Annotated in this window: 60 protein-coding genes and 2 tRNA genes (2 of these 62 only partly in view); 41 read left to right on the top strand and 21 right to left on the bottom strand. The window is 67.4% G+C overall.

Annotation, left to right across the window (positions count from 1 at the left end):
- The 3 genes from J5837_RS02155 to J5837_RS02145 all read right to left on the bottom strand — a co-directional run.
- Positions 1–595 carry the 5' portion of a sensor domain-containing diguanylate cyclase gene (locus J5837_RS02155; protein WP_210535072.1) on the bottom strand. It extends 512 nt beyond the left edge of the window, so only the first 595 of its 1,107 coding nucleotides appear in the window; its start codon is at positions 593–595; its stop codon lies beyond the left edge, outside the window.
- 112 nt (positions 596–707) lie between these two features.
- Positions 708–1,493, bottom strand: coding sequence for a M90 family metallopeptidase (locus tag J5837_RS02150; RefSeq protein ID WP_210535071.1), 786 nt, complete (start codon positions 1,491–1,493; stop codon positions 708–710).
- A complete protein-coding gene (locus tag J5837_RS02145) occupies positions 1,460–1,786 on the bottom strand; it encodes a hypothetical protein (protein ID WP_210535070.1) in 327 nt (108 codons plus the stop codon). The genes J5837_RS02150 and J5837_RS02145 overlap by 34 nt, the downstream gene beginning before the upstream one ends.
- Before the next feature lie 132 nt (positions 1,787–1,918).
- Between J5837_RS02145 and birA the strand changes: the two genes are divergently transcribed.
- From birA to J5837_RS02105, 8 genes are all read left to right on the top strand, one after another.
- Positions 1,919–2,899: a bifunctional biotin--[acetyl-CoA-carboxylase] ligase/biotin operon repressor BirA gene (gene birA, locus J5837_RS02140; protein ID WP_210535069.1), complete on the top strand. Its 981-nt coding sequence runs from the start codon at positions 1,919–1,921 to the stop codon at positions 2,897–2,899.
- Positions 2,896–3,633 (top strand): type III pantothenate kinase, encoded by a 738-nt coding sequence (locus J5837_RS02135; RefSeq protein ID WP_210535068.1) that lies wholly within the window; start codon positions 2,896–2,898, stop codon positions 3,631–3,633. The genes birA and J5837_RS02135 overlap by 4 nt, the downstream gene beginning before the upstream one ends.
- Positions 3,634–3,678: 45 nt before the next feature.
- Positions 3,679–4,356: an SPOR domain-containing protein gene (locus J5837_RS02130; RefSeq protein WP_210535067.1), complete on the top strand. Its 678-nt coding sequence runs from the start codon at positions 3,679–3,681 to the stop codon at positions 4,354–4,356.
- A 13-nt stretch (positions 4,357–4,369) separates the two neighbouring features.
- Positions 4,370–4,445: transfer RNA gene (locus J5837_RS02125), tRNA-Thr, on the top strand.
- An 88-nt stretch (positions 4,446–4,533) separates the two neighbouring features.
- Positions 4,534–5,457 (top strand): arginase, encoded by a 924-nt coding sequence (rocF, locus tag J5837_RS02120; RefSeq protein WP_210535066.1) that lies wholly within the window; start codon positions 4,534–4,536, stop codon positions 5,455–5,457.
- A 167-nt stretch (positions 5,458–5,624) separates the two neighbouring features.
- Positions 5,625–5,777 (top strand): entericidin A/B family lipoprotein, encoded by a 153-nt coding sequence (locus J5837_RS02115; RefSeq protein ID WP_210535065.1) that lies wholly within the window; start codon positions 5,625–5,627, stop codon positions 5,775–5,777.
- Between the two features lie 160 nt (positions 5,778–5,937).
- Positions 5,938–6,072 carry an entericidin A/B family lipoprotein gene (locus J5837_RS02110; protein ID WP_210535064.1) on the top strand — a complete coding sequence of 45 codons (135 nt, stop codon included), beginning with the start codon at positions 5,938–5,940 and terminating at the stop codon, positions 6,070–6,072.
- Positions 6,073–6,264: 192 nt separating this feature from the next.
- A complete protein-coding gene (locus tag J5837_RS02105) occupies positions 6,265–6,477 on the top strand; it encodes a CsbD family protein (RefSeq protein WP_210535063.1) in 213 nt (70 codons plus the stop codon).
- A gap of 64 nt (positions 6,478–6,541) precedes the next feature.
- Here J5837_RS02105 and J5837_RS02100 read toward each other — a convergent pair whose 3' ends face one another.
- Entirely contained in the window at positions 6,542–7,333 is a 792-nt protein-coding gene (locus tag J5837_RS02100) for a hypothetical protein (RefSeq protein WP_244755529.1), read from the bottom strand.
- A 259-nt stretch (positions 7,334–7,592) separates the two neighbouring features.
- Here J5837_RS02100 and J5837_RS02095 point away from each other — a divergent pair, with 259 nt between their 5' ends.
- From J5837_RS02095 to J5837_RS02085, 3 genes are all read left to right on the top strand, one after another.
- Positions 7,593–7,988 carry a YkvA family protein gene (locus J5837_RS02095; protein WP_210535062.1) on the top strand — a complete coding sequence of 132 codons (396 nt, stop codon included), beginning with the start codon at positions 7,593–7,595 and terminating at the stop codon, positions 7,986–7,988.
- A 216-nt stretch (positions 7,989–8,204) separates the two neighbouring features.
- Positions 8,205–9,512, top strand: coding sequence for a tryptophan--tRNA ligase (locus tag J5837_RS02090; protein WP_210535061.1), 1,308 nt, complete (start codon positions 8,205–8,207; stop codon positions 9,510–9,512).
- A complete protein-coding gene (locus J5837_RS02085; RefSeq protein ID WP_210535060.1) occupies positions 9,512–9,814 on the top strand; it encodes a hypothetical protein in 303 nt (100 codons plus the stop codon). The genes J5837_RS02090 and J5837_RS02085 overlap by 1 nt, the downstream gene beginning before the upstream one ends.
- Positions 9,815–9,925: 111 nt before the next feature.
- On the opposite strand, the gene J5837_RS02080 is transcribed toward J5837_RS02085, so the two are convergent.
- The 7 genes from J5837_RS02080 to J5837_RS02050 all read right to left on the bottom strand — a co-directional run bounded on the left by J5837_RS02080 (position 9,926) and on the right by J5837_RS02050 (position 18,269).
- Positions 9,926–10,318 carry a VOC family protein gene (locus tag J5837_RS02080; RefSeq protein WP_210535059.1) on the bottom strand — a complete coding sequence of 131 codons (393 nt, stop codon included), beginning with the start codon at positions 10,316–10,318 and terminating at the stop codon, positions 9,926–9,928.
- 72 nt (positions 10,319–10,390) lie between these two features.
- Positions 10,391–11,722, bottom strand: a complete 1,332-nt coding sequence (locus J5837_RS02075; protein WP_210535058.1) for a dihydrolipoamide acetyltransferase family protein — start codon at positions 11,720–11,722, stop codon at positions 10,391–10,393.
- On the bottom strand, positions 11,719–12,072 hold the full coding sequence (locus J5837_RS02070; protein WP_210535057.1) for an SH3 domain-containing protein: 354 nt from the start codon (positions 12,070–12,072) through the stop codon (positions 11,719–11,721). The genes J5837_RS02075 and J5837_RS02070 overlap by 4 nt, the downstream gene beginning before the upstream one ends.
- A gap of 8 nt (positions 12,073–12,080) precedes the next feature.
- A complete protein-coding gene (locus J5837_RS02065) occupies positions 12,081–12,455 on the bottom strand; it encodes a cupin domain-containing protein (RefSeq protein WP_210535056.1) in 375 nt (124 codons plus the stop codon).
- A complete protein-coding gene (locus tag J5837_RS02060) occupies positions 12,452–13,483 on the bottom strand; it encodes an alpha-ketoacid dehydrogenase subunit beta (protein ID WP_210535055.1) in 1,032 nt (343 codons plus the stop codon). Before J5837_RS02060 ends, J5837_RS02065 begins: the two co-directional genes overlap by 4 nt.
- Positions 13,480–14,559 carry a pyruvate dehydrogenase (acetyl-transferring) E1 component subunit alpha gene (gene pdhA, locus J5837_RS02055; protein WP_210535054.1) on the bottom strand — a complete coding sequence of 360 codons (1,080 nt, stop codon included), beginning with the start codon at positions 14,557–14,559 and terminating at the stop codon, positions 13,480–13,482. The genes J5837_RS02060 and pdhA overlap by 4 nt, the downstream gene beginning before the upstream one ends.
- Before the next feature lie 476 nt (positions 14,560–15,035).
- Positions 15,036–18,269 carry a lamin tail domain-containing protein gene (locus J5837_RS02050; RefSeq protein ID WP_210535053.1) on the bottom strand — a complete coding sequence of 1,078 codons (3,234 nt, stop codon included), beginning with the start codon at positions 18,267–18,269 and terminating at the stop codon, positions 15,036–15,038.
- A 145-nt stretch (positions 18,270–18,414) separates the two neighbouring features.
- Between J5837_RS02050 and J5837_RS02045 the strand changes: the two genes are divergently transcribed.
- Both J5837_RS02045 and J5837_RS02040 read left to right on the top strand, forming a co-directional pair.
- Positions 18,415–19,275: a tryptophan 2,3-dioxygenase gene (locus J5837_RS02045; protein WP_210535052.1), complete on the top strand. Its 861-nt coding sequence runs from the start codon at positions 18,415–18,417 to the stop codon at positions 19,273–19,275.
- A gap of 275 nt (positions 19,276–19,550) precedes the next feature.
- Positions 19,551–21,047 (top strand): peptide MFS transporter, encoded by a 1,497-nt coding sequence (locus J5837_RS02040; protein ID WP_210535051.1) that lies wholly within the window; start codon positions 19,551–19,553, stop codon positions 21,045–21,047.
- Positions 21,048–21,210: 163 nt separating this feature from the next.
- Here the strand turns inward: J5837_RS02040 and J5837_RS02035 are convergent, their stop codons facing one another.
- A complete protein-coding gene (locus J5837_RS02035; RefSeq protein ID WP_210535050.1) occupies positions 21,211–21,693 on the bottom strand; it encodes a MarR family winged helix-turn-helix transcriptional regulator in 483 nt (160 codons plus the stop codon).
- Positions 21,694–21,801: 108 nt separating this feature from the next.
- Between J5837_RS02035 and hppD the strand changes: the two genes are divergently transcribed.
- Both hppD and hmgA read left to right on the top strand, forming a co-directional pair.
- Positions 21,802–22,899 carry a 4-hydroxyphenylpyruvate dioxygenase gene (hppD, locus tag J5837_RS02030; RefSeq protein WP_244755526.1) on the top strand — a complete coding sequence of 366 codons (1,098 nt, stop codon included), beginning with the start codon at positions 21,802–21,804 and terminating at the stop codon, positions 22,897–22,899.
- Positions 22,900–23,016: 117 nt separating this feature from the next.
- Positions 23,017–24,303, top strand: coding sequence for a homogentisate 1,2-dioxygenase (hmgA, locus tag J5837_RS02025; RefSeq protein ID WP_210535049.1), 1,287 nt, complete (start codon positions 23,017–23,019; stop codon positions 24,301–24,303).
- 3 nt (positions 24,304–24,306) lie between these two features.
- Here hmgA and J5837_RS02020 read toward each other — a convergent pair whose 3' ends face one another.
- On the bottom strand, positions 24,307–24,828 hold the full coding sequence (locus J5837_RS02020; RefSeq protein ID WP_210535048.1) for a hypothetical protein: 522 nt from the start codon (positions 24,826–24,828) through the stop codon (positions 24,307–24,309).
- Positions 24,829–24,963: 135 nt separating this feature from the next.
- On the opposite strand from J5837_RS02020, the gene J5837_RS02015 reads away from it, so the two are divergent.
- The 3 genes from J5837_RS02015 to nhaA all read left to right on the top strand — a co-directional run bounded on the left by J5837_RS02015 (position 24,964) and on the right by nhaA (position 28,320).
- Positions 24,964–25,605, top strand: coding sequence for a lectin (locus J5837_RS02015; protein ID WP_210535047.1), 642 nt, complete (start codon positions 24,964–24,966; stop codon positions 25,603–25,605).
- 81 nt (positions 25,606–25,686) lie between these two features.
- Positions 25,687–26,670, top strand: a complete 984-nt coding sequence (locus J5837_RS02010; RefSeq protein ID WP_210535046.1) for a calcium/sodium antiporter — start codon at positions 25,687–25,689, stop codon at positions 26,668–26,670.
- Between the two features lie 441 nt (positions 26,671–27,111).
- Positions 27,112–28,320, top strand: a complete 1,209-nt coding sequence (gene nhaA / locus J5837_RS02005) for a Na+/H+ antiporter NhaA (protein WP_210535045.1) — start codon at positions 27,112–27,114, stop codon at positions 28,318–28,320.
- A gap of 9 nt (positions 28,321–28,329) precedes the next feature.
- On the opposite strand, the gene J5837_RS02000 is transcribed toward nhaA, so the two are convergent.
- The gene (locus J5837_RS02000; protein WP_210535044.1) at positions 28,330–28,815 is read right to left on the bottom strand and encodes an Mpo1 family 2-hydroxy fatty acid dioxygenase; all 486 of its coding nucleotides are present in this window, start codon (positions 28,813–28,815) and stop codon (positions 28,330–28,332) included.
- 245 nt (positions 28,816–29,060) lie between these two features.
- Positions 29,061–29,984 carry a phosphoribosylaminoimidazolesuccinocarboxamide synthase gene (locus J5837_RS01995; protein WP_210535043.1) on the bottom strand — a complete coding sequence of 308 codons (924 nt, stop codon included), beginning with the start codon at positions 29,982–29,984 and terminating at the stop codon, positions 29,061–29,063.
- A 130-nt stretch (positions 29,985–30,114) separates the two neighbouring features.
- Between J5837_RS01995 and J5837_RS01990 the strand changes: the two genes are divergently transcribed.
- From J5837_RS01990 to J5837_RS01930, 13 genes are all read left to right on the top strand, one after another.
- Positions 30,115–30,441: a J domain-containing protein gene (locus tag J5837_RS01990; protein WP_210535042.1), complete on the top strand. Its 327-nt coding sequence runs from the start codon at positions 30,115–30,117 to the stop codon at positions 30,439–30,441.
- Positions 30,442–30,449: 8 nt separating this feature from the next.
- Positions 30,450–31,121, top strand: a complete 672-nt coding sequence (rpe, locus tag J5837_RS01985) for a ribulose-phosphate 3-epimerase (protein WP_210535041.1) — start codon at positions 30,450–30,452, stop codon at positions 31,119–31,121.
- A 326-nt stretch (positions 31,122–31,447) separates the two neighbouring features.
- Positions 31,448–32,923, top strand: coding sequence for an anthranilate synthase component I (gene trpE, locus J5837_RS01980; RefSeq protein WP_210535040.1), 1,476 nt, complete (start codon positions 31,448–31,450; stop codon positions 32,921–32,923).
- A gap of 25 nt (positions 32,924–32,948) precedes the next feature.
- Positions 32,949–33,644: a class I SAM-dependent methyltransferase gene (locus J5837_RS01975; protein ID WP_210535039.1), complete on the top strand. Its 696-nt coding sequence runs from the start codon at positions 32,949–32,951 to the stop codon at positions 33,642–33,644.
- A 139-nt stretch (positions 33,645–33,783) separates the two neighbouring features.
- Complete coding sequence (locus J5837_RS01970; protein WP_210535038.1) at positions 33,784–34,002, top strand: hypothetical protein; 219 nt, start codon at positions 33,784–33,786, stop codon at positions 34,000–34,002.
- A gap of 138 nt (positions 34,003–34,140) precedes the next feature.
- A complete protein-coding gene (locus J5837_RS01965) occupies positions 34,141–34,815 on the top strand; it encodes a response regulator transcription factor (RefSeq protein ID WP_210535037.1) in 675 nt (224 codons plus the stop codon).
- Positions 34,812–36,161 (top strand): sensor histidine kinase, encoded by a 1,350-nt coding sequence (locus J5837_RS01960; protein WP_210535036.1) that lies wholly within the window; start codon positions 34,812–34,814, stop codon positions 36,159–36,161. The genes J5837_RS01965 and J5837_RS01960 overlap by 4 nt, the downstream gene beginning before the upstream one ends.
- 69 nt (positions 36,162–36,230) lie before the next feature.
- On the top strand, positions 36,231–36,809 hold the full coding sequence (locus tag J5837_RS01955) for an anthranilate synthase component II (RefSeq protein ID WP_210535035.1): 579 nt from the start codon (positions 36,231–36,233) through the stop codon (positions 36,807–36,809).
- Between the two features lies 1 nt (position 36,810).
- Positions 36,811–37,320: a DUF1543 domain-containing protein gene (locus J5837_RS01950; RefSeq protein ID WP_244755521.1), complete on the top strand. Its 510-nt coding sequence runs from the start codon at positions 36,811–36,813 to the stop codon at positions 37,318–37,320.
- Positions 37,321–37,333: 13 nt separating this feature from the next.
- A complete protein-coding gene (gene trpD, locus J5837_RS01945) occupies positions 37,334–38,380 on the top strand; it encodes an anthranilate phosphoribosyltransferase (RefSeq protein ID WP_210535034.1) in 1,047 nt (348 codons plus the stop codon).
- Entirely contained in the window at positions 38,381–38,740 is a 360-nt protein-coding gene (locus J5837_RS01940) for an antibiotic biosynthesis monooxygenase family protein (RefSeq protein ID WP_210535033.1), read from the top strand.
- A 49-nt stretch (positions 38,741–38,789) separates the two neighbouring features.
- Positions 38,790–39,584, top strand: a complete 795-nt coding sequence (gene trpC, locus J5837_RS01935; protein ID WP_210535032.1) for an indole-3-glycerol phosphate synthase TrpC — start codon at positions 38,790–38,792, stop codon at positions 39,582–39,584.
- On the top strand, positions 39,581–40,324 hold the full coding sequence (locus J5837_RS01930; RefSeq protein ID WP_210535031.1) for a haloacid dehalogenase-like hydrolase: 744 nt from the start codon (positions 39,581–39,583) through the stop codon (positions 40,322–40,324). The genes trpC and J5837_RS01930 overlap by 4 nt, the downstream gene beginning before the upstream one ends.
- A gap of 128 nt (positions 40,325–40,452) precedes the next feature.
- On the opposite strand, the gene J5837_RS01925 is transcribed toward J5837_RS01930, so the two are convergent.
- Positions 40,453–40,827, bottom strand: coding sequence for a zf-TFIIB domain-containing protein (locus tag J5837_RS01925; protein ID WP_210535030.1), 375 nt, complete (start codon positions 40,825–40,827; stop codon positions 40,453–40,455).
- 16 nt (positions 40,828–40,843) lie between these two features.
- Entirely contained in the window at positions 40,844–41,533 is a 690-nt protein-coding gene (crp, locus tag J5837_RS01920) for a cAMP-activated global transcriptional regulator CRP (protein WP_210535029.1), read from the bottom strand.
- A gap of 133 nt (positions 41,534–41,666) precedes the next feature.
- Between crp and speD the strand changes: the two genes are divergently transcribed.
- Both speD and sugE read left to right on the top strand, forming a co-directional pair.
- Complete coding sequence (speD, locus tag J5837_RS01915) at positions 41,667–42,461, top strand: adenosylmethionine decarboxylase (protein ID WP_210535028.1); 795 nt, start codon at positions 41,667–41,669, stop codon at positions 42,459–42,461.
- Positions 42,462–42,611: 150 nt separating this feature from the next.
- Complete coding sequence (gene sugE, locus J5837_RS01910; RefSeq protein WP_210535027.1) at positions 42,612–42,929, top strand: quaternary ammonium compound efflux SMR transporter SugE; 318 nt, start codon at positions 42,612–42,614, stop codon at positions 42,927–42,929.
- Positions 42,930–43,028: 99 nt separating this feature from the next.
- On the opposite strand, the gene coq7 is transcribed toward sugE, so the two are convergent.
- Positions 43,029–43,670 (bottom strand): 2-polyprenyl-3-methyl-6-methoxy-1,4-benzoquinone monooxygenase, encoded by a 642-nt coding sequence (coq7, locus tag J5837_RS01905; protein ID WP_210535026.1) that lies wholly within the window; start codon positions 43,668–43,670, stop codon positions 43,029–43,031.
- Between the two features lie 181 nt (positions 43,671–43,851).
- Here coq7 and rplM point away from each other — a divergent pair, with 181 nt between their 5' ends.
- The 6 genes from rplM to J5837_RS01875 all read left to right on the top strand — a co-directional run bounded on the left by rplM (position 43,852) and on the right by J5837_RS01875 (position 49,008).
- Positions 43,852–44,280 carry a 50S ribosomal protein L13 gene (rplM, locus tag J5837_RS01900; protein ID WP_210535025.1) on the top strand — a complete coding sequence of 143 codons (429 nt, stop codon included), beginning with the start codon at positions 43,852–43,854 and terminating at the stop codon, positions 44,278–44,280.
- Between the two features lie 3 nt (positions 44,281–44,283).
- The gene (rpsI, locus tag J5837_RS01895; RefSeq protein WP_210535024.1) at positions 44,284–44,676 is read left to right on the top strand and encodes a 30S ribosomal protein S9; all 393 of its coding nucleotides are present in this window, start codon (positions 44,284–44,286) and stop codon (positions 44,674–44,676) included.
- A 48-nt stretch (positions 44,677–44,724) separates the two neighbouring features.
- Positions 44,725–44,799: transfer RNA gene (locus tag J5837_RS01890), tRNA-Gln, on the top strand.
- A gap of 136 nt (positions 44,800–44,935) precedes the next feature.
- Positions 44,936–45,673, top strand: a complete 738-nt coding sequence (locus J5837_RS01885) for a 2OG-Fe dioxygenase family protein (RefSeq protein WP_210535023.1) — start codon at positions 44,936–44,938, stop codon at positions 45,671–45,673.
- Positions 45,674–45,789: 116 nt separating this feature from the next.
- Entirely contained in the window at positions 45,790–46,341 is a 552-nt protein-coding gene (locus J5837_RS01880; RefSeq protein WP_210535022.1) for an ECF-type sigma factor, read from the top strand.
- A 21-nt stretch (positions 46,342–46,362) separates the two neighbouring features.
- On the top strand, positions 46,363–49,008 hold the full coding sequence (locus tag J5837_RS01875) for a serine/threonine-protein kinase (RefSeq protein ID WP_210535021.1): 2,646 nt from the start codon (positions 46,363–46,365) through the stop codon (positions 49,006–49,008).
- A gap of 15 nt (positions 49,009–49,023) precedes the next feature.
- Here J5837_RS01875 and J5837_RS01870 read toward each other — a convergent pair whose 3' ends face one another.
- The 3 genes from J5837_RS01870 to J5837_RS01860 all read right to left on the bottom strand — a co-directional run bounded on the left by J5837_RS01870 (position 49,024) and on the right by J5837_RS01860 (position 52,317).
- The gene (locus J5837_RS01870) at positions 49,024–50,466 is read right to left on the bottom strand and encodes a YadA-like family protein (RefSeq protein ID WP_210535020.1); all 1,443 of its coding nucleotides are present in this window, start codon (positions 50,464–50,466) and stop codon (positions 49,024–49,026) included.
- 85 nt (positions 50,467–50,551) lie between these two features.
- Complete coding sequence (locus tag J5837_RS01865; RefSeq protein WP_210535019.1) at positions 50,552–50,701, bottom strand: hypothetical protein; 150 nt, start codon at positions 50,699–50,701, stop codon at positions 50,552–50,554.
- 35 nt (positions 50,702–50,736) lie between these two features.
- On the bottom strand, positions 50,737–52,317 hold the full coding sequence (locus J5837_RS01860) for a YadA-like family protein (RefSeq protein WP_210535018.1): 1,581 nt from the start codon (positions 52,315–52,317) through the stop codon (positions 50,737–50,739).
- 193 nt (positions 52,318–52,510) lie between these two features.
- Between J5837_RS01860 and J5837_RS01855 the strand changes: the two genes are divergently transcribed.
- Both J5837_RS01855 and maiA read left to right on the top strand, forming a co-directional pair.
- Positions 52,511–53,500: a fumarylacetoacetate hydrolase family protein gene (locus J5837_RS01855; protein ID WP_210535017.1), complete on the top strand. Its 990-nt coding sequence runs from the start codon at positions 52,511–52,513 to the stop codon at positions 53,498–53,500.
- Between the two features lie 98 nt (positions 53,501–53,598).
- A protein-coding gene (gene maiA / locus J5837_RS01850) for a maleylacetoacetate isomerase (RefSeq protein WP_210535016.1) crosses the window boundary here: on the top strand, positions 53,599–54,086 show its 5' portion. Its footprint extends 181 nt past the window's final position; the window shows 488 of its 669 coding nt (coding positions 1–488); the start codon lies at positions 53,599–53,601; its stop codon lies off the right edge, out of view.

Below are 54,086 nucleotides of genomic sequence, written 5' to 3'. Positions count from 1 at the left end.
CGCGCGAAGCCTGTTCCTGCAGCCGCGTCTGCAGCGTGGTGATTTCCTCGAGGCGCGCGTGCAACTGTGCGCTGCTTTCGCGCAAAGCCAGGCCGCGCCGGTACGCGCCATAGGCGAAGGTCAGCAAATAGGTGGCCAGCATGGCGATGCACAGCAGGCTGGTCGCCAGGGTGGTATCAGGCCGGAACCGGAAGCCGGTGAGCAATGCCACCGGCACGACGCCGACGCAGATCGCCGCGAGCGCACGCGCCAGGCCGGGCAGGCCCTCGAAGATCATCAGGTTCAGGCAGACGCAGATGAAGAACAGGAAGCACAGCCACAATGGCATGCCCCAGAACGCGCACCATGCGCCCAGCAGCACGCCATCGAGCAGCATGTTGTGTACTTCCGCGCGCAAGGGATCGGCGGAACGCAGCGCACGCCAGTAGACCAGTTGCGGGTAGGCGAGCAGCTGCAGCGTCAGCAGCAGCCACTGCAAGGGAGAAGCGCCGACGACTTGCAGATGCGTGCCGACCACGAGGAACGACAACGCGAAAGACAGCGAGCGATTGCGCCGGTTCAGCGCCACCGCCCAATGGATGTTCTTGCCGCTCACAGCTTCCCCCTGTCGCGGCGCCGCCGAGGCCGACGGGCCGCTGCGGCAAGCGTGCAGGCAAATGCCGGGCGTGGCAAGCCGCCCGCTGCACGGGAGCGTTACATGAAGTGCGTTACATGAACGGCGACGCGCCGTAGAGCCGCCGCAGGTGCGCGGCGACTTCCGGCAGCTCCGCCTGCAGTTCCCGTGGTGCCGAGAAGTGGTATTCGCTGGCGACCGCGAAGAATTCCTCGGGCGACTCGGCTGCGTAAGGGTCGATGCGGGTTTCGCGACCGCGGTCGACGCTGGCGCAGAACGCGTCGTAGCTGCGCTGGAAATCGCGCGCCCATTCGCGCTGCCATTCGCGCGGCAACAGCGGCGTGCCGTCCATCGCGCCGTCCAGCGCGTCGAGCTTGTGCGCCATCTCGTGCACGGCCACGCAGAAGCCGGCGTCGGGCTCGTCCAGGTCGGCCTGCACGTCGGCCCACGACAGCACCAGCGGGCCGCTGTCCCAGGCTTCGCCGATCAGCTCGTCTTCCCATTCGTGCAGCACGCCGGCCGCATCGACGTGGCTGCGATGCACGCGGAACGCTTCCGGATACACCAGCAACTGCGACCAGCCGCGCAGGCCGTTGGCGCCGAATTCCAGCAGCGGCAGGCAGCACAGCACCGCCAGTTGCGTGCGTTGGCGTTGATCCAGCGTCAGGCCGTCCAGCGGGGTTACGGTCTTCTCGTGCAGGAAGCGTTCGGCCAGCGCGCGCAGGCGTTCGCCGCGCGCGTCGTCCAGCTGCGACAGCCACGGCATGCCGGCGCGCAGGTCGCGCCACAATTCGTTCGGAAGGGAAGCCGGCTTGCCGCGCAGCCGGTCGAGCCAGGACCTGACGGTCAGCGGAACATGCCCGGCAGGAAGCTGTGCCACTTCGCGCCATGCGAGCGCAGCGCGGGAGTGTCGTCGCCGCCGCCGCCACGGGTCACGGCGTTGCCGCCGCCGGCGCTGCGCACGGCCGGTTTCGCGGTCGCCGGCACGGTCACCTTGTTGCGCGATTCAGCGGTCTGGCGCGCGCGTTCGGTGGCCGGGTCCTGGGTTTCGGTGCAGGGGCCGTCGCCGTTGGCCGCGGCGTTGACGCCGCTGCGCGCCATGGCCGGCGCGACCGCGCACAACAGCAACAGGCCGAGGCTGGTGGCGTGCAATAGGCAGGCGGTGCGGCGCATGGCGAATCCTTCGGCAGAGGCGGGCGGATAACCGGCTGAATATAGCGCGAAACCCCGGGGGCGGGGCGAAGCGGCTGCATTCGTCGCGCATAATGACCGCATGTCCCCCTTCCGCCTGTTCAGCCTGCCCGCATGAGCGTGGATCGCGACCTGTTGCTGCGACTGGCGGCCGGCCCGGTTTCCGGTGCCGAACTGGCCCGCGAAACGGGCCTGACCCGCGCGGCGATGTGGAAGCGGATCGAGGCCCTGCGCGAGGCAGGCGTCGATATCGAGGCCCGGCCGGGGCAGGGGTATGCACTGGCCCGGGCGCCGGACTGGCTCGACGCCCAGGCGATCCGCGCCGCGCTGCCTGCCCCGCTGCGGGCAGGTCTGGCGGGTCTGGAAGTCGCCTGGTCGCTGGATTCGACCAACTCCGAGTTGTTGCGTCGCAGCACGCCCGTGCGCGGCGTGGAAGTGCTGTTGGCCGAGCGCCAGACCGGCGGCCGCGGCCGCCGTGGCCGCGCCTGGGCCTCGCCGCTGGCCGCGCACATCTACCTGTCGCTGGCCCGGCAGTTCGGAGGGGGGCTCGCGAGGCTGGGTGGACTGAGCCTGGTGGCCGGCATCGCCGCCGCCGAAGCGCTGCGCGAGGCGGGTTTCGATGGCGCGCGCCTGAAATGGCCGAACGATCTGGTGGTGGTGTCGCCGAATGGGTTCCGCAAGCTCGGCGGTTTGCTGGTCGAAGGTGGCGGCGAACACGGCGGCCCGGTGCGGGCCGTGGTCGGGCTGGGCATCAACGTGCGCATGCCGGAAACGCATGCGGCCGGCATCGACCAGCCGTGGATCGATTTGCAGTCGCTGTCCGCCGAAGCGGTATCGCGCAACCGGATCGTTGCCGCGCTGCTCGGTGCGCTGTTGCCGGCGTTCGACCGGTTCGATGCCGAAGGCCTGGCGCCGTTCCTGCCGCGTTACGCCGCGCTCGATGCCCTGGCAGGTCGCGAAGTGGACGTGCATGAAGGCCTGCGTACCCGCCGCGGCATTGCTTCTGGCCTTGCCGAAGACGGGGCATTGCGCATGCAGATCGAAGGCAGCGAACAACGGCTGTATGCCGGCGACGTCAGCGTGAGGGCGAAATGAGCGAATGGCTGTTCGACCTGGGCAATTCCCGCCTGAAGTGCGCGCCGTTGCGGGACGACGGCGCGCCGGGCGAAGTACAGGCTTTGGGCCACGACGAAGACCGTTTCGTCGCGGCATTGGATGAAGTGCTGCCGGCGCACGGCGGTTGCGCCTACGTGGCCAGCGTCGCGTCGCCGACGTTGACCGTCGCGGTGCTCGATGCATTGAGCGCGCGCTTCGACCGCATTTCCGTCGCACGCACCCAGCCGCGCCTGGCCGGCGTGCGCATCGCCTATGCACAACCGGCGAAGCTGGGCGTGGATCGGTTCCTCGCCATGCTCGCCGCACACGCGCGCGGCCCGTCGCCATGGCTGATCGCCGGCGTCGGCACGGCGCTGACCATCGATCTGCTCGATGGCGAGGGCCGTCATCGCGGCGGCCGCATCGCGCCGTCGCCCACGCTGATGCGCCGCGCGCTGCACGAGGCCGCGGCGCAGTTGCCGGAAACCGGCGGCGCGTTCGGCGAGTTCGCCGCCGATACCGAAGACGCGCTGGCTTCGGGTTGCGAAGGCGCGGCGCTGGCCCTGGTCGAGCGCAGCCTGCACGAAGGCGAGCGCCTGCTCGGCGCGCGCCCGCGCTTGCTGCTGCATGGCGGTGGCGCCGATACGCTGCGCGGCCATTTGCCGCAGACGGTATGGGAGCCGTCGCTGGTACTGCACGGCCTGGCGACGTGGGCGAAGGTGGGACGCGGTTGACTTTCCTTCTCCCGGGGGGAGGAGGAAAGACAATAGAATCCCGCCATGCTGATCCGCGCGCTGATCGTATTCCTCGCCATCCTCAACCTGGGCGTCGCCATGTGGTGGCTATCGCGTCCCGGTGGCGCTGCGCCGGCCGCGCCGGAACAGCCGACGGGGGTGCCGAGGTTGCAACTGATCGCCGAGCGCATGCCGGCGCCGTCCCCGGTTGCTTCGCCTCGCATTGAAACGCCGCCGATCGCGCCTGCTGTCGCCAAGGCCGCACCGGCCGCCGCGCTGTCTGCGCCCGTCGCCGCGAATCGTTGCTATGCGCTGGGTCCGTTCCCCGATGCCGCCACTGCCGGCGCTGCCGCCGTACGCGTCGGCGCACTGGCGACGCGCACCCGCGAGGAGCCGGGCGCGGCCAGTGCCTATTCGGTACTGTTGCCGCCGCTCGCGGACCGCGCTGCCGCGCAAGCCGTCGCCGAGCGCATCGGTGCAGCCGGCTTCGACGATTACCTCGTCATCAACACCGGCGAGCAGGCCAATGGCATCGCCCTGGGCCGTTATCGCAACCGCGAAAGCGCGCAGCGTCGCCAGGCCGCACTGCAGGCGGCGGGCTTTGCCGCGCAATTGCAGCCGGTCGGGCAGGTAGGCGCGTCGAAGTGGTGGGCCGATGTATCGGTGGCCGCCACCGCCGCCATGGGCCAAGCCCGCCCGGTCGATTGCGCTGCACTGCGTTAGAATCCACGCCTTCGCCGCTTTAGCTCAGCTGGTAGAGCAACCGCCTTGTAAGCGGTAGGTCGTCCGTTCGATTCGGACAAGCGGCACCATTCAGCGGTTGCGGCTGTTGCAGCGCCGAAGGCGTCCAGAGAGCAGGCCGGCTAAACTGCCCGCCTGCTTTCCACGAATGCGACTGCGATGAGCCAGACCCATCCCCCCGTGTCCCTGATCGGCGCGCCCACCGATGTCGGCGCGGGCCATCGCGGCGCGCGCATGGGGCCGGAAGCGCTGCGCATCGCCGGGCTGGGCGAGGCCCTGGTCGCGCGCGGCGTGGACGTGCGCGATGTCGGCAATCTCGATGGCCCGCGCAATCCGTGGCAGAAGCCGGTCGCCGGTTACCGCCACCTGGCCGAAGTCGTGGCCTGGAACCGCGTGGTGATGGATGCGGTCGGCGCCGAACTCCGCAACGGCCGCCTGCCGATCCTGCTCGGCGGCGACCACTGCCTGGGCCTGGGTTCGATCACCGCGGTGGCCCGGCATTGCCGCGAGCAGGGCAAGCGCCTGCGCGTGCTGTGGTTGGACGCGCATGCCGACTTCAACACCAGCCGGGTCACGCCCTCGGGCAACATCCACGGCATGCCGGTGGCTTGCCTGTGCGGTATCGGTCCGGACGAACTGACCCGGCTCGGCGGCGATGCGCCGGCGATGCAGCCTTGGGAAATCCGCCAGATCGGCATCCGCTCGGTCGATCCGGAGGAAAAGCGCCTGATCAAGCAGCACGGCATCGACGTGTACGACATGCGCTACATCGACGAGAACGGCATGAAGCGCACCATGGAAGCAGCGCTCGAAGGCGTCGACGCCGACACCCACCTGCATGTCAGCTTCGACGTGGATTTCCTCGACCCGAGCATCGCGCCGGGCGTCGGCACCACGGTGCCCGGCGGGCCGAACTACCGCGAAGCGCAATTGGTGATGGAAATGATCGCCGATAGCGGTCGCATGGGTTCGCTGGACATCGTCGAGCTGAATCCGATCCTGGACAAGCGCAACCGCACCGCCAAGCTCGCGGTCGACCTTGTCGAAAGCCTGTTCGGCAAATCGACCCTGATGCGCGACTGAGGCTGGCGTCATCTGCGCTTTGCGGAGCCGACGCGCAGATGAGCGAAAACTGAATCCGCCCCAGCGCTATTCATCCTCGGTGAACGCGCCTGCGTCCAGCGTAGTCGCGTGGAGGCGGGGCTTGCTGCGTCGCCTCTGCGCCAACCCGGACGTCAAGGAGGCAATCCATGAAACGCTTGATGACGCTGTTGATGCTGGCGATGTTTTCCACCGGCCTGCTGGCCGGCTGCAACACCATGGCCGGCGCCGGCAAGGACGTGCAGAAGGCCGGCGAGAAGGTCGAAGACAAGGCGCAGGACTGCAAGGACATGCATTGCTGAGCCGGCCCGCGGGCCAATAGACGGGGCCGGGCGACCGGCCCCGTCGTCTGCTGAACGGCCGCGACGGCGGCCCGGCAGCGGCAGTTCCAATCCGCGGGAAACCGCGCTACTGTCGCGCCGTTCACGTTCGCCGTACCAATCGCAATCACACGGAGTCGCCATGAAACGCATCGCCATTGCCTCGCTGCTCGCCATCCTGACCATGAGCCTGTTGTCTGCCTGCAACACCGTCCACGGGTTCGGCAAGGACGTGCAGAAAGTCGGCGAAAAAGTGGAAGACGCGTCCAGCAAGTAATCCGGCCGGATCGCGGATTTCGAAACCGAAGGGCCGGGCGACTGGCCCTTCGGTTTTTAGGGCAGAGGAATCGTCGCGCATTCACCCCAGTGAATAATGGCGGCTTGACCTGCGCTTGACCGGTTCGCAACCGGGTCTTCGCGAAAGTGATGTGGCGGTGCCCCGCCGCGAAGACTTTCGAGAGGACGTGCCATGAACAAAGACATCATTGCCGGCAACTGGAAAAAGATCCAGGGCAAGATCCAGGCCCAGTGGGGCGACCTGACCGACGACGATTTCAAGGTCGCCGCAGGCAACGCCGAATACCTGACGGGGCGGCTGCAGGCCCGTTACGGCTGGGATCGCGATCGTGCCGAGAGGGAAGTGCGCGAATTCGAGCGTACCCTGGACATGAACAAGCATTGATCCGGCGATAAATCGCGCAGGCGACAACGGGCCGCAAGGCCCGTTGTTCTTTTCGGCCAGAGGGTCAGTGCCATCCCGGCGGATCGGCGACGAAACCACTGGGGAAGGCTCGGGGTGCTTCGTCGCGTTGACGCCAATACGGGCGCGGAAGAATGCCCAGCGCAGCCAGCCGGCGTTCTTCGTCGTAGCGCACCTCGGCGACCTGTGCGGGTGAGCGGCTGGCGCGTTCGAAATCCGTCTCGCCGACCGGCGACCACTCGCGTTCGCCATGGCCGGTGCCGATGCTCTGCCGCGCGACGCCAGCGGCGCGCGATTCGGCGACGGCGGGCGCAGCCGCTTTTTCTTCGGCGCGCGAATAGCCATTGTCGCGATTGATGGGCGCGGGCGATGGGTACGGGACGTAGCGCGGTCGCGCTTCCTCGAACACGGCGATGCCGATGACGCCGACGTTGCGCGGACGCCCGGTACGCGCGGCATAGCTGTCGCCCAGATCGGTGAATACGAACTGGGCCACGTCGTCGAGCGACTTGCGCCAACCGTTGATCTCGGTGGTCTCCCACGGATCAAGCACGTAGCCGCCTTGCGATGCGCTGGCGGTCTGGCCGGTGACCGCGTTGATGCCGTCCACGGACAGCACCACCAGCACGCGGCGGCCGGTGGTGTTGGTCAGGCGCACGGCATAGCGATGGCCGGGCATGCCTGCGATCCAGGTGTCGCCGCGATGGCGGTACTGCGGCAGCCAGTCGCCGCGGTCGCGGTCGACGACGGTCATTTCGACCAGTGGCCGCGCCGATAGCTGCGTGCAGGCGGAGGTCGCGAGCAGGGCGGCCAGGATCAGAAGCAGTTTGCGGAACATGGGCGTTCTCCGGGTTGGGGCATTGCGGAGAACGCGGGTTGGCGGGGAGTGGGGTTGCGCCTGTTTGAACGCCAGGAAAATGATTCAAATGGGACGACATCAAGAAGTAGTGTCGTCATTCCCGCGAAGGCGGGAATCCAGTGTCTTTGCTCTTCATGCAATCTCGTGCGCTGATCGAAAGTCGCTGGATTCCCGCCTTCGCGGGAATGACGATCGCAAAACCTGCCCCTGTCTGGGGCCCCTACGCTATCGTGCGGCCATGTCCGTATTCGACACGATCCGCCAATGGGCTCGCCGCGTTCGCGACGACGCGCTGGCGTTGTGGTTCGCCGCGCGCCATCCGGGCACGCCGTGGTGGCTGAAGGCGTTGTGTGCCGGCGTGGTCGCCTATGCACTGAGCCCGATCGACCTGATCCCCGACTTCATCCCGGTGCTCGGTTACCTGGACGACGCGCTCCTGCTGCCTGGCCTGATCTGGCTGGCCGTGCGCCTGCTGCCCCCGGCGGTACTGGCCGAATGCCGCGGACAGGCGCAGGAATGGCTGCGCCAGCGGCGCGAACGCCCGCGCAGCCGGCTCGGCGCGGTGCTGATCGTTGCATTCTGGGCGGTCGTGCTGGGCCTGGTCGTGGCCTGGTGGCTGCATCGTCGCGGCTGAGGGCTTCTTCAAACCCTTGAAAATCCCTCGTCATCCCGGCGAAAGCCGGGACCCAGCCTTTTGCTCTTGCTACTGAAACACTGATGCAAAACAAGAGCCGGTCCCGGCTTTCGCCGGGATGAGGGACAAAAGCCAAAGGCGTTGGACAGACTCCGAGGGGCGGCGGGGCGAGCGGTTACACTTGCCAGGTTCAGTTCCCGCAACGATCCGCACCGCATGGCCACCCCTGCTGTCACCCGCGTCCTCACCGGCATCACCACCTCGGGCACCCCGCACCTGGGCAACTACGTCGGCGCGGTGCGCCCGGCCGTGGCCGCCAGCCGCAATCCGGGCACCGAGAGTTTCTATTTCCTCGCCGACCTGCACAGTCTGATCAAGGCGCAGGATCCGGCCAAGACCCAGCGCTCGACCCTGGAAATCGCCGCGACCTGGCTGGCCTGCGGATTGGACCCGGCCAAGGTGTGGTTCTACCGGCAGAGCGATGTCCCCGAAACCACCGAGCTGACCTGGCTGCTGACCTGCGTCGCCGGCAAGGGCATCCTCAACCGTGCCCACGCCTACAAGGCCGCGGTGGACAAGAACCGCGCCGATGGCGAGGACGACGATGCCGGGATCACCGCCGGACTGTTCATGTACCCGGTGCTGATGGCCGCGGACATCCTGATCTTCAACGCCAACCAGGTGCCGGTCGGCCGCGACCAGATCCAGCACATCGAAATGGCGCGCGACTTCGGCCAGCGCTTCAACCATGTGTACGGCCGCGATTATTTCGTGCTGCCGGAAGCGCTGGTCGACGACAACGTCGCGACCCTGCCGGGCCTGGACGGCCGCAAGATGAGCAAGAGCTACGGCAACACGATCCCGTTGTTCGCCTCGCGCAACGAGATGAAGAAGCTGATCGCCGGGATCGTCACCGATTCGCGCGCGCCGGGCGAGGCCAAGGACACCGAAGGTTCGGCGCTGTTCCAGCTGTACCAGGCCTTCGCCAGCGCCGAGGAAACCGCGGCGATGCGCCAGGCCTATGCCGATGGCATCGGCTGGGGCGATGCGAAGCAGAAGCTGTTCGAGCGCATCGACGCGGAAATCGCCCCGCTGCGCGACAAGTACGAAACGCTGATCGCGAAGCCGGCCGACATCGAGGCGGTGCTGCGCGACGGCGGCGCGCGGTTGCGCGAGAAGTACGCCATACCGTTCCTCGCCGAACTGCGCGATGCGGTGGGGCTTCGCGACCTGTCGAAGCAGTCCGCCGGCAGCGAGGCGAAGGCCGCGAACAAGGCGGCGTTGCCCCAGTTCAAGCAATACCGAGACAGCGACGACCGCTTCTACTTCAAGCTGCTCGACGGCGAGGGGAAGCTGCTGGTGCAAAGCGCCGGCTTCGACCTGCCCAAGGACGCGGGGCGCGCGATCGGCGTGCTCAAGCAGGCGCGCACGGGCGACGAATTGCAGACGCCCGAGATACAGGAAGTGCTGGTGCCGGTCGAGGACGTGCTGGCCGCGCTCGCCGCGATGCGCGAGGCCGCCTGATGCCGTACCTCGCCCTGATCCTGTTCCTCCCCTGGTTCCTGCTGCTCAGCGCGCTGTTCTGGTTCTTCCCGCGCGAACCTCGCGGCACGCGGCGCAAGGTCTTCGACATGGCGACGCTGGCCGTGGCGCTGGCGCTGAGCTTCGCGGGCATGCGCGTGGGCTACGCGCTGGGCGCGGCCGACCTGGCCAGCGGCGCGATCTGGAAACAGGTGCTGGCCACGCTGGTGGCCTACGGGGCTTTCCTGTTCGTGCTGACCGTCGCGGTGCCGCTGCGCGGCTGGTGGCTGCGCGATTTGCGTTGAAGCCGGAATTCCGAAACCTGTAGGAGCGCACTTCAGTGCGCGATCAAGGTCCCCGCCCTTACGCCCTGTCCCCGTAACGCCGTTCTCCCGGTCGCGCCCCGAGGGGCGCTCCTACAGGACTTCCCAGGTGTTCGCCGGTGCGCCGCGTTCGGGGTGTTTCATCTTCACCACGCAGAAGCGCTGCCCGGTCGGCGCTTCCATCACCCACCAGCGTTTGACGAAGGCGATCTTCTTCGCCCCGAGCTTCTCCAGCCGCTCCGCCTCGGCGTCGACGTCGTCGGCCTCGATGTCCAGGTGCACGCGCGAGGGATGCGACACCTTCTGCACTTCGATGTGCAGATCGCCCGGCGTGTCGCCGAACATCTGGTATTCGGCGGTCTCGTCGCCCGCGTCGCGGTCGGCGATGCTGCAACCCAGCGCCTGCGACCAGAAGTCGGCCGCGGCGTCGAGGTCGTCGGTGTTGCAGTCGATGATGAAACCGGCGAGGCGGCTGCGGTGGGGCATGGCGAATTCCTCTTTATCGGAGAGCCCCAGGGGCGCGAGCTTTGTGGGAGCGGCTATAGCCGCTCCCACCGATCAATTCGGCAATGCCAGGTCGTCGAGCATCGCGCGCAGGAAGCGCGCGGCTTCGCCGCCGGTGCAGGCGCGGTGGTCGAAGGTCAGCGACAGCGGGATGACCTTGTGCGATTCGAAGCCGCCGATCACCGGGGTCATCTGGTGGCGGGCGCGACCAGCGGCGGCGATGGCCACGCACGGCGGCACCACTACCGGGGTGGCGTAGCGGCCGGCGAACATGCCGAAGTTCGACAGCGAGATGGTGTAGCCGGTCAGTTCCGACGGCGGAATGCTGCGGTCCTCGACCTGCGAACGCAGGCGATTCACCGCTTCGCGCACGCCGCGCGCGTCGAGGATGTCGGCATTGCGCAGCGCCGGCACGAACAGGCCGTCGTCGGTGTCCACGGCGATGCCGATGTCTACGTGCGGATGCAGGGTGCGGGTCAGCTTGTCGCCGTCGAACCACGCGTTCAAGGCCGGCACCGCTTGGCAACCGCGCACGATGGCGCGCACCAGGCGCACGGTGACGTCGTTGCCGGCCTGCCAGGCATGGATGTCGGCGTCGTCGCTGAGCGTGGTCGGCACGACCTTGCTGTGCGCATCGGCCATCACCCTCGCCATGTTGCGGCGCACGCCCTTCAACTGCTCCGGCTGGCCGCTGGCGACGACGCCCGGCGGCTGCGTGCGCATCGGCTTGCCGGAAGCGGAAAGCGCGGTGCGCTGTTGTGCGTCGCGCACCGGCACGGCGGCGGAGGGGGAGGGAACGGGCGCGGCGGTACCTGCCTTGGCGGTGCCGTCGGCAGCCGCCTGCTTCACGTCGTTAGCGGTGACCACGCCGTCCGCGCCGCTGGCGCGCACGCGGGAAAGATCGACGCCGAGTTTCTTCGCCAGCGCACGCACCGCCGGCATCGCCTTGACTCCGCCCACCGCGACGGCCTGTTCGGCATGCACCGTGTCGGAAACCTGCATCGCGCCGACCACGGTGCCGGCGTCGTCGCGTTCGGCCTTTGCCGCTTCGGCTTTTGCCGTGGACGGGGCCGCAGATTTCGCGGGCGCAGCACCATGGGAATGCCCGGTGTCCTGCGCTTCCGCGCGCTGCGGCAGGTTCGGGTCGGGCTCGAATTCGGCCAGCGCCGCGCCGGTGACGATCACGTCGCCGGCGGCACCGGCCAGCTTCAGCACCTTGCCGGAAACGGGCGAGGGCACTTCCACCACGGCCTTCGCCGTCTCCATCGAGACCAGCGGTTCGTCGAGGCGGATCGTGTCGCCCTCCTTGACGAACCATTCGACGATGGTGGCATCGGGCAGGCCTTCGCCGAGGTCGGGAAGGTGGAAGGTCTTGCTTTCGCTCATGCTGGATTCTCTTCGATGAATTCGATGGCGCGGGCCGGGACCCAGCCCTGTTCGCCGCGTGCGTTTTCGGCCCACCACCACGCCGCCTGTTCGCGGTGCAGGGTCAGTATCTCGCCGACCTCGGTGTCCAGTTCGCGGGTATCGTAATCGTCCTGCGCGACCGCCTCCCCGCTTTCGCGATCGAACAGCGTGGAGGGGATCCAGCCGCCGATGCCCTGCGCCAGCGTGGTCCAGACGAAATCGGGCCAGTCGATGTCGCGTTCGCCGAGGGTCACGGTGTCGCCCTTGGCCACGCGGATCGGTGCGTGTTCGGGCGCATGGTGGGCGACGACGACGCGGGCGCGCTTCATGCCCATGTTCATGCCCAGACGTCGTTGGCGGCGGTGAACGCGCCGCCCGCATCGCCCGTGTTGACCACGCCGCGCGGTTCGACCAACAAGACTTGGCATTCGGCGTCGGCATGGGGGCGGTGCTCGACCCCCCGTGGCACGACGATCATCTCGCCCGGACCGAGCACCGCCTCGCCGTCGCGGAAATCGATGCGCAGCCGACCGTCGATGACCACGAACACTTCGTCGGTGTCGTCGTGCCTGTGCCAGACGAAGTCGCCCTGCAGCTTGGCCAGCTTGAACTGGTAATCGTTCATCTCGGCGATCACGCGCGGCGACCAGTGCTCGGAGAAGCCGGTCAGCTTCTCGGCGAAATTGATCACGGCGGGCGCGGGCTCGCTCATCCCGCGGCCATGGCCCGTTTCGCCGCGGCGACGACCTTGTCCACGCTCGGCAGATATTTCATTTCCAGGCGGAACAGCGGAATGTGCGTGTCGGGGCCGGTGACTCGTTCGACCGGGGCGAGCAGGTCGTACATCGAATGCTCGGCCAGGCGCGCGGCGATCTCCGCGCCGAAGCCGGCGGTGCGCGGCGCTTCCTGCACGATCACGCAGCGGCCGGTCTTGGCCACCGACTCGGCGATGGTGTCGAAGTCCAACGGCTTCAGCGTGGCCACGTCGATGACTTCGGCGCTGATGCCGTCCTTCGCCAGCGCGTCGGCGGCTTCCAGCGCTTCCTTGACCTGGGCGCCCCAGCTGACCAGGGTCACGTCGGTGCCGTCGCGCAGTACGTAGCACACGTCCAGCGGCAGCGCTTCGCCGTCGTCGGCGACCACTTCCTTGTACTGGCGGTAGATGCGCTTGGGTTCCATGTAGATGACCGGATCCGGGTCGCGGATGGCGGCCAGCAGCAGGCCGTAGGCGCGCTGCGGCGACGACGGCATCACCACGCGCAGGCCCGGCACGTTGGTGAAGATGGATTCGTTGGCTTCCGAATGGTGTTCCGGCGCGCGGATGCCGCCGCCCCACGGCACGCGCAGCACCATCGGGCAATGCAGGCGGCCGCGGGTGCGGTTGCGCAGGCGCGCGGCGTGGCAGATCACGTGGTCGACCATCGGGTAAACGAAGCCGTCGAACTGCGCCTCGGCCACTGGCTTCATGCCTTGCGCGGCGAGGCCGACGGTGAGGCCGGCGATGGTGGTTTCATCCAGCGGCGTGTCGAGAACCCGGTCGGCACCGAACTTCTGCTGCAGGCCGGCGGTGGCGCGGAACACGCCGCCGTTGACGCCGACGTCCTCACCCAGCACCAGCACCGACGGGTCGTGGGCGATTTCCCAGGCCAGCGCCTGGGTGATCGCCTCGATCAGGGTGATCGGCGCCAGGGTGCCGGCGGTCGCATCGGTCTTCACGGTCTTCGCGGTCTCCACGTTCATGCCCGACCCTCCGCGGCCATCGCGGCGGCACGTTGCGCCAGCAGCTCCGGCGGCGGATCTGCGTACAGGTGGTCGAACATCGCCTCGACCGGCTGCACCGGCGTGTTGAGGTACGCGTTGACCTCCTCGTCGACGCGTGCGCCGCACTCGTCCTTCCACGCGGCCTCTTCGGCTTCGCTCCACAGCTTCTGCGCGGTCAGCCAGTTGCGCAGGCGGGTCATCGGCTCGCGTTCCCATGCGGCCTTCACTTCGGCGTCGTCGCGGTAGCGGCGCGCGTCATCGGCGGTGGTGTGGTCGGACAGGCGATAGGTGACGAATTCGAGCACGCTGCCGCCTTCGCCGCTGCGCGCGCGTTCGCCGGCGATGCGCATTGCCTCCAGCACGGCGATCAGGTCGTTGCCGTCCACCTGCAGGCAATGCAGCCCGCCGGCCAGGCCCTTCTGCGCCAGCGTCTGCGCGCCGGTCTGCGCCTTGCGCGGCACGCTGATCGCCCAGCCGTTGTTGATCACGCACAGCACCAGCGGCAGCGAATAGGCACCGGCCGAATTCAGCGCGGCGTAGAAATCGGTCTTCGAGGAACCGCCGTCGCCGCAGGTGCTCACGGCGATGTTGTCCTCGCCGCGCAACTTGAACGCCAGCGCCGCGCCGGCCGCGTGCAGGCACTGGGTCGAGATCGGCACGCTCCAGGCAAAGTCGTGGCGGGCCGGCTCGTTCTGGTAATCGTTGCCGCGTTCGTCGCCGCCCCAGTACAGCAGCACTTCGCGCGGGCGCACGCCGCGCATGAATTGCGCGCCGTACTCGCGGTAGCTGGGGGCGAACACGTCGTCCGGCCGCATCGACGCGCCGATGCCGATATGGGTGGCTTCGTGGCCCAGGCAGGAGGCATAGGTGCCCAGCTTGCCGGTGCGCTGCAGGGCCACGGCCTTGCCGTCGAAGGTGCGCACGAACAGCATCTGCTTGAACAGTTCCTTCAGTCGCGCCACATCGCGCGCCGCCTCGGGCAACTCGCCCTTGAGGGTGCCGTCGGGGCCGAGGAACTGCAGGTATTCGATTTCGAACTTCGCCGCGAGGGTCATTGCTTCAAACCGTTGGTTGCATCTGCAACATGATAAGCGCGCCATGTTAAGGAAGCCGGAAGGCAAACCTTTCGTGCGGTGCGTCAATACGCATGGCGATGGAGCTTGCAGGTTGGCGCGAAGTTCCATGCGCAATGTGACCGCGCGCAAACGGGCACAAAAAGTCTCCGGAATCCGGGTGGGTTTCCTTCTCCCCGCATGCGGGGAGAAGGTGGCCGACAGGCCGGATGAGGGTAGCCCGGAGCTGATGCACTTTGAGTCGCGATGGAAATTCGATTGCGGAAGGCCCGACTTTCCCAGCACCCGATGTGGCCTTGCGCCGGAACTGACACTGGCTCCGGGGCCCCTCACCTGCCTTCGGCATCCTCTCCCCGCATGCGGGGAGAGGAAGTCGCTACCTGATTCGTATTGAAATCCGGATGAAAAAAAAGACGCGGCCGAGGCCGCGTCTTCGGTTTCCGCCGATGGCCTGGCGTTTACGGCACGCCGACGATCCGGTTGCTGTACCGCGCCGCGTTGTTCGCGGTCTGCGGATCGGGCGTGGAAGCGGTGGCGGCCGCGTCGAGGTTCAGCGAGTAGATGCTGCTCGGGCGCGCCGGAATGACGATGGCGAAGTCGAAGCGCTGGCTGGCGCCGGCCGCGAACGCGCCGGCGAAGCGGCAAGTTGCTTCGAAGTTCGCGCCATCGCCGCCGACCTCGCACTGCCAGCCGGCTGGCGCGGCGATCGCCACGTTGGCGGCGAGCGCGTCGCCGCGCAGGGTCACCGACGGATTCCACGCCTTGTCCGCGCCGTTGTTGCGCAGGGTCAGCGGGAAGGTTTCGGTGCGGCCGTAGTTCAGCTTGCCGCTCGGGGTCTTCGGGCCGCTGAGCGACACGGCCAGGTCGGCGCTGGCTTCGATGCCGACCGATACGCTGGCCTGGTTGTCGGCGTTGGCGGGGTCGGTAATCTGCGACTGCACGGCGGCGGCCAATCCCAGCGACTTGCCGCCGGCCGAATCCGGCGCAATCGCGGTCAGGGCGAAGTCCGCGCTGGCGCCACTGGCCAGGCTCGGCGTGGCGCAGGTCACCGTCGTGGTGGCGGCGTCCTGCACCGGCGCGGCGCAGGTCCAGCCGTCGGCGGCGGTCACCGCCGGGCTCAGCAGCGCGTCGAACACGAAGGCGACGGCGGCGAAGGCGGCAGCGTTCGGGCCGGTGTTGCCCACGCGGGCGGTGTAGCCGATATCGCTGCCCACGTGCGCGGTGGCCGACGAGGCCTGCAATTGCACCGACAGGTTGGCGCTGCGGAATGCCGGCACCTTGATGCTCAGGCGCACCGGGTCGTGGTCGGACACGCGCAACGGCGTGGCGGCGTCGCCGTAGTGGAACACGCCGAAGTCGGCGTTGATGCGCGCGTGGTCCACGCTCAGGCCGACGTCGTCCAGCGCCAGCGCTTCGTTGACCAGCACGTGGTCGAGGCTCTGCGCATTGCCTTCGAACACGTACGAGTAGCGCTGCGCGGGATCGCCGATCAGCTGCGAGCCGTCGATCAGGATCGAGGTCAGCGGGCTCGGCACCCAGGTCAGCACCTGGTCTTCCGGCGCTTCCTCGCCCTTGATGATGCCCAGCACGTCGGTGTAGCCGTCGTTGAACTCGAAGGCGTTGAAGTCGCCGACCATGACGATCTTCGAACCCGGATGCGCGATCTGCTCGTCCTGCACCAGCTGCGCGGTGAAGCGGGCCTGTTCGGCGCGCTTGGCGCGTACCCGCGCACCGGCGGTCGGCCAGCCGTTGCTGCCGGCGGCGATGCTGTCGATATCGTTGAGCGAACGCAGGTGGTTGGCGATCACCGTGACCGGGTAGGACGCGCCGTTGTCCTGGTGCACGACTGCATGCAGCACCAGCGGCGGGCGATCGTTGAGCAGGCTGCTGCTGCCGTCGGGATTGGCCAGCACGGCGTTCTTGCCGATCTGCTGCACGTCGAGCACTTCGACGCGCGGGCTGGCACCCAGGCTGCGGGTGCTGACCAGGAAGCCGACGTCGATGCCGCCAACGTCGTTGCCTTCCACCAGATAGGCCACGTAACCCGGCGCACGCGCGCAGGTCGTGTTGATCCGGTCGGCGAGGCGCTGCAGGATCGCCAGGTGCTCGACTTCGACCACGCCGAGGATGTCCGGCGCCTTCAGGTAATCGCAGATGGCCCACGCGGTCTTGCCGAGGCGCTTGTCGACGGCGGCGGCCTTCAGCGTCGGCGCGCCGTCGCCATCGGCGACTTCGTCGAAGAAGCGCAACAGGTTGAAGCCGCCGATGGTCACGTCTTCGTAGGCGGGGTCGGCGACCGCTTCCGGCAGCTTGCCGCCCGTCACCGTCGGTGGACTCGTCGCGTCCGGCAGCAGGGCCCAAGTGGCGCTGTAGTAGTCGAGCACGCCGACCAGGCCGTCTACCTGCGCGCCGCCGTCCAGCGACAGCGAAGCGGCGCCGATCTGCTGGCGCGCACGCACCATCAGGCGCTCGGGGTTGGTGTCGAAGCGCGGCGGGTTCTTGTCGGCAGGGATCGGGATGACGTCCAGAACGCCGATGCCGGGCTCGCGGAACGGCGTCGCCGTCTCCGGCAGCTTCACGTAGAACACGCTGTCGGTGCCGCCGATGGCATCGTCCTCGTCGATGCTGCCATCGGTGCCGGAAATCGCGATGGCATGGGCCACGCTGACCCGCATGCCTTCCAGCTTCTCCAGCGTGCCGGGCGCGGCATTGGCGTTGAGCTCGGCGGCGGTGATTTCCACCGGCGCGGGCAGGGCGACACCGGTTTCCAGCACTTCGACCGTCGGCGAGGACAGTTCGGTGATGCTGAGCTGGTTCGGGTTGGTGGAAGGGGTGAATTCCTCGACCTTCGCGGTGACGCGCACGCGGTTGCCGACCGCGGCGCTGGCCGGCGGCGCGCTGGAGGTGAAGACGAATACGCCTTCAGAGGTGGCGGGGTCGCCGTCGTCGTTGGCGCTTTGCAGGAAGAAGCCGTTGTTGAACTTGCGCGCGGTGACGATGCCTTCGGTGACGACTTTCTCGCCCACGTGCGGCGAAACCAGGCCATTGCCCTGGATCTGGGGAATGGTCCGCGGCGTGGCAGGCTCGGGTTGCGGCGGTTCGGCGCTGCTGTTGCGCGGGTTCGGCGTACCGATGCTGAAGTCGGCGCTGTTGTTGTTGGTGTCGACGGAGCCGTCGCCGTTGCGCAGCGCCGCCGTGGTGTTGCTCAGCGTGCCGGTCGGCGCGGTCTCGGCGCAGGTCGCGGTGCTGCCGTAGCCGACGAAGTCGACGATGCCGCCGCCGCTGGGGCAGGCGCCGCTGAGCGCGGTGTTGTTGCTGACCAGCGCGACCTTGCCGGCGGTACCGGCCATGGCGATGGTGCCGGTGGCGTCCGGCGTGGGCAGGTCGGTGGTGCCGCCGGCGCCATCGGCCTGCTTGACCAGATAATAACCGCCGGGCTGGATGCTGCCGCTCAACGCGGTCTTGTTGGTCCAGGACGTGCCAGCGGCGGAAGCGTACTGCACGCTCCAGCCAGTGAGGTCCACTGCCGTCGCGCCGTTGTTGCGCAGTTCGATGAAGTCGCTTTTCAGCGTGGCGCCGCTGTTGCCGCCGCCGCCGTAGACCTGGCTGATGACTACCTGCGCCTGGGCCGCGCCGAACGCGCCGCACAGCACTACCCCGAGCGCCACGCGGCGCAGCAATCCGTACTTCATGCCGTCTCTCTCCGGAAATGGACGCGGGAACCCCACCGCGCCCGGTCATTGTGGCCGAATCCTCGGGCCTGCGCATGACGACCGCATGACGCCGAGCGGGTAACATGGCCGGCCCGCGTCTTCGCCGCCATTCTTCAGGTTCCACATGAGCATCCAGGACAACCAGCGCCCGCTGGAAGCCGGCATCCACACCGATCTGGCCGGACGCGTGACCTATGCGGGCTACCTGCGCCTGGATCGCCTGCTATCCGCGCAGGAACCGTTGTCGCAACCGCCGCACCACGACGAGATGCTGTTCATCGTCCAGCACCAGACCAGCGAGTTGTGGCTGAAGTTGTTGATCCACGAACTGAGCGCGGCCATCGACCACCTGCGCAACGACCGCGTATGGCAATTCGGCAAGGTCGCCGCGCGCTGCAAGCGGGTGTTCGACCAGCTGACCGCGCAATGGTCGGTGCTGGAGACGCTGACGCCTTCCGAGTACATGGAATTCCGCGACGTGCTCGGCCCTTCGTCCGGATTCCAGTCGGTGCAGTACCGCACGGTGGAGTTCCTGCTGGGCAACAAGAACGCGGCGATGCTGAAGGTGTTCGAGCACGATCCGGAAGGCCAGGCGCGGCTGCGCGCCGCGTTGGAGGCGCCGAGCCTTTACGACGAATTCCTGCGTTACCTGGCGCGCTGGGGCCATGCGGTGCCGGTCGCCAACCTGGAGCGCGACTGGTCCAAGCCGCATGCGATGGACACGACGCTGTTGCCGGTGTTCGAACGCATCTACGAAAACCCCAACCAGTACTGGCGCGAGTACGCGCTGTGCGAGGACTTCGTCGACCTGGAAACCCAGTTCCAGCTGTGGCGCTTCCGCCACATGCGCACGGTGATGCGGATCATCGGCTTCAAACGCGGCACCGGCGGTTCCAGCGGCGTGGGCTTCCTCAAGCAGGCGCTGGAATTGACCTTCTTCCCCGAACTGTTCGACGTGCGCACCCAGGTCGGACTCAACCGCTGAGCCTCGTCAGGCGCGGTGGGAGCGGCTATAGCCGCGATGCTTCCGCTTCGTAGAGTCGAGCTTGCTCGACTGCTTTCATGCGGCGGCTGGATAGCGAGAGCAGTCGAGCAAGCTCGACTCTACAGGGTCAGGCATTCGCAAATGGCTGAATTGATTGGGATTTATTCGGGGTCGCAGGATCGGGCAGATTGACGCATCTGTAACTGTTCGTCATCCTGCGCCGTCCCGTTCCCACGGCGGGCTTCCATTCCTGAACGACTTGAGGGGGAAACCGCATGAGCGGTGCCGCAACGACCACGCCGGGGACGATCCCGGAATTCAAGCAAGTAATGGGTCATCCGCGTCCGTTGTGGATGCTGTTCATGACCGAGTTCTGGGAACGCTTCGCGTTCTATGGCATCCGCTGGGCGCTGGTGCTGTACATGGTGGCGGAGTTCTACCAGGGTTCGGGCGAAGGCGAAGCGCCGTCCAGCCGTATCTACGGCGCATACCTGGCGCTGGTATACGCCGCAGCGATCTTCGGCGGCTACATCGCCGACCGCATCCTCGGTTACCAGCGCTCGATCCTGCTCGGCGCGGCGATCATGGCGGTCGGCTTGTTCATGATCGCGTATCCCGACCAGACCATGTTCAAGATCGGCCTGGCCACGGTGATCACCGGCAACGGCATGTTCAAGCCGAACATCTCCGCGATGGTGGGCAAGCTCTACGCGCCCGAAGACCAGCGCCGCGACTCGGGCTTCACCCTGTTCTACATGGGCATCAATTCCGGCGCCTTCATTGCGCCGATCCTGACCGGTTGGTTCTCCGACAAGCTGTTCGGCACCGATGCGATGCCGAACTACAAGGTGGTGTTCATCGCCTCCGGCGTCGGCATGCTGATCAGCCTGGTGTGGTTCTGGTTCGGCCGCCGCCAGCTCGGCGGCATCGGCCGTCCGCTTGAGGGAGGCGCGAGCAAGCTGCGCGTGCTGTACGTGCTGCTGGCTTCTCTGGTCGCGATTCCCTGCTACTACTTCCTGCTTGCCATCGACGCGAGCACGCTGCAATGGGTGCTCAGCGCGATGTTCGTTGGCCTGTGCGTGCTGATCCTGGTCGAAGGCTTCCGCGAAGGAAAGGTGGCGCGCGACAAGGCCATCGCGATGCTGCTCATCTTCCTGTTCAACGTGCTGTTCTGGTGCTTCTTCGAACAGGCCGGCAGCTCGTTCAACTTCCTCGCGCAGAACATCGTCAACCGCGATTTCGGCGGCTGGATCTTCCCGGTCGGCTGGTTCCAGTCGGTCAACTCGCTGGCGATCATCACGGTCGCGCCGGTCCTTGCCTGGCTGTGGATCAAGATGGGCCGAAACAACCCGTCGATCCCGCGCAAGTTCGGCCTGGGCATCATCTTCAACGGCCTGGCCTTCCTGCTGTTGATGTTCGCCCTGTCCAGCCTGGTCGACGATGCCGGCAAGGTGCCGTTCTGGACGCTGTTCATGGTCTACGTGATCCAGTCGGTGGGCGAGCTGTGCCTGTCGCCGATCGGCCTGTCGATGACCACCAAGCTGGCGCCGGTGAAGCTGGTCGGCTTCGCGATGGGCGGCTGGTTCCTGTCCACCGGCATCGGCAACAACCTGTCGGGCATCTTCGCCAGCCATGTCAGCGGTGAGACCGGCATGACCGTGGCGTCGGCGCATGCCGGCTACACGCAGGGCTTCTGGATCCTGATCATCGGCGGCGTTGCGCTGTTCCTGATCGCGCCGCTGATCCAGAAACTGATGCACGGCGTGAAGTAATCGCCGACGGCATCGAGTGGAAAACGGCGGCCTAGGCCGCCGTTTTCTTATGGCATCCGGTAGTCGGGCGTGGGGGTGGGCACGCTTTTTTGCCCGCCTCCGAGAATTGCACGGTGGGCACGAAAGGCGTGCCCGCCCTGCGACTGCAGCGGCGATTGGCCCGTCAGATGTGCTCGTTCATCCGCTTCAGGCCTTCCTTGCCCAGCTTGTCGATCAGACGGTCGAGCTGCGCGCGTTCCTCATCGCTGAGCGGGCTGAGCAGCTGGCGCTCGCATTCCAGCACCATCGGCGCGACCTCGTCGTAGACGCGGAACCCGTCCTCGGACAGGGTCAGCACCGAGCGGCGGCGGTCGTCGCCGTGGATCTCGCGCTGGATCAGGCTGCGCTCCAACAGGCGCGCAACGGCGCGGCTGACCGCCACCTTGTCCATCGCGGTGCGCTCGGTGACTTCGCGCGCGGACAGGCCGGGGAAGCGGCCCAGCACCGCCATGACCCGCCATTCGGTGATGGCCAGGCCGAAGCGGCGGTGGTATTCGCCGGCGATGGCGCTGCTGACCTTGTTCGACAGGACGCTGAGCCGGTACGGCACCAGCCGCTCCAGGTCGAGGATTTCGTGGGAGGACGTTTCAGGCTTGGACGGGGTCATGTGGCGCTGCCGCTTGCTTATGGTTACAGTTGAAACTATAAAGAGCGTCTACGTAAGTCTTCCACGCGGCGGCGCATCCTGTGCGGGCCGCGTCACCGAGGAGTCGCCATGAGCGCACAACCCCCCCGTGGCATGCAAGTCACGACCTTCGACAACCCCATGGGCATCGACGGCTTCGAGTTCGTCGAGTATGCCGCGCCGGCCGGGCAGGGCGGCGCGCTGCACGATTATTTCCGCAAACTGGGCTTCGTCCAGGTGGCCCGGCACAAGACCCGGCCGATCAGCACCTACCGCCAGGGCGACTGCACCTTCCTGATCAACGAGGATCCGGATTCGTTCGCCGCGCGCTTCGCCGCGCAGCACGGACCCAGCGCCTGCGGCTTCGCCATCCGGGTCAACAAGCTGGCCGAATGGGCACGGGTGCAGGCGCTGAAGAACGGCGCAGAATCCTTCGACGCCGCCGACGAGCTGACCAAGGCGGTGGCGGCGCCGGTGATCAAGGGCATCGGCGGCTGCATGCTGTACATCGTCGACCGCTACGACGACAAGGGCACCATCCACGACCCCGATTACGAATACCTGCCGGGCGTCGAGCTGATGCCGAAGGGTTTCGGCCTGACCTTCATCGACCACCTGACCCACAACCTGTACCACGGCAACATGGCCAAGTGGGCGGACTACTACGAGCGGCTGTTCAATTTCCGCGAGATCCGCTACTTCGACATCAAGGGCGCGAAGACCGGCCTGCTGTCGAAGGCGATGACCGCGCCCGACGGCATGGTGCGCATTCCGTTGAACGAGTCGTCCGACCCGAAGTCGCAGATCAACGAATACCTGGACACCTACCACGGCGAAGGCATCCAGCACATCGCCTGTTTCACCGACGATATCTACACGACGGTGGAGAAGATGCGCGCGGCGGGCGTCGAGTTCCTCGACACGCCGGACACCTATTTCGAGGTGATCGACCAGCGCATCCCCGAGCATGGCGAGGACGTGGCGCGGCTGGCGAAGAACAAGATCCTGATCGACGCCGATCCGGAAACGCACAAGCGCAAGCTGCTGCAGATCTTCACCCAGAACGCGATCGGCCCGATCTTCTTCGAGATCATCCAGCGCAAGGGCAACGAAGGCTTCGGCGAAGGCAACTTCCAGGCGCTGTTCGAGAGCATCGAGCGCGACCAGATGAAGCGCGGCGTGCTTTAAGACTTTTTCGACGCGGATCAACGCGGATAGAATCGGGCAAGGCATGGACGATTCACGGAATGATCCGCGTTCATTCGCGTCTATCCGCGTCAAAAGTACGCTTCGAGGACAACGGCGATGAATGTTGGCTACATGACCGGTTTCGGCAACGAATTCGCGACCGAAGCGGTCGCCGGCGCGCTGCCGGTCGGGCGCAATTCGCCGCAGAAGGTCGCGCACGGCTTGTACGCCGAGCAGCTGTCCGGCACTGCGTTCACCGCGCCGCGCGGTGAGAACCGGCGCAGCTGGCTGTATCGCCTGCGCCCCGCGGGGGTGCATGGCGAATTCGCGCCGTTCCTGCAGCCGCGCTTTCACAACGATTTCGGCGATGGTCCGGTGACGCCGGAGCGGTTGCGCTGGAGTCCGTTGCCCTTGCCGCAGGCGCCGACCGATTTCATCGAAGGCCTTTACACGATGGCCGGCAATGGTTCTGCCGCCGCGCAGCACGGCGTCGGCATCCACCTGTACGCGGCGAACGTATCGATGCACGGCCGCTATTTCTACGACGCCGACGCCGAGCTGCTGATCGTGCCGCAGCAGGGCCGGCTGCGCATCGCCACCGAGCTGGGCGTGCTGGACGTCGAGCCGCAGCAGGTCGCGGTGCTCCCGCGTGGCGTGCGTTTCCGCGTCGACCTGCTGGATGGCGCGTCGCGCGGTTATGTGTGCGAGAACTTCGGCGCGCTGCTGCGCCTGCCCGACCTCGGTCCCATCGGCGCCAATGGCCTGGCCAATCCGCGCGATTTCGAAACGCCGGTCGCCGCCTACGAAGACCTGGAAGGCGAGTTCGAACTGGTGGCCAAGTTCCAGGGCCACCTGTGGCGCGCGCCGATCGGCCATTCGCCGCTGGACGTGGCCGGCTGGCACGGCAACTACGCGCCGTACCGCTACGACCTGCGCCGCTTCAACACCATCGGTTCGATCAGCTTCGACCATCCGGATCCGTCGATCTTCACCGTGCTGACTTCGCCCAGCGACACCCACGGCACGGCGAACCTCGATTTCGTAATCTTCCCGCCGCGCTGGCTGGTGGCGCAGGACACGTTCCGGCCGCCGTGGTTCCATCGCAACATCGCCAGCGAGTTCATGGGCCTGGTGCACGGCGTGTACGACGCCAAGGCCGAAGGCTTCGCGCCCGGCGGTGCGTCGCTGCACAACTGCATGAGCGGACATGGCCCGGACGCGGCGACCTTCGAGAAAGCCAGCAACGCAGACCTGTCGAAGCCGGACGTGATCGCCGACACCCTGGCCTTCATGTTCGAGACGCGCGCGGTGATCCGTCCGGTCGCGCAGGCGCTGGAAGCGAAGCACCGGCAGCGCGATTACCCGCAGTGCTGGGCGGGCTTGAAGAAGAATTTCCGCGGCTGAGCCTCAGGCGACGGCCGGCGCCGCGTCGGCTTGCTGCAACGCGGGCAGGTAGGGCTCGGGCAATACTTCGGTCAGGCGTTCGCGCACGCGCTGCGCCAGCGTCGGGCTGGCCGCCTGGCGCAGGCAATGCAGCGCGGCCAGCAATTGCACCAGCGTGTCCTCGTCGCCTTGCGCGGCCTGCAGCCGGTCGCGATGCCAGGCCGCATCCGGATGGCGCTGCAGTTCGAGCATGCCGAGCAGGTACAGCTTGGCGGCGACCAGCGAACGGCGGCGCGCGGAAGCGGCAACGGTATCGGCCGCCGATACGGGTGCCTGTGGTGGCGGTGCTTCGACCACGGCGACCAGATAGCCCGCGTCGCGCAGCCGCCGGATATGGGACGGCGTTTCGGGGCCGAGCATCGAAGTCAGTTCCTCGACGCTGCGCTGGCCGTCGCACAGGATCAGCACGCGGCGTTCGCGCAGGGTCAGGCTCCCGTCGCGGATGGACAGGGCTTGCCGGGCCTGGTCGGTCTTGCGGGGCTGCATGCGTGGGTCCGCCTTCGAGCCGCCGCACGTTGCGCGCGGGAAGTTACGTCCGCGTGACATTTCCCCGTCGACGCGTCGCGAAGGCGGCGGCATGCGATGCTATCGGCAGGACCCATGGACTGACGGAGTACGCAGATGCGCGCCGGAATCTTCCCGTTGATCGTGTTGTCGCTCGCCGCCTGCAAGGCCCCTGCGCCGGCGGAACCGGCCGCGGGAAAACCCGCGCAGTCGCAGCAGGCCGCAACCCCCGCGCCGATCGAAGCGCCGCCTGCCGAACCCACGGCACCCGCAACGGGCTCGCTGCACGTCGATCTTCCGGCCGAAGGTGCGATCAGCCTTGCTGGTTTCGGCCCCGCGAAATTCGGCGCGAGTGCCGAGGAAGTACGCATGGCCTGGGGCGGCGATCTCGGCGACGCGAAGCCGGACGAACCAGGCGGCTGCTATTACCTCATTCCTGCCACGCAGGCGAAGCAGGGCTACAAGATCGCCTTCATGATCGAAGGCGACAAGTTCGTGCGCCTCGACGTGGCCTCCGACGAGATCGTTGCGCCCGGCGGCGGCAAGATCGGCATGGGCGAAGCCGAACTGCAGAAGCTGTACCACGGCGCATTGCAGTCGATGCCGCACAAGTACGTCGAAGGCGGAAACTACCTGTCGGTGGCCGCCAGTGGCGTGGCACCGAGCAAACTGGTGTTCGAGACCGACGAGAACGGCAAGGCCACCGAATGGCGCATCGGCCTGACGCCGCAGGTGGATTACGTCGAAGGCTGTTCCTGAGCGTGCGGCCGGCCGGGCTAGGCTGGCCGTCTTCGCGGAACTGCGCATAGAATCGCCCGAACCGCCGGGGAGGGACTTGTGATGGCAGAGGCTTGGGGCTTTTTCGTGCTGGGGCTGGTGCTGCTGGCGCTGGGCGGCGATTCCATCGTCAAGGGCGCATCGGGGTTGGCGCAGAAACTCGGTGCGTCGCCCTTCGTCGCCGGCCTGTTGCTGGTCGCCTTCGGTACCTCGCTGCCGGAACTGTTCGTCAACGCCTACGCCGTCGTCCACGGCCAGGCCGAACTGGCGTTGGGCAACGCCATCGGCAGCAATGTCGCCAACCTCGGCCTGACCCTGGGCCTGGCGGCGATGGCCGCGCCGCTGCTGGCGCATATGCGCGTGCTGTCGCCGCTGCAGGTGTTGCTGGCGGTGGCGACGTTCGCGCTGATCGTCTTTTCGCTGGATGGTGCGGTCGGTCGCATCGAAGGCATCGTGTTGCTGCTTGGCTTCGTCGCCATGCTGGCGTTCCTGCTGGCGCGCGCGCGCGGCGAGAGCGCCCAGGTGCAGCAGGGCGTGGAGGCATTCGCCGCGACGCGCACGGTGTTGTGGCTGAACGTGTTGCGCTTCGTCATCGCCGCCGCATTCCTGTATTACGGCGCGAAGTTCGTCGTGCAGGCCGCACCCCAGATCGGCACGGCCTGGGGCTGGTCGCCGCTGCTGGTCGGCTTGTTGCCGGTGGCCATCGGCACGGCCCTGCCGGAAGCGGCCGCCGCGATCGCCGCGGCGCGGCGCGGGCAGGGCGACATGGTGCTGGGGCACGTACTGGGTTCGAGCCTGTTCAATCTGTTGGTGATCGTCGGCGGCATGGCGGCGCTGTCGCCGGCGCCGATCCAGTTGCCCGACCTGTGCGTGCGCTATGCGTTGCCGGCGTCGATGGCGTTCTGCCTGACCCTGTATCCGATGCTGCGCGGGGATCTGCAGATCAAGCGTTACGAGGGCGGAATCCTGCTGGGCGCGTTCGTGCTGTGGGTTGCGTTCGCGGTGTACCTGATCGGTTCCGCGCAGGATGTCATGCCGATCCGCTGATTTTTGTTCGTCATCCCAGCGAAAGCTGGCATCCATTTTGCTTTTGCTCCCGTAGGAGCGCACGTTGGTGCGCGAGTACGAGAATGAAACCGTGTAGACAGTTCCTCGATGCATGAGGTTTCCGGTCGCGCACCAAGGTGCGCTCCTACAGAAGCTTTCGCGCTGGCACGCGAGTCACTTTTCTTTGCTTGTGCAAAGAAAAGTAACCAAAAGAAAGCACACCCTTCCTCGCGCCCTTCGCTGCGCGAAGGGTCCGCGGAGCCGGCGGGAATTTTCGGAAGGCACATCCATGTGCCCTCCGAAAACGACGCGCATCCTGCGCGTCGCCCCTGCGGGGTTTACCCACCGGCTCCGCCGCTGTGGACGGGCCCGAAAAGCAAAAACAACGGCCTGATTACTGCAAACTTGTCTGCGGACGCGTATTCAACCTAGCATCGCCCAATGAGCCGCCCCCGTCCCGTCGCCCGCACCTTGCACCTGCTGCGCGAGTTCTTCCGCCTGCAGGCCGCCGGTGGCATCGTGCTGATCGTTGCCGCGACGCTGGCGATGCTGGCGGCGAATTCGCCGTTGCACGATGCTTATGAGCATTTCCGCCATCTGCCGATCGGCTTCGCAGTCGGTGCATTCGCGATGGACCATCCGCTGGAATGGTGGGTCAACGACGCGCTGATGGCGGCGTTCTTCCTGCTGGTGGCGCTGGAGATCAAGCGCGAGACGCTCAGCGGGCAGCTTTCGAGTTTCGACCAGATGCTGCTGCCTGTGCTGTGCGCGGTCGGAGGCGTGGCCGTGCCGGCGCTGATCTTCTGGGGCGTGAACCATGCCGATCCGGTCGCGATGCGCGGCTGGGCGATTCCCACCGCCACCGACATCGCCTTCGCCCTGGGCATCCTTGCGCTGCTCGGTCCGCGCGTGCCGCTGGGGATGAAGCTGCTGCTGTCGACGATCGCCGTGGTCGACGACCTGGTCGCGATCCTGATCATCGCGATCTTCTACACGGAGCAGTTGTCGATCGGCCACCTGGCTTGGGCCGGCGCGGGCATCGGCCTGATGTTGCTGCTGAACTGGCGTGGGGTGACCCGGTTGTGGCCGTACCTGGTGCTGGGCGCGGTGGTCTGGTACTTCGTGCTGCAGTCGGGCGTGCACGCGACATTGGCCGGCGTGGTCACCGGCTTGCTGATTCCGTTGCGTGGGCCAAACGAAGGACACTCGCCGCTGGAACACCTCGAACACGCACTGCATCCTTGGGTCGCGTACCTGATCCTGCCCTTATTCGCCTTCGTCAACGCGGGATTGGCCCTAGGCGGCATGCAGGCGGGCGATGCGATGGCACCGGTGCCGCTGGGCATCGCGGTCGGTCTGCTGCTGGGCAAGCCGGTCGGCATCGTCGCCACCGCGCTCATGGCGCGGATGGCCGGCATCGCGCGCTATCCGGAAGGAATGGGTTTTCCGGCGATGCTCGGCCTGGGCATGCTGTGCGGCGTCGGCTTCACGATGAGCCTGTTCATCGCCAAGCTCGCTTACGGCAATGTCGGTGGCCACTTCGGAGAAGCGGCGGTGCTGGGCGTGCTGTGCGGATCGCTGCTGTCGGCGGTACTCGGCTGGTCGTGGCTGCGGATGACGTTGAAGCCGACGACGACGGCCAATGGCTGAACCCGTGGCTCAGTATTTCCAGCCCATCTTGCGATAGAACTTCGCCAGCACCCAGATCGGGCCGATCAGCAGGTAGGTCAGATCGGTGAAGAAGCTCGGCTTCTTGCCTTCGAACAGCTTGCTGTGGCCGATGAACTGCGCGATCCAGGCGACGACGAAGACGCCCACGGCCAGCTTGAACAGGCCGCCCAGGCCGTATTCGGCCTGCAGCAGCCGGCACAGGCAGCCCATGAAGAAGAACGCCGCGAGCATGCCGAAGCCGATCGGCCGCGACAGGCGGTAATAGAACATCCACGCACCGAACATCGCCAAGGCCGCCCATACCCCCGTCTTGAACAGGGTGCCGAACACCGGGATGCACCACAGCAAAGCGACCACCGACCACAGGATCGCCGGCACGGCGAATACGTGGATCAGCTGGTTGGTGGGGTGCTGGTGGTCGGCGGAATAACTGGCGAAGAAGCGGTCGATGGGCCGTTCGGCGGTGGCGTGCATGGGCTCTCTGGCTAGCGGGCATGTCCGATCTGCGCGAAGCATACGCCTTTCGCCGGGGCGTGGCATGGCCACGCCTGAAGCGCGATCTAAGCCGGTGTGGGAGCGACGTAAGTCGCGAATATCGAAGCGACGCCACTAAAACGAGGCCGGGAGGATTGTCTACACAAGTCACCCGCCACTGGCTGCCGCTGCGATCGGCAACAACTTGGCTCCGACTTCGCGACTTACGTCGCTCCCACACCGGCTTAGATCGCGATGCCGGCCAGCTTCTGCAACGCCTCGGCGTACTTGGCGCGGGTGCGTTCGATCACTTCGGCCGGGAGCTTCGGGCCGGGCGCGGTCTTGTTCCAGTCCAGCGTTTCCAAGTAGTCGCGCACGAACTGCTTGTCGTAGCTCGGCGGGCTGGTGCCGACTTCGTACTGATCGGCCGGCCAATAGCGCGACGAGTCCGGGGTCAGCATCTCGTCCATGACATGCAGGCGGCCGTCGGCGTCGGTGCCGAACTCGAACTTGGTGTCGGCCAGCAGGATGCCGCGCTGCGCGGCGAATTCGGCGGCGAAGCGATACAGGCGCAGGGTCGCGTCGCGGACCTTCTCGGCCAGATCGGCGCCGACCGTCTTGACCATGCTGTCGAAGTCGATGTTCTCGTCGTGGTCGCCGACGGCGGCCTTGGTCGACGGGGTGAAGATCGGCTCCGGCAATTGCTCGGCCTGGCGCAGGCCGGCGGGCAGTTCGATGCCGCTGACCTTGCCGGTACGCTGGTAGTCCTTCCAGCCGCTGCCGATCAGGTAGCCGCGGGCGATGGCTTCCACCGGCACCGGCTTGAGCTTCTTCGTCACCACTGCGCGCTGGCCATACAGGGCAGGGTCGACGCCCGCGGGCAGCACGCTGGCCACGTCGATGCCAGTCAGGTGATTGGGCATCAGGTCCGCGGTCTGCGCGAACCAGAAGTTGGAGATCTGGCAGAGCATCTCGCCCTTGCCGGGAATCGGGTCGGGCAACACCACGTCGAACGCGCTGAGGCGGTCGGTGGCGACCATCAGGAGGTATTCGCCGGGCGGCGCGCCTTCGGGCAGGCATTCGCGCGGCAGGTCGAAAACATCGCGCACTTTGCCGCGGTGGCGCAGCGGCAGGCCGGGCAGGTCGGATTCAAGCAACGTCGTGGGCACGGACACTCCTGCAAGCGTGGCGGCTGCGCCCGGGCCGGAGGCCCGCGGACGGCAGCGGGCCGCGTAGTGTACGACTGTGGGGGCGCCGTGTACCGTAAAATGCGGGTCGGATTTCCACGCAGGGCGGCGAATGACCCGCTGGTACGGCAAATTGCTGGGTTTCATCGCCGGCTGGCTGCTGATGCGCCACCCCGTCGGCGGGCTGATCGGCCTGCTGGTCGGCCATGCCTTCGACAGCGACTGGTTCAGCCTGTCCCGCGACAACCCGTATCGGGTGTTCAACCTGACCAGCGACGCCAGCGATGCCGAAGTCGACCAGGCCTATCGCCGGCTGATTTCCCAGTACCACCCCGACAAGCTGGCCGGCGCGGCCCCCGAGTTGCGCGCGCAGGCCGAAGCCAAGGCGCGTGAAATCAACGCCGCCTACGACCGCATCCAGAAACTGCGCAAACGCTGAGCGAACCCATGTCCAACTGCATCATCGCCCCGTCGATTCTTTCCGCCGATTTCGCCCGGCTCGGCGAAGAAGTCGACAACGTGCTGAAGGCCGGCGCGGACTGGATCCACTTCGACGTGATGGACAACCACTACGTGCCCAACCTGACCATCGGCCCGATGGTCTGCGCGGCGCTGCGCAAGCACGGGGTCGCCGCGCCGATCGACGTGCACCTGATGGTGTCGCCGGTGGATCGGATCGTGCCGGATTTCGCCGAAGCCGGCGCCAGCGTGATCAGCTTCCATCCCGAAGCGAGCGACCACGTCCATCGCACCATCCAGCTGATCAAGTCGCATGGCTGCAAGGCGGGACTGGTGCTGAACCCGGCCACGCCGGTAGACGTGCTGGACTGGGTGCTGGAAGACCTCGACCTGGTGCTGCTGATGTCGGTCAACCCGGGCTTCGGCGGCCAGGCTTTCATCCCCTCGGCGCTGGACAAGCTGCGCGTGGTGCGCAAGAAGATCGACGCGCTGGGCAAGCCGATCCGGCTGGAGATCGACGGCGGGGTGAAGGCCGACAACATCCGCGAGATCGCCGCCGCGGGCGCCGACACCTTCGTCGCCGGTTCGGCCATCTTCAACGCCCCGGACTACAAGGCGATGATCGAGAAGATGCGCGCCGAGGTTGCCGCGGCGCATTAGTTGCAAATGAAATGGGGCGATGGCCTGCGCCACCGCCCCGGAAGATTGGAGGCTGATCCTGCCTCCGCCAGTCGTCCCTGCTATGACTTTCCACGTTAGCCGTTCCGGATGACAGGAATGTGACCTTGCTCTTGTAGGAGCACCCTTCAGGGCGCGACGAGGGTCCGGTCGCGCCCTGAAGGGCGCTCCTACGGGGCGGATCGGTTAAAGTTGGCGCGTGACCCCGCAGACGCTCCCCCGCGATCTTCCTTCCGCTCGCCGGCCCTGGCGATGGTGGCCCGTCGCCGTCGTCCGCCCCGCCACTGTTTCCCGGAAGGAAAGCTGCCTTGATTTCGTTCGAGCAATTCCAGCGCCACGCCGCTGAAGGCCATACCCGCATCCCTGTCGTCCGCGAAGTGCTGTCCGACCTGGACACGCCGCTGTCGGTTTATCTGAAGCTCGCCGACGCGCCCCATACCTATCTGTTCGAATCGGTCGAGGGCGGCGAACGCTTCGGCCGCTATTCGATCATCGGCCTGCCGGCGAAGCGGGTCATCGCGTTCCGCGGCCACACGCTGGAAGCGCGCGAGAACGGTCGCCTGGTCGAAAGCCGCGATGTCGCCGATCCGTTCGCCGAAGTCGAAGCCCTGCGCGCCGCGCAGCGCGTGCCGAAGCTGGAAGGCCTGCCGGGCTTCAGCGGTGGCCTGGTCGGCTGGTTCGGCTTCGAGTGCATCGAATACATCGAGAAGAAACTCGCCGCTAATCCGAATCCCGACCAGCTCGGCACGCCGGACATCCTGCTGATGCTGAGCGAGGAAGTCGCCGTGTTCGACAACCTCAAGGGCCGGCTGTACCTGATCGTGCACGCCGATCCTTCGCAGGAAAACGCCTGGGAAAGCGCCCAGGCGAGGCTGGACCAGTTGGTCGCCAAGCTGCGCGGCACCGCCACCGCCTACCCGCCGCCGATCCGCCGCGACGTGCTCGACGAAAGCCATTTCGTCTCCGGCTTCACCCGCGAAGGCTTCATCGACGCGGTGGAGAAGTCGAAGGAATACATCCGCGCCGGCGACATCTTCCAGGTGGTGCTGAGCCAGCGCCTCAGCGTGCCGTTCGCCGCGCGCCCGGTCGACGTGTACCGCGCGTTGCGCGCGCTGAATCCGTCGCCGTACATGTATTTCCTCGACGTGGGCGACATGCAGGTGGTCGGCTCGTCGCCGGAAATCCTGGTGCGCCTGCAGGACGGCGAGGTGACAGTGCGCCCGATCGCCGGCACTCGCCCTCGCGGCAAGACCCACGAGGAAGACCTAGCCCTGGAAGCCGAATTGCTCGCCGATCCGAAGGAACGCGCCGAGCACCTGATGCTGATCGACCTGGGCCGCAACGACGTCGGCCGTGTGTCCGAAGCGGGCAGCGTCGAAGTCGGCGACAGCTTCGTGATCGAACGCTACAGCCATGTGATGCACATCGTCAGCGAAGTCACCGGCAAGTTGCTGCCGCGCCTGAGCTATGCCGACGTGTTGCGTGCCACATTCCCCGCCGGCACGGTCAGCGGCGCGCCGAAGATCCGTGCGCTGGAAGTAATCCGGGAACTGGAGCCGATCAAGCGCAACGTCTACGCCGGCAGCATCGGCTACATCGGCTGGCACGGCGATGCCGACACCGCCATCGCCATCCGCACCGCGGTGATCAAGGACGGCAAGCTGCACGTGCAGGCCGGTGCGGGCATCGTCTACGATTCCGACCCGGAGAAGGAGTGGGACGAGACCATGAACAAGGGCAGGGCGCTGTTCCGTGCGGTCGCGGAGGCGGCGAAGGGCTTGTGATCCACTCGTATACGGGAACAACGACATGACCGACGACGTCGGCGACTTTCAGGAGAACTGGTTCGAGCACAACGTTCCGCGTTGGCGTGAATGGTTGGGCAGTTTCTCCGGACGCACGGGGTTGCGTGCGCTCGAGATCGGCAGCTTCGAGGGCCGGTCGACGCTGTGGCTGTGCGAGAACATCCTTACGGCGGACGACGCGCGCATCGACTGCGTGGATTTCTTCGCCCCGGATCCGGTCTACGGCGATTACCACGCCCGTTTCCGGCAAAACACCGCGGCGCACCGGGCGAAGATCCGCGAACACGCCGGCGCCAGTTTCGACATGCTGCGCAAGCTCGAGGGGCCTTACGACATCGTCTATGTCGATGGATGGCATTCCGCGTTCGGCGCACTGGCCGATGGCGTGATGGCGTGGCCGTTGCTGAAGGTCGGCGGCGTGATGATCTTCGACGACTATCTGTGGGTGCCGCCCAAGCTGGGCGAGCCGGAAAAACCGAGCGGGTTGTCGCGCCGGTTGACCAAGTTGCGCGGCGGCGATTGGCGCAGGGAAGCCCGGTTGCGTCAGATCGACAGCGTGGCCGTGGACACACCCAAGCTGGGCGTCGATGGCCTTCTGGCGACGCTGCGGGGGTACCACGAGGTCATCGGCAGCGATTATCAGCTGGCCGTGCGCAAGACCCGCGGTTTCGATCAGGGCCAGGTCGGCCACGACACTTAGCGCCACGCCGCTGCGCCGCGCGGATTAAATTTCCTTCATGCTCCGGCAAGCGCGTCTTCGGGCGGGCCGGCGCAACCTGTCGCCAATGGATCGACGATCCAGATGCGGTTCCCTCCATCCGTCGACAGGACACACGATCATGCAGACCAAGCCCGTTCTCCTCGGCCTCGCCCTGGCCCTGAGCTCCGCCACCGTTTTCGCCGCCACCACGCCGGCGACCCCGGCAACGCCGGCCAAGCCCGCCGCCGCGGCGACCACCGCCAAGTCGGACAGCAAGGCGCCGGTCAAGAAGCACCACCGCCACCATGCCGCCAAGGCCGCGGCCGCCAAGCCGGCCGATGCGTCCACCAGCAAGTAAGCCGCACGCCACGTAGCAAGCCCGTGGCGGCCGGGTAATTTCGCCAGGCCCCGCTGTCTCCCCGGCGGGGCTTTTTGTTGGCGCCGGCGCCACGTTGTCGCCGGTGTCGTATCCTCGACACGCTTCCGAGGAAACCGCATGCGCATCCTGCTGGTCGAAGACGACACGCATATCGCCGCCTTCATCGCCAAGGGCCTGAAGGAAGACGGACACAGTGTCGATCATGCCGACAATGGCAAGGACGGGCTGTTCCTCGCCACCACCGAAAGCTACGACGCCCTGGTGCTGGATCGCATGCTGCCGGCGCTCGACGGCCTGACCCTGCTGCGCACGCTGCGCGGGGCCGGCAACCGCACTCCGGTGCTGATGCTGACCGCGCTGGGCGACGTCGACCACCGCGTCGAAGGCCTGCGCGCCGGCGCCGAGGACTACCTGGTGAAGCCGTTCGCCTATGCGGAGCTCAGCGCCCGCCTGGACAGCCTGGCCCGGCGCGGCGCAGCCGGCGGCGAACTGCCGACCCGACTCAAGGTCGGCGAACTCGAACTCGACTTGCTGAAGCGTTCCGCGCTGCGCGCCGGCAAGGCCATCGAACTGCAGCCGCGCGAATTCCGCCTGCTCGAATACCTGATGCGCCAGGCCGGCCGGGTAGTCACCCGGACCATGCTGCTCGAGGCGGTGTGGGACTACCACTTCGATCCGCAGACCAACGTCATCGACGTGCACGTCAGCCGGTTGCGGCAGAAGATCGACCAGGGTTTCGAAACGCCGATGCTGCACACCGTGCGCGGCGCGGGCTACCGGCTCGGCGAATGAGCGCGGCGCCGCGCTCGACCAGTTTCCGCCTGGCGCTGGCGGTGTCGCTGTCGTTCTTCTCCGCCTTCACCTTGCTCGGCGCCGGGGTGTACTTCGCCGTGTCCGCGCTGCTGGACAAGGATGCGCGCGAGGTGGTGCGCGCCGACGCCGCCGGGTTGTCCGACCTGTACCGGCAATCCGGGCGTGCGCAGTTGCTGGAGGAAATCCGCGGCCGCGTCGAAGAGCCCGACGACCCGGACGCGGTATATGCCCTGCTCGACGCGAACGGGAAGGTCCTCGCCGGCAATTTCAGCCGCCTGCCGCGCTGGCCCGCGTCGAAGCGCTGGGTCGAATTCCGCGACATCGACGGCGATGGCGACCCGCGGGTGATCGCATCGCTGCAACGCCTGCCGGATGGCGGCACCTTGCTGACCGGCGTGCGCGCGCGTTCGCAGGATGGCTTCCTTGCGCTGATGCTGCGCGCGGCGTTGGCCGCGCTGATCGTCGCGGCGCTGGTCGGCGCGTTGATCGGCTGGTTGACCACGCGCTGGGTGGGCGCCCGGCTGCGTGCGCTGGACGCGACCGCGGCGCGGGTGGGCGAGGGCGAACTGGGCCTGCGCGTGCGCAGCGACGGCAGCGGCGACGCCTTCGACCGGGTGGCGCGCCGCTTCAACGCGATGCTCGATCGCATCGAAACACTGATAGACGGCGTGCGCCACGCCACCGACCACATCGCCCACGACCTGCGCACGCCATTGACCCGCTTGCGCAATCGCCTGGATGCCCTGCGCCGTCGCGAACGGCCGGTCGCGGCGGGCGAATTGGACGAGGCCATCGGCGAAACCGACCAGTTGCTGCAATCGTTCAGCGCGCTGCTGCGGCTGTCGCGGATCGAAGCGCAGGCGCCCGCCGGAAGCGGCCCGGAAGTGCGGCTGGACACGCTGGCCGGCGATGCGATCGAGTTGTATGCGGCGGTCGCCGCCGAGCGCGGCATCGTCGTGCGCGGCGATTTCGCCCCGGCAACGGTGCATGGCGACGCCGACCAGTTGTTCCAGATGCTGGCCAACCTGCTCGACAACGCGGTCAAGTTCAGCCCCGACGGCGGCGAGGTGTTGGTGCAGGTCGTGGCGGAAGCGGGGCAGGCCGCGGTCCAGGTGCGGGACCAGGGGCCGGGGATCCCGGAGGCCGAGCGCGAGCGGGTATTCGACCGCTTCGAGCGGCTCGACGCGGCCCGCGGCACTCCCGGCACCGGACTGGGGCTGAGCCTGGTGCGCGCCATCGCCCAGCGCCATGGGGGCGGCATCGTATTGGGCGACGGCCGGCCCGGGCTGGTCGTGCGGGTGGTCCTGCCCCGCGCCGACGCCTGATGATGCATTGCGTCATCGGGGCGGGGCGGCTAGATTGCCCTTCCCCCACCGGCGCCGATGGAGGCCGCCGTGCTGTTGATGATCGACAACTACGACTCGTTCACCTACAACCTCGTCCAGTACCTTCAGGCGCTGGGCGCGGAAGTGCGGGTGGAGCGCAACGACGCGTTGAGCGTGGACGAGATCGAGAAACTGGCGCCGGAGCGCATCGTGGTGTCGCCGGGGCCATGCACGCCGAACGAGGCCGGCGTGTCGCTGCAGGTGATCGAACGGCTCGGCCGCAACACGCCGATCCTCGGCGTCTGCCTCGGCCATCAGAGCATCGGCCAGGCATACGGCGGCAAGGTGATCCGCGCGGGGCGGATCATGCACGGCAAGACCTCGCACATCCGCCATGAAGGCCATGGCGTGTTCGCCGGCCTGCCCGATGGTTACGAAGCGACCCGCTACCACTCGCTGGTCGTGGAGAAATCGTCGCTGCCGGCCGAGCTCGAAGTCACCGCATGGACCGAGAACGACGACGGCAGCTTCGAGGAAATCATGGGCCTGCGCCACCGCGAATTCCCCGTGGAAGGCGTGCAGTTCCATCCCGAATCGATCCTGACCGAACACGGCCACGCGCTGCTGAAGAACTTCCTGGAACGCTGAAATGCCGGCTTCCGCAAGGCTTTTCGTGGTGATGATCGGCGGTACCCATCCCAAGGCGCGCATCGAACTGCACGACGTGGCCTTCGCCGTCGGCGACAGCCTGCAGGCGACCTATCCGCAGCTGCGCGAGCAGTGGTTCGGCGAACCGCGCGGCCTGCACGTCGATTCGTGGATGGAAGTGGATGGCGTCGGGCCCTACCAGGTACGTTTCTCCGACGCGCCCGCGCCGGCGGACTCGCCGCGGTTGTTCTTCATCAACCTCGGCGGTTACGAAAAGGACGTGTTCGGCGAAGCGCACAAGTACCTGCTGATCGTCGCCAACGACGCGGGCGAGGCCAAGGCGAAGGGCAAGGCGCAGGCCGACGCGGGCTGGCTGCTGCCGCACAAGGACGCGCTGTACGATGTCGACGCGTGCATTCCGGTCGATTCGGTCGGCGGTCGCCACGTCGCGCTGGTCGAAGGCCCGCATCGCGGCATCGCCTGCGCCAGCGACTACCTCGTCATCTCCTGATCCGTCCAGAACCATGTCGATCACTCCGCAAGAAGCCCTGCAGCGCACCATCGAGCATCGCGAGATCTTCCACGACGAGATGGTCGACCTGATGCGCCAGATCATGCGCGGCGACGTGTCGCCGACGATGACCGCGGCGATCCTGACCGGCCTGCGGGTCAAGAAGGAAACCATCGGCGAAATCGCCGGCGCGGCGCTGGTGATGCGCGAGTTCTCGCGCACGGTGGACGTGGCCGATCGCGCGAACCTGGTCGACATCGTCGGCACCGGCGGCGACGGTTCGCACACCTTCAACATATCGACCTGCTCGATGTTCGTGGTCGCCGCGGCGGGCGCCAAGGTGGCCAAGCACGGCAACCGCAGCGTGTCGTCCAGTTCCGGCAGCGCCGACGTGCTGGAAGCGCTGGGCGCCTCGATCGAACTGCAGCCCGAGCAGGTGGCGCAATCGATCGCGCAAACCGGCATCGGCTTCATGTTCGCCCCGGTGCATCACCCGGCGATGAAGGTGGTCGCGCCGGTGCGCCGCGAGATGGGGGTGCGCACGATCTTCAACATCCTCGGTCCGCTGACCAACCCGGCCGGCGCGCCGAACATCCTGATGGGCGTGTTCCATCCCGACCTGGTCGGCATCCAGGCGCGCGCGTTGCAGGAACTGGGCGCGCAACGCGCGCTGGTGGTGTGGGGCCGCGACGGCATGGACGAACTGTCGCTGGGCGCGGCCTCGCTGGTCGGCGAATTGCGCGACGGCAAGGTGCGCGAATACGAGCTGCATCCCGAGGATTTCGGCATCGCGATGTCGGCCAGCCGCAACCTGCGCGTCGGCGACGCCGCCGAATCCAGGGCGATGCTGCTGGGCGTGCTGGACAACCGGCCGGGCCCGGCGCGCGAGATCGTCGCGCTCAATGCCGGCGCGGCGCTGTACGTGGCCGGCACGGCCGACAGCATCGAGGACGGCATCGAACGCGCCCGCGATGCGATTTCGCGCGGCCACGCGATGAGCAAGCTGCAGGAGTTCGTCGCCGCCACCCAGGCGCTGGCCCGGCAGGGCGGGGTGGGCTGAATGTCCGCCAGCGGATTCGCCACGCTGCCGCAGCCGCCGTACTACGCGGTGATCTTCTCCTCGCGCCGCAGCGATCGCGACGAGCCCGGTTATGCGGCGATGGCCCAGCGCATGGCCGAACTGGTGGCGGCGCAGCCGGGTTTCCTCGGCGCGGAGTCGACGCGCGGCGCGGACGGCTTCGGCATCACCGTCGCCTATTTCGACAGCGAGGATGCGATCCGCGGCTGGCGCCAGAACGCCGAGCACGCCGCGGCGCGCGCCCAGGGCCGCAGCGACTGGTACGAACATTTCGAAGTGCGCGTGGCCCGGGTCGAGCGCGCCTATGGCTGGGACTGCGACGGCGCGGCCACCGGAGAATGATGCGAAAATCGCCGCCCCCGCACTGGCGGGGACCGATCACGGAAACCGAATGAGCGACATCCTCGACACCATCCTCGCGCGCAAGGCCGGGGAAATCGCCGCGCGCAGCGCGCAGGCCCCGCTGGCCGAAGTACGGGCGCGTGCGCACGACGCATCGCCGGTACGCGGCTTCGCCCGCGCCATGCGCGCATCGGTGGCGCGCGGAGAGCCGGCGGTGATCGCCGAGGTCAAGAAGGCCAGCCCATCGAAGGGCGTGATCCGTCCCGATTTCCGCCCCGCCGACATCGCGGTCAGCTACGAATTCGGCGGCGCCAGCTGCCTGTCGGTGCTGACCGACGTGGACTTCTTCCAGGGCAGCGATGCCTACCTGCAGCAGGCGCGCGAGGCCTGCACGCTGCCGGTGCTGCGCAAGGACTTCACCGTCGATGCGTACCAGGTGTACGAGGCGCGCGCGCTGGGCGCGGACTGCATCCTGCTGATCGTTGCCGCGCTGGACGATGTGCAGTTGGCCGACCTGTCCGGGCTGGCGATGGAGCTGGGCATGGACGTGCTGGTGGAAGTGCACGACATCGACGAGCTGGAACGCGCGCTGCAAGTGCCGGCGCCGCTGCTGGGCATCAACAACCGCAACCTGCGCACCTTCGAAGTGTCGCTCGACGTGACCCTGTCGATGAAGGACGCGGTGCCGAAGGACCGCTTGCTGGTCACCGAGAGCGGAATCCTCGTGCCGGAAGACGTGGCGAAGATGCGCAAAGCCGGTGTGCACGCGTTCCTGGTCGGCGAGACCTTCATGCGCGCCGAGGAGCCGGGCGAGGCCCTGCGTGCGCTATTCTTCGACGCATGAATGAGGCTTCTCCGGCGCCCCGCGCCGACGCGCCGGTCGTCGTGTTCGACTTCGACCATACCCTGTACGACGGCGATTCCTTCAGCCATGCCCTGCGCTGGATGCTGAAGCGCAATCCGCTGCGCGCGGCGGGGTCGATCGTCGCTTCGCTGGTGTTGGGGCCGATGGTCGCGTGGCTGCCGACCCGGCGCCACGGCATTTCCGGCTATGTATGGATCGCCACGCTGGGCCTGCACCGGCGGCGCGGCTTCGACGCGCTGCTCGACCGCTACGTGATCGAGCACGAAGGCGAAATCCGCGCGCGCCTGCTGCCGCGCGCGCTGGAGGTGTTCGGCGGGCACCGCGCGAACGGCGACGAAGTCGTGGTCGCCACCGGTGCGCCGCCGGAGCTGGCGCGGGCGATCCTGGCCTTCGTCGCCCATCAGGACGTGCCGGTGATCGGCACCGCGGTCGGCCCGCGCTTCGGCGCAATGATGGCCACCCGCCACTGCCACCATGCCGAGAAGCTGCGCATGCTGCGCGAGCGCGGTTACGGCGACATCGCCGCGGCGTATTCGGATTCCACCGCCGACCTGCCGTTGCTGCAGGCGGCGCGCAAGCCCGTGGTGGTGAACCCCGGCATCAAGCGCGTCGAGCTGTTCCGTCGCCTGCTGCCGCCGGGCACGCCGATCCTCAATTGGGGTTGCGCCAAGCGCGGCGGCGAAGGGAATCCCCTAAGCTCCGACGTGGGAGCGACGTAAGTCGCGAAGATCGAAGCCGTGGCGCTGCAACTGCCTGCAGCGTCCAAGACTTCGAGTCATTGACGGCGCGGAGGAATCCGACCCTGGGTTCGCGACTTACGTCGCTCCCACATCGGGGCCAAATGGATTCAGTCGCGGGCGACGGCCCGCAGGTCCTTGAGCAGGTCGCGCCAGCCATGCTCGGCGAAGTCGCGGAATTCGCCGGCGTCGTAGAAGCGGCCGAAGCAGTTCTGGCAGCTCTCGAACCAGATGTGCGGCTGCTGCGGGTCGACCATGCGGATCAGTTCGAGGTTGCCGATGCAGACCGGGCACTTGATCCGATCGATCCGGTTGAACTCGCGGCCCTTGGTTTCGTCGCCGGTATCGATTTCGCCGGCACGGCGCTTCAACAGCTCGTGCGTGCGCATGTCGAACCAGAGGCCCTGGCACTGGCTGCAGCGGTGCGCGTCGGCTTCCGGCTCGACCACCAGCTCCATCGAGCCGCCGCACTTGGGACACTTCATCGCGACTTTCCGGGCATCAGCGGGTGCCGTACAGCACCACGGTCTTGCCGCGCGCGTGCAGGGCGCCGTCCGCCTGCAGCTTCTTCAGCACGCGACCGGCCATCTCTCGCGAGCAGCCGACCAGGCGGGCCAGCTCCTGGCGCGACACGCGCAACTGGGTGCCCTGCGGATGACTCATCGCCTCCGGCTCGCGGGCCAGGTCGTGCAGGGTGCGGATGATGCGGTCGGACACGTCGAGGAAGGCCAGGCGGCTGGCCTTGCGGCTGGTGTCCAGCAGGCGCCGCGACAGCTGCGCGCCGATCGCGTACAGCAGCTTCGGGGCGTCCGCCGCCAGTTGCCCGGAAAACAGCTGGTGGACGCGGTCGTAGCCGATCTCGGCCAGCTCGCACTGGGTGCGGGTGCGCAGGATCACTTCGCGACGGTCGGATTCGATGAACAGGCCCATCTCGCCGACGAACTCGCCGGGCCCGAAATAGCCCAGCACCAGCTCGCGGTCGTCCTCTTCCTCGGCGATGATGCTGACCGAGCCGCTGATCACGTAATACAGGGTTCCCGCGGGGTCGCCCGGGCGGAACACGTCGGTCCGGGCGGGGTAGCGGCGGCGGTGGCTGTGCAGGAGGAAACGCTCGGTCGTCGCAGCGTCGGGGGAAAGCGGACTGTACGCCTGACGCGGGAGGGCGGTTGACATGCTGGGGTTTGCAGACATGGGCTCTGGAATCTTGGGAGCTTAAGGCCAATACGGGCTTCACGGCAAACACAGGCCGCGGCCATACCGCTGACGGCCCGATTGCCCCATAATCGCGCCCCTAATCCGCTTCCTTCCCCGAGGGACTACCGTCGTGGTCAAACCGCTGCCGCGCCTGCGCCTGCAGGGCTTCAACAACCTCACCAAGGCGTTGAGCTTCAACATCTACGACGTCTGCTACGCGGTGACCGAAGAGGAGCGCCAGCGCTACATCGCCTACATCGACGAGGAATACAACGCCGACAGGCTGACCCAGATCCTCACCGACGTGGCCGAGATCATCGGTGCCAACATCCTCAACGTCGCCCGCCAGGACTACGATCCGCAGGGCGCATCGGTGACCATCCTCATTTCCGAGGAACCGGTGATCGACAAGAAGGACGCCGGCAAGGAGATCATCTCCGACGCGGTGGTCGCGCACATGGACAAGTCGCACATCACCGTGCACACCTATCCGGAAACCCACCCGGACAACGGCATCGCGACCTTCCGCGCCGACATCGACGTAGCCACCTGCGGGGTCATTTCGCCGCTGAAGGCCTTGAACTACCTGATCGAGAGCTTCGAGTCCGACATCGTCATCATGGACTACCGCGTGCGCGGCTTCACCCGCGACATCAAGGGCAAGAAGCATTACATCGACCACAAGATCAATTCGATCCAGGACTACCTGGCCAAGAACATCCGTTCGCGCTACGAGATGATCGACGTGAACGTGTACCAGGAGAACATCTTCCACACCAAGATGCACGTGAAGGATTTCGACCTGGACACCTACCTGTTCGAGGAAAAGGCCAAGAACCTGTCGTTCAAGGAGCGCATGAAGATCGAAGCGCGGCTGAAGCGCGAGATCGAAGAGCTGTACCACGGCCGCAACCTGGTCGAATGACGGTTACATCCGGTTCGGCCGGCGCTTGCTAGGCTGACCCTCGAATCAAGGCGGGACGGCCCGCCCGCGGCCTGGCCGCGCAACGCTACCGACGGCGGTCCGGAACGGAAGTTCCGGGCCGCTTTCTTTTTACATCTGCTGGAGGTTTCCATGTCCTGGATCTATCTGCTGCTGGCCGGCCTGTTCGAAATCGGCTTCGCCGTGGGCCTGAAATACACGCAGGGCTTCACCCGGCTGTGGCCCAGCGTCGGTACCCTGGTCGCCGCTGCGATCAGCCTGTGGCTGCTGACCCAATCGCTGAAGACGCTGCCGGTGGGCACCGCCTACGCGATCTGGACCGGAATCGGCGCGCTGGGCGTGGTGACGTTGGGCGTGCTGCTGTTCGGCGAAAGCATGTCGCCGGCGCGCCTGCTGTGCATCGGCCTGATAGTGGCCGGCGTGGTCGGCCTGAAAGTGGTGTCCTCGTAGCCGTGCCACCCGTCGTGGGAGCGACGTAAGTCGCGAACGCTCTTCGTTCGGACTATCGCGCTCCGTTCGCGACTTACGTCGCTCCCCCGATGGGGTCGCCTACAGGCGGTAGGCCACCGTCTTCATGAATTTCGACGCGGCTGCCATCAGTGACGGGATCGGCTGCGGCAGCCGGCGCGCGCCGGCCTGTTCGGCGTGATCGGCGTGGCGGGCTTCGTCGGCCTTCATCACCTGCAGGATGTCGCGGCTGCGCAGGTCGGCTTCGGGCAGGGTCTGCAGGTGCTCGTCCAGGTGGGCTTCGACCTGGCGCTCGGTTTCGACCACGAAACCCAGGCTCCAGCCGTCGCCGCGCAAGCCGGCCAGCGCACCCAGCGCATAGCTGCCCGAATACCACAGCGGATTGAACAGGCTGGGCCGGCTGTGCAGCTCGCGCAGGCGGTCGGCGCACCAGGCCAGGTGGTCGGTTTCCTCCTGCGCGGCGGCCAGCAGGTGGGTGCGAGTCTCATCGTCGCGTGCGACCGCGGCCTGGCCGAAGTACAAACCCTGCGCGCAGACCTCGCCGACATGGTTGATCCGCATCAGCCCGGCGGCGTGGCGCCGCTCGGCGGCGTCCAGCTCGACTTCCGGCGTATCGGCGGCCGGGTTGGGCCGGCTGGCCGGGGGCTGGCCGAACACGGTTTCCAGCGCGCGCTGGGTTTCGACGAGGAAGCGATCGGCGGGGGACAGGCTGCGGGAGATCATGGTCGATATTGTGCCGCGGCTCGTGCCGCTCGTCCGGCCGGGCTTCCGGACTTGCGACAGCTGGCGCCGCGGGCTATCATTCCGCTTCTGTGTTGTCCCCGCTTCACGCCAATGCGAGGCAAAGTTCCGCGGCCCGTCCCGGAATCCGCCCGACCAGTCACCACAAGCTGCGAGTTTCGCCATGACCACTTTTACCGCCAAGAACGAGACCGTCCAGCGTGACTGGTACCTCGTCGACGCCACCGGCAAGACCCTGGGCCGCCTGTCCAGCGAGTTGGCCCGCCGCCTGCGCGGCAAGCACAAGCCCGTGTACACCCCGCACGTCGACACCGGCGACTACCTCGTTGTGATCAACGCCGAGAAGATCCACGTCACCGGCAACAAGTTGAACGACAAGCTGTATCACCGCTTCACCGGCTACATCGGCAACCTGAAGACCGAGACCCTGGCCCAGGCGCTGGAGCGCCATCCGGAGCGCGTCATCGAGATCGCCGTCAAGGGCATGCTGCCGAAGGGCCCGCTGGGCCGCGACATGTACCGCAAGCTCAAGGTCTACAAGGGTGCCGAGCACCCGCACGCCGCCCAGCAGCCGCAAGTCCTGGATATCTAAGTCATGGCCATCACTCAAAACTACGGCACCGGCCGTCGCAAGTCCTCCACCGCCCGCGTGTTCCTGCGCAAGGGCACCGGCAAGATCACGGTCAACGATCGTCCGCTGGACGAATTCTTCGGCCGCGAAACCGCGCGCATGATCGTGCGCCAGCCGCTGGAGCTGACCAAGAACACCGAGAACTTCGACATCTTCGTCACCGCCAGCGGCGGCGGCACCACCGGCCAGGCCGGTGCGATCCGCCTGGGCATCGCCCGCGCGCTGGTCGAGTACGACGAGTCGCTGAAGACCGAGCTGCGCAAGGCCGGCTTCGTGACCCGCGACGCCCGCGAAGTCGAGCGCAAGAAGGTCGGCCTGCACAAGGCTCGCCGCGCCACCCAGTTCTCCAAGCGTTAATGGTTTGCTTGCGCCGGAGCCTCGCTTCGGCGCTACAATCCGCTGCATAGCCCCGTCGCCAAGCGGTAAGGCACCTGACTCTGACTCAGGCATTCGGTGGTTCGAATCCATCCGGGGCTGCCATCTTCGAAATCCACGCAAAAACCCGCCTCGCGCGGGTTTTTGCGTTTCGGTCGATGCGCTTTCCGCGCCAGCGGCGAACGGCGACAATGGACGCCTAAGGCCGGACCACATTCCGGCGCGCATCGAGGTCGAAGTCGTGGTCGCCAGTTTCCCGCCGCCTTTCGCCAACGCCGACCAGCTGATCGCGCAGGTGCGCGAACACGGCTACGCGGTGCTGCCGCCCGCGCAACTGGGCAAGCTGGCCGGCCTGGATATCGCGGATCTCGATGCGCTGCATCCGTACTGGGACGACCTGCGTCCCGATCCGTACCTGAAGGACGGCGGCCGTTATCGCCAGCGCCGGCATTCCTGCTTCGTTGCCGACGGCGGCGAGCTGCGGCAGACGCCGCACCGCGCGCATTGGCAATCGCTCGAATACAACGCCCTGCATGGCGGCATGCTGCGCTGGTTCGAACCGGTTGATCCGACGCTGGTGGCGAATCCGGCCTGGCCGAAGCTGTTGCTGGCGTTGGGCACGACCTGTTCCGCGCTGAAGGGCGCGCAACCGTGGTACGTGGAAGCGCACACCTTCCGCATCGACACCAGCGATGGCATCGGCCGACCCACGCCGGAAGGCGCGCACCGCGATGGCGTCGACTTCGTCGCCGTGCTGCTGGTCGGACGCGAGGGCATCAAGGGCGGCGAAACGCGCGTGTTCGAAGCCGACGGCCCCAACGGCCAGCGCTTCACTCTGACCCAGCCGTGGTCGCTGCTGTTCCTCGACGACGCGCGGATGATCCACGAGTCGACGCCGATCCAGCCGCTCGATGGCGCGGGTCACCGCGACACACTGGTGCTGACCTACCGGTCCGGCGGGTTCCAGGGCGACGACTGAGGGTTCACGACGGCCGTCGCGTTTCGCGAGGTGCATCGAAGGTCCGTATCGCGTCGCGGCGGGGGCTCGGCTACGATCCGGCGTCGGCCGCTGACGGAACGCGACGGAGCCGGGGAATGGCGGAAGACCTGACCAATCTGCTGCATGCATGGCGCGACGGGGACGACACCTCGCGCGATCGCCTGCTGGCGCAGGTCTACGACACCCTGCGCGGCATGGCCGCGGCGCGCTTCAACCAGGGCGGCGCCGGCAACACCTTGCAGCCGACGGTGGTCGTCCACGAGGCGCTGATGCGCCTGCTCGGCAACGAGGTCGGCTGGCAGGACCGGGCGCATTTCTTCGCCCTGGCGGCGCTGAAGATGCGCGCGGTGCTGGTCGACCACGCGCGGGCGCGAGCCGCGGACAAGCGCGGCGGCGGCGCGCTGGCGCTGACCCTGTCGCATGCCGACCGCGAGTCCGGACTGGTGATCGAACACGACGTGCTAGCCCTGCACCAATGCCTGGAGCAGTTGGCGGACAACGACGAGCGTCCGGCGAAGGCGCTGGAAATGGCCTATTTCGGCGGCATGGCCCACGACGAGATCGCCTGCGTGCTCGGCGTATCGGTCCCCACGGTGGAACGCGACCTGCGCTTCGCCAAGGCCTGGTTGAACCGGCAGCTGGCCTGAGCCGGCGACACGGGCGGCGACATGGCGAACGCGGACTGGAACCGGCTGCGTGACTTGTTCGAAAAGGTCTGCGACCTGCCCCAGGCGCAATGGCGATCACGGCTGGAAGCGCTGACCGAGGATCGCGCCGCCATCGAGGAAGCGATGGCGTTGCTGCAAGCGCAGACGATCAGCTTCAACCGCGCACTCGGACCGCTTGGGCAATTGATGGCCTCGTTGCCCGAGACGGAACTGCAGGTCGGCGAGCGTCTTGGCCAATGGCAGATGGTCGAACGGCTGGCCAGCGGCGGCATGGGCACGGTGTTCGTGGCCGAGCGCGCCGACCAGTTGTTCCGCCAGCGCGTCGCGATCAAGCTGCTGCGCGGCCTGGCCGCCGATGCGGGCGTGGCCAGCCGCCTGGCCGAAGAGCGGCAGATACTGGCCGAGCTGGAACACCCTGGCATCGCCCGCTTGTTCGATGGCGGCACCACGCCCGCGGGCCATCCCTACCTGGTGATGGAATACGTGCCCGGCGCGCCGCTGGACGCGCATTGCGAACGCGAAGGGCTGGACCTGCAGGCGCGCGTTCGCCAGTTCCTGCGCGTCTGCCTTGCGGTGCAGGCCGCGCACCAGCGGCTGGTGATCCACTGCGACATCAAGCCCAGCAACATCCTGATGCGCGATGCCGACTCGCCGGTGCTGCTGGATTTCGGCATCGCCCAGGTGCTGGGGCAGGGCAGCGCCGACCCGCTGGCTTTCTGCACGCCAGCCTATGCCAGTCCCGAACAACTGGCCGGCGCCAGCCTGGACGTGACCAGCGATGTCTTCAGCCTGGGCATCCTGCTGACCGAGTTGCTGGCGTGCCGCAAGGTTGGACGCACGGCGGCCGACCGCGACGTGCGCGTGCCATTGCCGAGCGCATTGGCCGGGGACGACTGCGGTTGGCGCAAGCGCTTGCGCGGCGACCTCGACGCGATCGCCGGCAAGGCCTGCGCGCTGTCGCCGCAGGCGCGCTACGCTTCGGTGCAGGAACTCGTCGCGGACTTGAAGGCCTGGCTTGACCGTCGTCCGGTCGCCGCCGCGAACGGCGGCTGGTCGTACCGGGCGCGGCGCTTCCTGCATCGGCACGCGCTGGCTTCCGCCATTGCCGCGCTGGGTCTGGTCGCGCTGGTCGCCGGCCTGGGCGTGGCCCTGTGGCAGGGTCATCAGGCGCGGTTGCAGCGCGACCACGCGCTGGCCGAAAGCGCGAAGTCGCGCGCCGTGCTCGAATTCATGGGCGGTTTGTTCGAACTGGCCGATCCGGAAATGGCGCGCGGCCGCGAAGTGACCGCGCAGGAGCTGCTCGGCCGCGGCGTCGAACGGATGCGCGGGCAATTCGAGGATCGGCCTGAAGTTCGCGCGGAACTGCTCGGGGCGATGGCCGATGCGCAGCGCGGCCTGGGCCATTACGACGAAGCGCTGTCCCTCGCCTCGGAGGCTTCCGCGCTCGCGTTGCGTGTCGGCGATGCGGCCTTGTACCGGACACAGGAGCTGACCCGCGCGCGCCTGTTGCATCAGCTCGGCCGCTATCCGGAAGCGTTGTCCGTGCTCGACGCATTGCAGCCGCTCCTGCTCGCGAACGATCGCGACACCCGCCTGGCGCAGGCGACCGCCGCGCACCAGCGGGGGCTGGAATTGCAGGCATTGAACCGGCGCGACGAAGCGCGCGCTGCGTACGAGGCCGCGCACCGCTCGCGGATGCAGTTGCTGGGGGCAGGCGACAGGCGAACCCAGGAAGTCGCGATGAGCCTGGTCTCGTTGCACGTGCTGGAAGGCCGGCTGGACGATGCCGGACGCCTGGCGCGATCCACGCTTGCCGATATCCGGCGTACCGCACCGCCGCGCGATCCGTTGCGCGCGCGGGCGCTGGACGCCCTGGCCATGGTGCTGGCCAATACCGGGCCGCTGGCCGAAGCGGAAGCCCTGCGTCGCGAGGAACTCGCGCTGCGCACGTCGGTGTACGGGCCCGGCCACCCGGGCACCGTCGGCGCGGCGAACGACCTGGCCAGCGTGCTCTACGCGCAACGCCGGTTCGGCGAAGCCGCGGTGCTGTTCCGCCAGGTGCTGGCGATGCGACGCGCGCAGTTCGGCAATGCGCATCCGGGCGTGGCTACCGTTGCCAACAACCTGGCCACCTGCGAACTGGAATCGGGGCACGCCGCGCAGGGGCAGCCGCTGGCCGAGGAAGCCTTGCGCATCCGCATGGCGAAATACGGGCTTCGCCACCACTCGACCGCGACTTCGTTGCACACGCTGGGCGCGATCGAACTGGATCGCGGCGATGCGAAGGCGCTCGTCCACCTACAACAGGCCGTGGACAGCTGGGAAGCGGCGATGGGCGAAGGCACGCGTTCCGCGGCCGGCGCCCTGCGCGACTTGGCGCGGGCGAAAATAGTGTTCGGCACACCCGATCCCGGATGCGCGACGGCGCAGCGCGCCCATGCGCTGACCGCCGAAGCGAACGACGATCCGGCCAGGCTCGCCTATGTCGGCGTGATCCGTGCGGCTTGCGAAGCGGCGGCGCGGCGTCCGGGCGCGGATGCCGCGCTGGAAACCGCACAGGCGAACCTGAAGCGCCTGCTCGATGCCAAGGACGCCCGGCTGCGCCGCGCGGAGGAAGTGGTCCGCGCGGCGCAGGGTTCCCGCTGAGCGTGACGGCGTGGCTTACAGGTCGATGCCGAAGCCCACGCCGCCGCTGCTTTCGCCACCGCCGAACGCGCCGCCCAGGCTGAAGCTGCCGCGCGTGCCGATCTTCTTCGCATAGCCGATCGACAACGCCTGCTCGCCGCCATAGGAGCCGATGCCCAGGGCCAGCCGGCCGCGCGCGCTCTGCGCGCCCGCGGCATTGATCGCCATCTGCGACATGGCCGCGCTCAATGCGCCCACGCGATCCATGCGCCGGTCCTGCTGGCCGAAGCGGCGATCCGTCTGCTGTCGATAAGCCTCGAAGTCGTCGCTGAAGCCGACGAACTTGCTGTCGGCGTAGGCATTGGCCGAAACCAGCGTGGACTGCAGTTGCGACACGTTGGCCGCGTCGGTGGCCTGGGTGCCGGCGGCGACGTTGCTGATCTGCCGTTCGGCGCCAGCGGAACCCATGGAAACCGTGTTCGCGCGGTCGGCGACCGAACCACTGCCGATAGCTACGGCATTGGTCGCCCCGGTCTGCACATGGCTGTCGGTGCCGAGGGCGATGCCCCCTTGGGCAAGGACCTGGCTTTGCGTTCCCAAAGCGATGCCATCGCCAGCGGCGGCGCGCGCCCCCAGGCCCAGGGCGATATCGTTCTCGCCTTCGGCCATGCTGCTGTGGCCTATCGCCGTGCTGCCTTCGCCGGAGGCCGAGGCATGGTTGCCGCTGGCGGTGGTGTAGCCGGCGGTCGCGCGCGCGCCGTTGCCATAGGCCGATGAAGTTTCCCCGGAGGCAATGGCGTTGTAGCCGACTGCCGCGCTGCTGTAGCCGCTGGCTTCACTGTAGCCGCCGACCGCCACGCCCAGGAACCCGGTGGCTTTCGCCTCCGGGCCGACCGCGGTGCTGCGATGGGCGCTGGCGACGCTGCCTTCGCCCAGCGCCACCGAGAACGCGCCGCTGGACTGGGCCAGATGGCCGACCGCCGTACTGGATTCACCGGTGGCAAAGGCGATATGGCCCACCGCCGTGGCGTCCGCGACGGCGTCTGCGTTGTGGCCGAGCGCGGTACCGCCACTTTCCGCACGGGTGAAATAACCGACGGCGATCGCGCCGGAAGCGTCGGCGTTGCCGCTGCCGAAGCCGATCGAAACGCTCGAGTTGCCGGCCTTGGCGATGCCGCCGACCGCGGTGCTGCGGTCGCCGGGAGCGAGGGCGCCGTTGCCGATCGCCACCGCATGGAAGGATGTCGCCTGGCTGTCCACGCCGTACGCGGTGGAGAAGTTCGCGCTGGCCGTGGCCCGCGCTCCGCAAGCCACGGCATCGGCGCCGTCCGCGGTCGCTGCGTTGCCGCTTTCGCCGGCTTCGGCGGTGTCGCAGACATCGCCGGCCATCGCGTGGCCGCAGGCGACGAAGGACAACAGGATCGCCATGGACAGCACGTGGCGGCGACGCGGGGAGTTGAAGCGGCGGGTCGTATTCATTGCATGCTCCTGGAGAAAGATGGGTTCGGAACGCGCCGGTTTCGCCGGCACTCACTGGAAAACCGTCAAAAGGCGGGCGAAGCCATCAGGCGCCGGCCGGTTGTTCGCCTGCGTGCAGCGAAAGGCGATTACCAACCCACGCCGAAGTCCTGCCCGCGGTGTTCTCGCCGTCGTCGCTGAACGCGCCGCCGACCGTGAAAGCCGTCTTGTCGCCGACCGCGCGCTGGTGGCCCACTGCCCACCGAGCCCACGCGCGTTCGCCAGGCGGACTTACCAGCTGAAGCCAGCGCCTGCGGAGACGCTGTTTTCGCCGGAAGAGAAGGCACCGGTGAGCGAGACACTGGCGTTCGGACGCACCAGGCGCTGGTAGCTCATCGCAACAGCAGAGCGCCCGTTCTGCACGCCCACGCCCATGCCCACGCGATTGCGGCCCGGCAGGCCTGCGGTGTTGATCGCCGCCGACGTCATCGCGCCGCCCATCGCGCCGATCTGGCTGATGCGCTTGTCGGTTTGCGCGAAGCGGACATCCACCTGCTGCTGGAAGTCGGCGAAGCCGTCGTTCCAGGCCGCGAACTTGTTGTCCGCGTAGGTCTTCGATGCCGCAAGCGTGGCCGAGTCGCCGGCATCGGCGTGCGCATTCGCTTCCGCCAGGACCGCATCGTCGGCGGTTGCCATGTCGGCGCGGATCGCGGCTTCCCTGTCGTCGGTATAGGCATTGGCGGCGGTGCCGCCGGTAGCGACGGCGGTGTCCGTGTATGCGTTCGCGGTGGAAATCGCGGCCTGCAGCTGGGACAGGTTCACCGCGTCGGTGGCATTGGTGCCGGCGGCGAGATTGGTGATACGACGCTGGTTGTTAGCGTTGCCGACGGAAACGGTGTTGTCCTCGTCGGCGACGGACTGGTAGCCGACGGCCGTGCTGTTGGCGCCGCTGGCCGTGGCCAGCGTTCCCAACGCCGTGCTGGCATAGCCACCGGCCTGCGCCTGCGAGCCGATTGCGGTGGCGGCGTCCTCGGTGGCCCGCGCCATGCGGCCGAACGCGGCGCTGAAGTGGCCGCTGGACACCGATTGCACGCCGGCGGCGATGCTGTAGTTGCCGCTGGCCTGCGCCTTGCCGCCGAGTGCGGTGGCGTGGTCGCCCGCGGCTTCGCTTTCGGTACCCAGCGCACTGGCGAGCAATCCGCCGGCGTTGCTCCTGTAACCGATAGCGGTCCCGTCCTCGTTGTCGGCCTGGCTTTCCGCGCCGAATGCCGAGGCATGCAGGCCGCCGGCGACACTGAAGAAGCCGTTGGCGGTGGCGCTGGCACCGCTCGCCGAACTCAGCGCACCGGTGGCAGTGCCGCCGCTGCCGGAAGCGGAGGATTGCGCGCCCATGGCGCTGGCGAACGCCGCCGAGGAGGTGCTCGAGGTGCCCAAGGCCGTGGTGTCATTGGCGGTGGCCAGCGCCGCGGCACCGACGGCCACCGCGCGATCCCAGACCGTGCGGGTGTACTCGCCGGTTTCGACCAGACCGTTGCCGTTCTTGTCGTACCAGCCGCCGATGGCGACGTTGTTGGCGCTTTGCGCATAGGCATTGGAACCCAATGCGATCGACGACTGGCCGATCGCCTGGGTGCCATGGCCGAAGGCGGCGGATCGGTCGCCTTGGGCATTGGCGCCGAGGCCGCAGGCAATCGCCCGGTCGCCGTCGGCCTGGGCACCGTTGCCGTTCTCGCCGGCTTCGGCGGTATCGCAGACATCGCCGGCGTGCGCCGCGTCGACGGGCAGCAGGCACGCTGCCGGCAGCGCCAGGGCGACGGCCAGCGCCAAGGCCGAAGGGACGCGCGGGTTACGAGCGAAAATCGAAACATTCATTGCAAGGGTCCTCGGAGGGTTGGGGAGTCGTGCCCGAGCCGGCGGCTTTCGGGGCATTCCCTTCGCTAACCGGCGAAGCCGGGGAAAACCCATCACGCCCGGGCTTGCAGTAAGGTTTCCGGCCCTGCCATGGACATCGGCAGTTCAGTTACAATTGAAACAATTCCCGTAGATCAAGGCGGTTGGAGTCTCGATGAAGCTCGGTTCGCTGAAGGAAGGAGGCCGCGACGGCACCCTGGTCGTCGTTTCCCGCGACCTGACCCGCGCGGTGCGCGCCACCGGCATCGCGCCGACCCTGCAGCGCGCGCTGGAGGACTGGTCGAACATGGCGCCGCGCCTCAACGCGTTGTCCGAAGCGCTGAACGCCGGCAACGCCGATGGCGAGTTCGCGCTGGACTTCCACGAGCTGGCCGCGCCGTTGCCCCGCGCCTACGAATTCGTCGACGGCAGCGCCTACCTGCCGCACGTAGAGCGGGTGCGCCGCGCGCGCAACGCCGAGGTGCCGGCCAGCTTCTACACCGACCCGCTGATGTACCAGGCGACCAGCGCCGGCTTCTACGGTCCGCGCGACGCGGTGAAGGTGGTCAGCGAGGACTACGGCATCGACCTGGAAGCGGAGATCGTCGTGGTCACCGACGACGTGCCGATGGCGGTCACGCCCGAACAGGCGGCCGCGCACATCCAGCTGGTCGGCCTGGTCAACGACGTGTCCCTGCGCAACCTGATCCCGCCGGAACTGGCCAAGGGTTTCGGCTTCCTGCAGTCGAAGCCGCGCTCGGCGCTGTCGCCGGTGTTCGTCACGCCCGACGAGCTGGGCGATGCTTGGCGCGGCAACAAGGTCCATCTGCCGTTGCTGACCCACATCAACGGCGAGTGGTTTGGCGCGCCGGAAGCGGGCGTGGACATGCAGTTCGACTTCGCCCAGCTGGTCGCGCACGCGGCCAGGACCCGGCCGTTATCGGCGGGGACCATCGTCGGTTCCGGCACCATCGCCAACGAGGACACCTCGAAGGGCGCCTCGTGCTTCGCCGAAAAGCGTACCGTGGAGACCTTGCGCGACGGCAAGCCGAGCACGCCGTTCATGAAGTTCGGCGACGTGGTGCGGATCGAAATGCTGGATGCGTCGGGCGCGTCGATCTTCGGCGCGATAGAGCAGCGCATCGAGCCGCAGCAGGCCGGTTAGCCGCCCGGCGGGCGCAGGGCGGCGACGGAAGGCATGGGCATGCATCGCGAAGCCGCTATCGTGGACGGGTCCGGACAGACCGTTGGGGGCGGCTGACCATGACGCAGGATTCCTTGCACCTTTATTCGTACTGGCGCTCCAGCGCCGCCTACCGCGTGCGCATCGGCCTGAACCTCAAGGGCCTTCGCTACGAAACCGTGCCGGTGCACCTGCTCCGCGATGGCGGGCAGCAGCATTCGGCCGAATACAAGGCGGTCAACCCGCAGGAACTGGTGCCGGCGCTGCGCCACGGCACGCGGACGATCCGGCAATCGCTGGCGATCCTCGAATACCTCGACGAAGCCTGGCCGAATGCGCCGCTGTTGCCGGTCGCCGCGCGCGACCGCGCCCGCGTGCGCGCGATGGCGCTGCTGGTCGCCTGCGACATCCATCCCTTGAACAACCTGCGCGTGCTGCGTTACTTCGAGAACACCTGGAACGTGCCGCAGGCCGAGCGCGACGCATGGGTGCAGCACTGGATCGAGCAGGGCTTCGGCGCGCTCGAGGAATTGCTCGAAGAGCCCGCCACCGGTGCCTATTGCCATGG

Source organism: Pseudoxanthomonas helianthi, from assembly GCF_017939625.1.
Classification (GTDB): Bacteria; Pseudomonadota; Gammaproteobacteria; order Xanthomonadales; family Xanthomonadaceae; genus Pseudoxanthomonas_A; species Pseudoxanthomonas_A helianthi.
This window is presented reverse-complemented; position numbering and strand designations above follow the sequence as displayed.

Bases quoted from the DNA above. Each gene is read 5' to 3' on its own strand.
- trpD (WP_210535034.1), top strand. From the start codon at position 37,334: ATGTCGATCACTCCGCAAGAAGCCCTGCAGCGCACCATCGAGCATCGC.
- J5837_RS02075 (WP_210535058.1), bottom strand. From the start codon at position 11,722: ATGAGCGAAAGCAAGACCTTCCACCTTCCCGACCTCGGCGAAGGCCTG.
- J5837_RS02095 (WP_210535062.1), top strand. From the start codon at position 7,593: ATGTCCGTATTCGACACGATCCGCCAATGGGCTCGCCGCGTTCGCGAC.
- J5837_RS02115 (WP_210535065.1), top strand. From the start codon at position 5,625: ATGAAACGCTTGATGACGCTGTTGATGCTGGCGATGTTTTCCACCGGC.
- J5837_RS01970 (WP_210535038.1), top strand. From the start codon at position 33,784: ATGCAGACCAAGCCCGTTCTCCTCGGCCTCGCCCTGGCCCTGAGCTCC.
- J5837_RS01975 (WP_210535039.1), top strand. From the start codon at position 32,949: ATGACCGACGACGTCGGCGACTTTCAGGAGAACTGGTTCGAGCACAAC.
- J5837_RS01855 (WP_210535017.1), top strand. From the start codon at position 52,511: ATGAAGCTCGGTTCGCTGAAGGAAGGAGGCCGCGACGGCACCCTGGTC.
- J5837_RS01925 (WP_210535030.1), bottom strand. From the start codon at position 40,827: ATGAAGTGTCCCAAGTGCGGCGGCTCGATGGAGCTGGTGGTCGAGCCG.
- J5837_RS01870 (WP_210535020.1), bottom strand. From the start codon at position 50,466: ATGAATACGACCCGCCGCTTCAACTCCCCGCGTCGCCGCCACGTGCTG.
- sugE (WP_210535027.1), top strand. From the start codon at position 42,612: ATGTCCTGGATCTATCTGCTGCTGGCCGGCCTGTTCGAAATCGGCTTC.
- J5837_RS01940 (WP_210535033.1), top strand. From the start codon at position 38,381: ATGTCCGCCAGCGGATTCGCCACGCTGCCGCAGCCGCCGTACTACGCG.
- pdhA (WP_210535054.1), bottom strand. From the start codon at position 14,559: ATGACCCTCGCGGCGAAGTTCGAAATCGAATACCTGCAGTTCCTCGGC.
- J5837_RS01860 (WP_210535018.1), bottom strand. From the start codon at position 52,317: ATGAATGTTTCGATTTTCGCTCGTAACCCGCGCGTCCCTTCGGCCTTG.
- J5837_RS02035 (WP_210535050.1), bottom strand. From the start codon at position 21,693: ATGACCCCGTCCAAGCCTGAAACGTCCTCCCACGAAATCCTCGACCTG.
- J5837_RS02040 (WP_210535051.1), top strand. From the start codon at position 19,551: ATGAGCGGTGCCGCAACGACCACGCCGGGGACGATCCCGGAATTCAAG.
- J5837_RS02000 (WP_210535044.1), bottom strand. From the start codon at position 28,815: ATGCACGCCACCGCCGAACGGCCCATCGACCGCTTCTTCGCCAGTTAT.
- J5837_RS02085 (WP_210535060.1), top strand. From the start codon at position 9,512: ATGCCGTACCTCGCCCTGATCCTGTTCCTCCCCTGGTTCCTGCTGCTC.
- birA (WP_210535069.1), top strand. From the start codon at position 1,919: ATGAGCGTGGATCGCGACCTGTTGCTGCGACTGGCGGCCGGCCCGGTT.
- J5837_RS02100 (WP_244755529.1), bottom strand. From the start codon at position 7,333: ATGTTCCGCAAACTGCTTCTGATCCTGGCCGCCCTGCTCGCGACCTCC.
- crp (WP_210535029.1), bottom strand. From the start codon at position 41,533: ATGTCTGCAAACCCCAGCATGTCAACCGCCCTCCCGCGTCAGGCGTAC.
- J5837_RS02010 (WP_210535046.1), top strand. From the start codon at position 25,687: ATGGCAGAGGCTTGGGGCTTTTTCGTGCTGGGGCTGGTGCTGCTGGCG.
- coq7 (WP_210535026.1), bottom strand. From the start codon at position 43,670: ATGATCTCCCGCAGCCTGTCCCCCGCCGATCGCTTCCTCGTCGAAACC.
- J5837_RS02065 (WP_210535056.1), bottom strand. From the start codon at position 12,455: ATGAGCGAGCCCGCGCCCGCCGTGATCAATTTCGCCGAGAAGCTGACC.
- J5837_RS02015 (WP_210535047.1), top strand. From the start codon at position 24,964: ATGCGCGCCGGAATCTTCCCGTTGATCGTGTTGTCGCTCGCCGCCTGC.
- J5837_RS02080 (WP_210535059.1), bottom strand. From the start codon at position 10,318: ATGCCCCACCGCAGCCGCCTCGCCGGTTTCATCATCGACTGCAACACC.
- J5837_RS01875 (WP_210535021.1), top strand. From the start codon at position 46,363: ATGGCGAACGCGGACTGGAACCGGCTGCGTGACTTGTTCGAAAAGGTC.
- trpC (WP_210535032.1), top strand. From the start codon at position 38,790: ATGAGCGACATCCTCGACACCATCCTCGCGCGCAAGGCCGGGGAAATC.
- J5837_RS01880 (WP_210535022.1), top strand. From the start codon at position 45,790: ATGGCGGAAGACCTGACCAATCTGCTGCATGCATGGCGCGACGGGGAC.
- J5837_RS02050 (WP_210535053.1), bottom strand. From the start codon at position 18,269: ATGAAGTACGGATTGCTGCGCCGCGTGGCGCTCGGGGTAGTGCTGTGC.
- J5837_RS01960 (WP_210535036.1), top strand. From the start codon at position 34,812: ATGAGCGCGGCGCCGCGCTCGACCAGTTTCCGCCTGGCGCTGGCGGTG.
- J5837_RS02145 (WP_210535070.1), bottom strand. From the start codon at position 1,786: ATGCGCCGCACCGCCTGCCTATTGCACGCCACCAGCCTCGGCCTGTTG.
- J5837_RS02045 (WP_210535052.1), top strand. From the start codon at position 18,415: ATGAGCATCCAGGACAACCAGCGCCCGCTGGAAGCCGGCATCCACACC.
- J5837_RS02020 (WP_210535048.1), bottom strand. From the start codon at position 24,828: ATGCAGCCCCGCAAGACCGACCAGGCCCGGCAAGCCCTGTCCATCCGC.
- J5837_RS02110 (WP_210535064.1), top strand. From the start codon at position 5,938: ATGAAACGCATCGCCATTGCCTCGCTGCTCGCCATCCTGACCATGAGC.
- J5837_RS01965 (WP_210535037.1), top strand. From the start codon at position 34,141: ATGCGCATCCTGCTGGTCGAAGACGACACGCATATCGCCGCCTTCATC.
- J5837_RS02070 (WP_210535057.1), bottom strand. From the start codon at position 12,072: ATGAAGCGCGCCCGCGTCGTCGTCGCCCACCATGCGCCCGAACACGCA.
- rpe (WP_210535041.1), top strand. From the start codon at position 30,450: ATGTCCAACTGCATCATCGCCCCGTCGATTCTTTCCGCCGATTTCGCC.
- J5837_RS02135 (WP_210535068.1), top strand. From the start codon at position 2,896: ATGAGCGAATGGCTGTTCGACCTGGGCAATTCCCGCCTGAAGTGCGCG.
- J5837_RS02105 (WP_210535063.1), top strand. From the start codon at position 6,265: ATGAACAAAGACATCATTGCCGGCAACTGGAAAAAGATCCAGGGCAAG.
- J5837_RS02060 (WP_210535055.1), bottom strand. From the start codon at position 13,483: ATGAACGTGGAGACCGCGAAGACCGTGAAGACCGATGCGACCGCCGGC.
- hmgA (WP_210535049.1), top strand. From the start codon at position 23,017: ATGAATGTTGGCTACATGACCGGTTTCGGCAACGAATTCGCGACCGAA.
- J5837_RS01950 (WP_244755521.1), top strand. From the start codon at position 36,811: ATGCCGGCTTCCGCAAGGCTTTTCGTGGTGATGATCGGCGGTACCCAT.
- rocF (WP_210535066.1), top strand. From the start codon at position 4,534: ATGAGCCAGACCCATCCCCCCGTGTCCCTGATCGGCGCGCCCACCGAT.
- nhaA (WP_210535045.1), top strand. From the start codon at position 27,112: ATGAGCCGCCCCCGTCCCGTCGCCCGCACCTTGCACCTGCTGCGCGAG.
- rpsI (WP_210535024.1), top strand. From the start codon at position 44,284: ATGGCCATCACTCAAAACTACGGCACCGGCCGTCGCAAGTCCTCCACC.
- hppD (WP_244755526.1), top strand. From the start codon at position 21,802: ATGAGCGCACAACCCCCCCGTGGCATGCAAGTCACGACCTTCGACAAC.
- J5837_RS01990 (WP_210535042.1), top strand. From the start codon at position 30,115: ATGACCCGCTGGTACGGCAAATTGCTGGGTTTCATCGCCGGCTGGCTG.
- J5837_RS01930 (WP_210535031.1), top strand. From the start codon at position 39,581: ATGAATGAGGCTTCTCCGGCGCCCCGCGCCGACGCGCCGGTCGTCGTG.
- rplM (WP_210535025.1), top strand. From the start codon at position 43,852: ATGACCACTTTTACCGCCAAGAACGAGACCGTCCAGCGTGACTGGTAC.
- J5837_RS02090 (WP_210535061.1), top strand. From the start codon at position 8,205: ATGGCCACCCCTGCTGTCACCCGCGTCCTCACCGGCATCACCACCTCG.
- J5837_RS02130 (WP_210535067.1), top strand. From the start codon at position 3,679: ATGCTGATCCGCGCGCTGATCGTATTCCTCGCCATCCTCAACCTGGGC.